The sequence below is a fragment of the Planomonospora sp. ID82291 genome, from assembly GCF_015711645.1.
In the GTDB taxonomy this organism is placed as follows: domain Bacteria; phylum Actinomycetota; class Actinomycetes; order Streptosporangiales; family Streptosporangiaceae; genus Planomonospora.
In genome coordinates, this window is record NZ_JABTEX010000002.1 from 511446 (window position 1) to 568036 (window position 56591).

Here is a 56591-nt window from a genome sequence, read left to right on the forward strand (position 1 = left end):
CCGTCGTGCGCGTGCTCGGAGGTCGTCCGGCACCCGTCGTGCGCGTGCTCGGAGGTCGTCCGGCACCCGTCGTGTGCGCGCTCGGAGGTCATCGGGCACCCGCCGCGTGCGCGCTCCGGGCGGAGCCCGGCTCGGCCGCCGCCGGTGGGCCGATGACAGGCCTGGCCGCCGGGGCCGCCAGCGGGTTGGCCACCGCGACGTACCCCGCCGCACGGTCCGCCGCCCGTGACCACCGGACCGCCAGGTTGGCCTTGGCCGGCAGCGGCGCGCCCGACAGCAGGTCCGCCAGGGGCGGCGGCCACCCCCGCGCGCCCGCGTAGCCGGTCAGGACCTCCCCGGCCGCCGCCCACAGCTCCCGCACCGGCCCGTCGCCGGCCAGCGCGGCGGCGACCTCCGCGAGGTGGTTGACGACCAGGCAGTAGACCACCCGGTTCCAGCCGCCGGCGGCATCGTAGGTGAGGGCTTCGGCGACCCGGGGCGGCAGGGCCGACAGGTCGTGGCGGCCGGCGACGAGCTTGGTCCCCTCCAGGTCGCGGAAGACCGCCTCCACCGGCGTCCCCGCCGGGTCCACACCGACCAGGACGTTCTGCAGGTGCGGTTCCAGCACCACGCCGTGGGCGAGGTAGGCCTCCAGCACCGGCGGTGCGACGCACTCCACGTAGGCCCGCCACCACCGCACCGGGTCGGCGGCGGCGGACGCGGGGAGCGGGGAGGCGGAGCCGGGGGGCGGGGAGGCGGCGAGGGCGCCGCTCAGCAGCGGGGTCACGCCCGGCCCGCAGACCTGCCGGGGGCTCGCCCGGACGATCACGCTCAGCCCCTCCAGCAGCCGGGTGCCGAGGTCCGCCGAACGGTAGCCGGGCTCGGGGAGCCAGCGGGTGCCGGGGAACCGCTCCGCCAGGTCGCGGAAGACCGGCTCCAGGCGCGCGGTCAGCTCGACCGCCCCGGCCAGCTCGTACCAGGCGTTCTTGCGGACGCAGTTGGTGATCCGCACGTCCAGGCTGAACTTCAGGCACCGTTCGATCGACGGCTCGTAGACCGTGCGGACCGACGAGGTGGGGACCGCCTCGTGGGAGCCGTGTCCCAGGTCGACCAGCCGCCCGTCGGCCAGCGGCGCGGCCAGCTCGGCGGCGAGCAGGTCGAGCTGCCAGGGGTGGGCGGGCAGCAGCGCGTACCCGGGCGGCGCGCAGCCCAGCGCGTCCAGCGCCGTCGTCTCGCCCGCCCCGGCCAGCACGTCGTGCCGGACCCCGAGCAGCCGGAGCGGGAAGCCCGCGTGCGCCTCCGGGGCGTAGGCGAGCCAGCCCGCGCCGGAGGCCGCGTCACGGGTCCCGCCGTCCCGGGCGCTCCCGTCGTGGATCCCGCCGCGGCGCCGGACGGTCCCGCCGTCGTGCGAGGTGCCCGCGCGGTGCGCCCCGTCCCCCTCCGGACGGCGGGGGCCGTCGGGGCCGTCGGAACCGCCGCCCCGCGCCTTGGGGCTGGGATGGAAGGGGTGCCCGAAGACCAGCGCCTGTTCGGACGCCAGCCACGGATCGGCCGGGGGGACGGCGTCGCGGCGGCGTTCCAGCAGCGCGGCCACGGCCGCCCGGCTCGACCGCACCTGGGCGGCGAACTCGTCGTTGCCCCCGCCCAGCTCGGCCTCCAGCAGCCGGACGAGCCGGTCGGCGGAGAGCGGGTGCCAGCAGCCGTCGCGGTGCCACTCGGCGGGACCGGTGAACCGGAGCGCGAGCCCGCCGTGCGTCCGCACCCGCAGCGGGGTGCCCGCCACGTGCAGCAGCAGGTGGGGCCCGTCCCGCCGGACCCGGCCGCGCGGCCCGGCGACCTCCCGTACGGCGCAGCGCAGCAGCGCGGCCAGCGTCGCCTCCTCGGCGACGGCGGCCGGGGAGGCGAGAACGGGGTCGAGAACGGGAGCGGTCATGGGGTCCTCTGGGTGATCACGGGCCGGACGGCCGCGGGAGGATGGCGGAGGTAGTTGGGGCCGCTGGTGCCGTAGAACTTGTTCACGTCGCGCGCTCCGGTGCGCGCCTTGTCCACCAGCGTCCCGGCGGTGACCATCGACTTGCCGACGAGCCGGGCGGCGTCGAGGGTCCTGGCCCGCAGCAGCCGGGCCGCCGGGTCGTCGCCGTACGGCTCCAGCGCCTCGGCGAGCGTGTCCCGCAGCAGCCGGGAGGCCCGCGCGGGCGGCAGCGCGCCGAAGGCCGGCGCGGCGGCGGCCAGGTGCAGGGTGATGGTCACGAACACGTCGGCGAGCGCGTGCGGGTCGTCGGTGAGCATGCGCCCGTCGGCGAAGTCCGGGACGGCGGTCCCCGCGGCCCGCAGGCGGCCCGGCGAGGCCAGCAGCCCGTCGTTGTCCTTGACCAGCAGTCGCGGGGGGCCGTCGCCGTCCAGCACGAGCGCGAGGTTCTGCTGGTGGGCCTCCAGCGCGACGCCGTACCGGACGAAGAGCCGCACCCCGGAGGCGAACAGCGGGCGGAGGTACTCGGTCAGCAGCGCCTCGACGCCGACACCGCCGACACCGTCGACACCGCCGGCGCCGCGGCCCCCCGCTCCGCCGCCGTGCCGCCGCGCGGCGAGCTCCTCGGCGACCGTGCCGCCGCCCGGCAGGGGGGCGAGCAGCGCGGCCACGGGGACGATCTCACCCGGCGGGAGCCGGCGGACGAGCCAGGCGAGGTACTCGTGCCCGGTGTGGGCGTGGAGCTGCTCGTCGGCCAGGAGGAGCCGCGGACCGGCGATCCGGCGCAGCAGCAGCTCGGCCCGGGCTCCGTCCGCCAGCGTGCCCGGCTTGATCGACCGCCGGTTGCGCAGGCCCAGCGTGCTGGTGGGCAGCGGCAGCTTCAGGTGCGTGCGCGCGTCCACCTCGACCGTGCGCATGGACAGGGTGGGCCGGACGGTCAGGTACGGTTCCGGCGCCACGACCGCCCACGGGATCGCGCGGACGGCGGGGAGCGCCAGCGGGTGCACCGGGAACAGCGCGTGCGTGTCCGCGAGCCCTCCGGGCAGCCCGACGCGGGCGAAGTCCGGCGCCATCGGCGGCCCGCCGGGGGCGGAACCGGTCACCCGCTCGCGGGGCACCGCCGCCCACCGCAGCGCGAAGCTCGGGGCGAACTCCGGCGCGTAGGCCGTCAGGTCCTCGTCCGAGAGCCCGGCACGGCAGCGCGCCGTCGGGTAGACGGGATGGTCGAGGAAGGCCGCCAGCGCCTCGTAGCGGGCGGATCCGGCCGGGCCGCGCCGCAGCCGGGCGAGCACGTCCCGGCGGTGGGCGTCGTGCAGGTCGAGGGCGCGCAGGGCCTGGAGGCACTCCCCGGCGAACGCCTCGACCCCCGCGGCGTCCGCCGGGTGCGCGACCGCCCGCAGGGCGCCGAGCACCTCGGGCAGGCCGAGGCGCTCGGCGGGGGCGACGGTGAAGTCCTGGAACGGCGAGCCCGGCACCAGCCGGACCAGGCGTCCGCCCGGCCCCGGCAGGTGGAGGACGACGCCGTCCTTGCGCCGGGCCACCCGCCCGGCCAGGCCGCCGTAGTCCTCCCGCAGCAGGGCGTCCAGGACCCGGGCCGCGAGGTACGGCTCCCGCCCGGTGACGGCGTGTTCCGCGATCACGAGATCACCCAGGGGTCGGCGGCGGTGAAGGCCGAGACGGCCTCGTCCACGCTCGCCCGGTCGGGTCCGACGGCGCGGACGATGCCCAGATAGTCGCGGTTCGTATGGCTCCGGTCGATACGGTCGCCCACCGACCGGAGCGGCCGGTGCCAGAGCCGCACGTGATCGCCGGGGGAGGGCGCCGTGATCCCGGGGGCCCTCGTCACGGTCCCCGACCGCTCCGCCACCAGGCTCAGAGCGGTTCCGTGCCCGGCGGCGCGCCCGGGGCCCGACCCGGGATCCGGGCCGAGGCCCAGGCCGAGGTGCACGCCGAGGATCCGCTCGAAGAGCGGGACGCCCAGCAGGTCGGCGAGGAGGAAGTCGCAGTGGTCGCCGATCACCCGGTAGTTGACCTCGATGATCCGCGGTCCGTCCGCCGTCATCACGTACTCGGTGTGGCAGGCCCCGAAACCCACGCCCAGGGCCCGCAGCGCCCGGAGCACGTGGTCGGCCGCGGGCGGCGGCTCCCAGTCCAGCCGCTCCTCCACGAAGTGCGGCAGCGGCCCGAGCGTGGTCCGGAAGCCGCCGAGCACCCGGACGGTCCGGCCGTCGCCCAGGGTCTCCAGCGTGTGCAGCGGGCCGTCGAGGTACTCCTCCACGACCAGGGTCTCGCCCGGCCGGCGCGCGCGGATCGCCCGGACGGCCTCGGCCAGCTCGCGCCCGTCCCGGACCAGCACGACGTCCTCGCTGGCGACGCCCTGGCTCGGCTTGACCACGGCGGGCAGCGGCACGTCCCCGCCGGGTGCGGAACCGTCCCCGCCGGGCACCGGAGCGTCCGGCGCGAGCCGTACGGAGCGCACGCTCTCCACGCCGGCCGCGGCCAGCCGCCGCCGGGTGAGCGCCTTGTTCTTGGCCGTCGCACACGCCCGCCAGTCCTTGCCCGGCAGGTCGAAGTAGGCGGCGGCCAGGGCGGTCTCGGCCTGGATGTGGTCGGAGTTGGAGAAGACCGCGGCGGGCGGGTGGTGGTGCGCGATGACGTCGATCACCGCCCGCGCGTCGCGCACGTCGCAGGCGAGCGTCTCGGCTCCGGACGCGGCGTACCGCTCCGGCCGGTCGGTCAGGATGGTGACGTCGCAACCCAGCGCACGGGCGGCGGGCAGGAACCCGTCGGTGACGGAGTCGGTCGGTTTGAGCGTGGTGAGGTACAGCCGCAATGCGAACCCCCGATATCAGGTAAGGCTAACCTAACCAGCGGCATCGTAGCCGAACGGAGATCATCATGTGACGGGACCGGGGAATCGTCATCGATGTCCCGTTCGCGGGAAGACGAGAAGCCTCTCACCGTCGCCTCCTCCTGCGCTCCCCGGGCGACGCCTACGGTGGACATCATGGGCCGTGCCTCCTCAGGCGTCACCCCCGCGGGAAGGGCGGCCGGTGGAGGCCCCGCCGCGCGGAGCGGCCGCCGTCCCGCCGTCCCGCCGTCCGGCCGTCCACGCGGCCTCCGGGGGCCGCGCATCCGTGGCGGTGAAGGGCCGCGCGCGGAGCGTCGTTAGGATGTGTCCGGCTCGGGGAGGGTGTGACGGCGTGGACATCACGGCAGACGAAGGACCACTGGGACCGCTGCTGCTCGCGCGCGGCGCCGTCGACCGCTCGGCCGCGCGCCGCGGGGACGCCGGGTGGATCGAGCGGGCGTGGGCGGACCCCGCGACCCGGGTCCTGGTCGTCGACGGCGGTCAGGCCCTGGTCAGAGCGGAGGGCGGGGCGGTCGGCCTCGTCCTGCGGTCTCCGGGGGAGGCGCCGGAGGGCGAGCGCTACCTGCTCGGCGTGGACGCCGGCGGCACCGCCTACTTCGCGGTGGCCGCCCCGATCGAGGGCGCCGTCCGCGAGGAGCCGGGCGCCAGGATCGTCCCGCCGCGGGACCCGGCGGCCTGGCCGGAGGGGGAGGCCGTCCCGGCAGGTCTGCGCCAGGTCGGCGCGCTCCTCGGCGATCTGGACGCCGGTCTGCTGGTCTACGCGGTCGCCCTGGAGTCCTGGCACTCCACCCACGAGTTCTGCCCGCGCTGCGGGAGCCGTACGGAGGTCCGGACGGGCGGGCACGTGCGGGCCTGTCCGCAGGACGGCAGCCAGCACTTCCCCCGGGTGGACCCCGCCGTGATCATGCTGGTGCACGACGAGGAGGACCGGTGCCTGCTGGCCCGGGGCCCGCAGTGGCCCGAGGGGCGGCTGTCGGTGCTCGCCGGGTTCGTGGAGCCCGGCGAGTCGCTGGAGGGCGCGGTGGTCCGGGAGGTGGCGGAGGAGGTCGGCGTGCGGGTCGCCGCCCCGCGCTACCTGGGCAGTCAGCCCTGGCCGTTCCCGCGCAGCCTGATGCTCGGCTTCTTCGCCCGGGCGCTCTCCACCGAGCTCGTCCCCGACCGCGAGGAGATCGCCGAGGCCCGCTGGTTCGGCCGCGCCGAACTGCTGGCCGCGATGGAGAGCGGTGAGGTGCGCCTGCCGCCGCCGGTGTCGATCGCCCGCCGGCTGATCGAGACCTGGTACGGCGGAAGGCTCGACGGGGACTGGTGACCGGCCGGGCCGCCTCTGGGCGGGCCGCCTGCGGGTGAGCCTCCACCGGCGGGCGGACGGGTGCGGCTGCTGCCGGCGGGGTGTCCGCGTCGTCGTTCACTTTACGTGTTTGAACGGATACTCTTCGTGTTTTGGGGGACGGGTGCCGGGTATGGAGTCGGGCATCCCGGCCCGCCTCGCCGGCAGGCGGCAGGGACGGACGACCGAACCCCTGCAGGCCCTCGCGAAGGGAAAGAAATGATCAAGAAGACAGTGTGCCGCCTCGCCGCCGTCGGGGTGCTGGCCCCGACCCTCGCACTCGGCGGAGCCGGGGCCGTGCTGGCCGACGACGGCGCCCTGTGGCAGCGCTCCGACGCGCGGGCCACCATCGACGGTGCGAGCCTGAAGATCGTGCGGGCCTACACCGACGGATCGGGCAAGGTCTTCTTCGAGGAACTCCACTTCACGGCGGACCGCAACGGCGCCACGATCCACCGCACCCGAAGCGGCGCCAGCGCGGGGTAGACCCGGCCGCGACCGGGAGGATCCCGAAGGGTCCGCCCGGTCGCGCGGCAGGCTCGCCCGGCCGCGGGGCCGGGGCAGGTCCGCCCGGCCGCGGGGCGGAGCCCGCCGCGGGCGGGCCGGTGTCCCGCCCTCACCGGCCGGAAACGGCTCAGGCGGCGCTTCCGAGGAGCCGCTTCACCTCGGCGACGGAGGGGTTCGTCACGGCCACCCGCCCGGCGGGGGACTCGACGACGACCGTCGGCACGGTCTGGTTGCCGTTGTTGACGCTCATGACGAACTCGGCGGCATCGGGGTTCCGCTCGATGTCGATCTCCTGGTAGGCGATGCCCTCCCTGGTCAGCTGAGCCTTCAGCCGCTTGCAGGGACCGCACCAGGTGGTGGTGTAAACGGTGAGCGCCATGGCGTTGGAAACCCCTTCAGACGATGTTCGCGCTCATTGGCAACATCCGGGGGGCGTCCGGTCTTCCCGGCGGACTAGAAGACCTTGTCCGCGATCCACTCCTGCACCCGCTCCGCCACACCCGGCATCCGGTAGAGGGGGGCGCTGTGGTTGATCCCCGCCTCGGTCAGCACCGTGACCTCGACCCCGACCTGCCGGAGGCGGTCGCGCAGCTGCTCGCTGTGGCTGGACGGCACGAACTCGTCCGCCGAGTGCACGCTCAGCACGGGGGCGTCGCCCCGGCTCGCGTGCTCCGGCACCTCCATGCTCTGCCAGATCCTCGCGCACTTGCCCGAGGGCTCGCAGCCTCCGGCGAGCCGGATGGCGGACTCGCGCAGTTTGCGCTTGTTCAGATCCAGGGTCTCGGCGCCGTCGAGGTAGGCCGTGAGCGGGGAGACCACCGGTGAGATGCCGACCACGCCCTTCAGACCCGGCAGGCCGCTCTTGTAGGTGCCGGCCGCGGTGGCGAGATGACCGCCCGCCGAGAACCCCACGACCACGTAGTTGTTCGGGTCGAAGGACCACAGGGCGGCGTGCCGCCGCGCGGTGGCGATGGCGTCGAGGGTGTCGGTGCGCTGGGCGGGCCACGGCGCGTCGGACGAGAGCCGGTAGTTGATGGTGAAGACGGTGTATCCGAGCTCGGCGTAACTCCGGCTGACCTCGGTCATGTACTTCTTGTCGCCCGACGACCACCAGCCGCCGTGGATCAGGAAGACCCCCGGCCGCCGCAGTTCGTCGGTCTGGTGCCAGACGTCCATGCGCTGCCGGGCGTGCCTGCCGTACGCGACGGTGTCGACGATGGTGCCCTGGACCAGCGGGTCGGGGTCCGCCGACGCCGGGGTCGACGGGGCGGGCGTCGGCTCGGCCCTGTTCGCCGAGGTCCTGCGCGATGCGGTGGAGGCCTGGGTGGCGTGCGCGGCGACGGCCGCGGCGGTGGCCGCGGTCCCGGAGGAGGGGGCTGTGGGGACCGCCGCCGTGTCCGCGTGCACCCCGGAGGGCGCGAGCACCAGTGCCGCCAGGGCGAGCGCGCTCACGGTTGCCGCAGTTCGCACAGGAGTCTTTCCTTTCCCCCGGGGTTCTCTTGAAGACTCCATTGTGGGGTAAGGCACCCTGTTTGCGCATCTCAGCAGGAACCCGGGTGGGCGGCGGGATGGTGTCAGAATGGTCCATGACCGGCCGGCGACCGGGAGGACGCCGGCGCCCGGTCATCGGACGGCGTGTCACGGCCTGGTAAGGAGAGCCCCCATGGAGCCCGCTGACGTGCTGGCGGGACTGGATCCCGAGCAGCGTGAGGTCGCCCAGGCCGTACGGGGTCCCGTCTGCGTTCTGGCGGGGGCGGGCACCGGCAAGACGCGGGCCATCACGCACCGCATCGCCTACGCCGTGCACAGCGGGGCGGTGGACGCCACGGGCGTGCTGGCGGTGACCTTCACCACACGGGCCGCCGGAGAACTGCGGCAGCGGCTGCGCGCGCTCGGCGTGCCGGGGGTGCAGGCCCGTACCTTCCACGCGGCCGCGCTCCGCCAGCTCACCTACTTCTGGCCGCGCGTCATCGGCGGCGACCCGCCCGCGGTGATCGAGTCGAAGCTGCCGCTGCTGCGCACCGTGCGCCGCTCCGCGGGGCCGGAGGCCGCGCAGGCCGAGCCGCGCGACCTGGCCTCCGAGATCGAGTGGGCCAAGGCCGGGCAGATCCACCCCGAGGACTACGCCGAGGCGGTCAGGAAGATCGGCCGCACGCCCCCGGTCCCGGCCGAGGAGATGGCCCGCGTCTACGACGCCTACGAGACGCTCCGCCGCGAGCGGCACCTGCTCGACTTCGAGACCATCCTGGAGCTCACCGCCGCGCTGATCACCGAGCACGGCGAGGTGGCCGCCCAGGTCAGGCAGCAGTACCGCCACTTCGTCGTCGACGAGTACCAGGACGTCAACCCGCTGCAGAAGCTGCTGCTCGACACCTGGCTCGGCGACCGCGACGACCTGTGCGTCGTCGGCGACCCCAACCAGACGATCTACTCCTTCACCGGCGCCACCTCCCAGTACCTGACCGGGTTCCCGGTCGAGCACCCCGGCGCCGCGGTGATCAAGCTGGTCCGCGACTACCGCTCCACGCCCCAGGTGGTCGCGCTGGCCAACCGGGTGCTGGAGGTGGCGCGCTCCCCGCACCGGCTCTCCCTGGTCGCCCAGCGCCCCGACGGGCCCGAACCCGCCTTCACCGAGTACGCCGACGAGACCGCCGAGGCCGCGGGCGTCGCGCGCACGGTGCGGGCCCTGGCCGACCGCGGCGTCCCGCTGCGCGAGACGGCCGTGCTCTTCCGGGTCAACGCCCAGTCGCAGGCCTACGAGCAGGCCTTCGCCGAGGCGGGCGTGCCCTACCTCGTACGCGGCGCCGACCGGTTCTTCGAGCGTCCCGAGGTCCGCAAGGCGGTCGTGCTGCTGCGCGGCGCGGCCCGCTCGGCGGGGGCCGACGACGACCTGGCCCCGGCCGTGCACCACATCCTGTCCGGCATCGGCCTGACCCCCGAGCCTCCGGCGGGGGGGAAGGCCAGGGAGGAGTGGGAGTCGCTGCGGGCCCTGGCCGAGCTGGCGGAGGACCTGGCCGCCCGGGGCGCCGGCCTGCCGGGCTTCGTCGCCGAACTGGAGCGGCGGGCCGCCGAGCAGCACGCGCCGGAGGTCGAGGGCGTGACGCTGGCCTCCCTGCACGCGGCCAAGGGCCTGGAGTGGGACGCGGTCTTCCTGGTGGGGGTCACCGAGGGGATGCTGCCGATCGTCCACGCCAAGACGCCGGAGCAGATCGAGGAGGAGCGGCGCCTCCTCTACGTGGGCGTCACCCGGGCCAGGATCCACCTCGGGGTGTCGTGGGCGCTGGCCCGCTCCCCGGGAGGGCGGCCCCGGCGGCCGTCCCGCTTCCTCGACGGCCTCGCCGGCCGCCCCGCGCGGGTCCGCACCCCGGTCGCCCCCCGCGAGCGCCGTACGGCGGCCGCGACGGTGAGCTGCCGGGTCTGCGGCAAGACGCTGGCCGCCGCCGCCGAGCAGAAGCTCGGCCGGTGCGCCGCCTGCCCCGTCGACTACGACGAGGCCCTGCTGGAGCGGCTCAAGGCGTGGCGCGCGGGGGCGGCCAAGGAGGCCAAGGTGCCGTCCTACGTGATCTTCACCGACGTCACGTTGCAGGCCATCGCGGAGCGGGCGCCGACCTCCGAACAGGACCTGATGGCGATAACGGGTATAGGGCGCGTCAAACTGGAGCGGTACGGCGAGGCGGTGCTCGCCATCTGCCGTGCGGCCGGAGACCAGACGGAGGACGCGTGAACGAGGCTCTCAAGGAGCTGCTGGACCTGCTCGACCTGGAGCAGATCGAGCTCGACATCTACCGGGGGCGCAGCCCCGAGGAGCGCATCCAGCGCGTCTTCGGCGGGCAGGTGGCCGCCCAGGCGCTGGTCGCCGCGGGCCGTACGGTCCCGGCGGACCGGGACGTCCACTCGCTGCACGCCTACTTCATCCGGCCGGGGGACCCGGCAATCCCGATCGTCTACAACGTGGAGCGGGTCCGCGACGGGCGGTCGTTCACCACGCGCCGGGTCGTGGCCGTCCAGCACGGCAAGGCGATCTTCACCATGTCGGCCTCCTTCCACGTCGCCGAGAGCGGGGTCGAGCACCAGGCGGCGGTGATGCCGCAGGTCGCCGCGCCGGAGGAGCTGCCCACGATCCAGGAGCGGATGCGGGAGGTCGTGGGGGAGGACTCGCCGTGGCGCGAGTGGCTGACCCGGCCGCGCCCGGTGGACTCCCGCTACGTGACCCCGCTCACCTGGGAGGCGCACCGCGACCCCGGGCTGCGCGGGGCGGAGACGAACGTGTGGTTCCGCTACGACGCGGACCTGCCCGACGACCCGCTGCTCCACGTGGTCCTGGCCGCCTACGCCTCGGACTTCACCCTGGTCGACACGGTGCTGCTGGCCCACGGCCTGGCCTGGGGGGCCTCCAACCTCTCCGGGGCCTCGCTGGACCACGCGATGTGGTTCCACCGGCCCTTCCGCGTCGACGACTGGATGCTGTACGCCCAGGAATCGCCCTGGTCGGGGGCGGCGCGGGGGCTGGCCCGGGGGCAGATGTTCACCCGCTCCGGCGACCTGGCGGTGTCCGTGGTGCAGGAGGCGATGATCCGCGTGCTGGAGCCGTAAAACTGCAGGTAGAAAATGTGTTGCCCCTTCCCGGTGACCGGGTTTAGGGTCTTGGTCAAGCGAGTCGGACGATCCGTCCGGCGATCTACGAATGGAGGTGAGTCCGCTGTGAAGATCAACCTGATGTCGGCCCAGCCGGGACTCACTTCCGCACGCCCTGGCACCACCCTGCCCGTCTTCGGCGGCCAGATCATCCTCGCGGATGCAGCGGTCGTCCCCATGCGACGGGACGAGTCCGTCATCTTCCAGGTCCAGGTCAGCCGTGAGGCCGCCCTGCTCGCCATTCCGGCGACGGGCGTTCCGGCTGCCCCGGCGGCAGAAGCCGGCGACTACGCACAGCAGACCGAGCACACCGGAAACGGTGGGCTGCGCGGTCCGCAACCCTGGAGGCACCCTCAGGTCATATGACCTGACGAGGGAGAGCCACCAGGCCGCGGATCCGCAGACAGGATCCGCGGCCTTCTTGTTTTGCCGCACATCCTGACCCCCACCCACGAGGTAACCGCAAGACCCACACCCAACAGAGAGGTGAAGCAGATGGGGGCCAAGACGATCATGGACCTGATCGACGAAGCCGAAATCCCCTGTCGTACCGACCCCGACCTCTGGTTCGCCGAGTCCCCGGAGGACGTGGAGTTCGCCAAGGCGCTCTGCGGGGGCTGCCCGATCCAGCAGGCCTGCCTGGCCCGCGCGCTCGAGCGCGAGGAGCCGTGGGGCGTCTGGGGCGGAGAGCTCATCCTGCGGGGGGCCGTCGTCCCGAGGAAGCGTCCGCGCGGACGTCCCCGCAAGACCCCGGTCGCAGCCTGACCGGTCACCGCCCGACCCGATGATCGACCGAACGTTCTGAGAGTTCCCAGAGAGGACCGCTTCCGATGACCTTCTTCACCGGCCGAGGCCTGGACCTGCCATCTATGCATGAGGAATTGGTGCGTGACCGAATACGGACGCTCCACCGGGAGGCGGAAGAGCACCGCCGCGCGGCCGGAGTCCAGCGGCTCCGGCGCGCCCGGCGCGACGCGGAACGCGCCTCCGCGCGCCTTCGCCAGGCGCTCCTGACCCTGGTCTGATCCTCTCCGCCAGGACCGCCTCCCCAACGTCCGGGGCGGCCACGTCCCCCGGACCGGTGACCGCCGAAGGCCGCCGGGCCGGGGTCGACAACCGCCGCGGGCGGCCGGGCTCGACGGAGCCCGGCACCGGGGAGCGGCGGGCGGGAAGCACGGCACGGCACCCGCCGTGACAGTACGAGGAAAGGGCGGTCTCCGGTGAGACCGCCCTTTCCCGTTTTCCCGCGGAGGCCCGGTACACGGTGGGCGACACGTCGCTCACCTGGGCATCCGGACCCACCGGATGCGGGTGCTCAGCCCGGCTGCGGGCGCTCAGCTTGCGATGGCGTCCTCGGTGGGCTCCTGGCCGGGTTCCTCCGCGGCGAACCCCGGGACCCAGCGGATGACCTCGTCGCGGAAGCGGGCGGTGGCGCCGAGCTGGCAGAGCACGCCCACGCCGGCCGCGTGCACCCGGTGGATGAGGACGTAGGAGACCGGAAGGTTGAGCTGGCGCACCACGTTGCCGGGACGCAGGTCCGTGGCGGTGGCGGCCTGCTGCTGCAGCCACTCGCGGCTGAAGGTGAACTCCTCCACGGCGGTCGGCTCGACGTAGGGGGCGAGGAACGCGCGCAGGGCCTCGGGGTCCACCTCGATGTGCGGGAGGATGAAGCCCTCGTCGCGCAGGCCCTGGATCACGCTCTCCATGTCGCCCTGATTGAAGATGCGGGTCAGTATGCCGAAGACCGGCGGGTAGCCGTCGGGCATCCGGTTGACCGCGCCGAAGTCGAGCACGCACATCCGCCCGTCCTCGGTGATCCGGAAGTTGCCGGGGTGGGGGTCGGCGTGGAGCATGCCCGCCCGGGAGGGGGAGCAGAACAGGAACCGGACGAACCGCAGCCCAGCACGGTCGCGCTCCTCCTTGGTCCCGTCGGCGATGACGCGTGACAACGGGGTGCCGTCCACCCACTCCGAGACCAGGATCTGCTCGTTGGCGGCGATGACGTCCGGGATCAGGAAGTCGGGGTCGTCCTTGAACGCCTGGGCGAAGGCGTGCTGGGCCTCGGCTTCACGCAGATAGTCGAGCTCTTCGACGATCCGCTCGCGCAGTTCGGCGAGCACGGCCTTGATGTCGAGACCGGGCAGCAGCACTCCGAAGAGCTTGCCGAGGCGGGCGAGCTGGGTGAAGTCGGAGAGCAGCGCCTTTCCGGCCCCCGGATACTGGATCTTGACGGCGACCGTGCGGCCGTCGTGCCAGACGGCTTTGTGCACCTGCCCGATCGAGGCGGCCGCGGTGGGCAGGTCCTCGAACGACTGGAAGTTCTCCCGCCAGTCGTCTCCCAACTGCTCGGTGAGCACCTTGTGCACGGTCGTGGCGGGAAGGGGAGGGGCGGCGTCCTGCAGCTTGGTCAGGGTCGCACGGTAGGGGCCGACGACCTCCGGAGGCAGGGCGGCCTCGAAGATGGACAGCGCCTGACCGAGCTTCATGGCTCCGCCCTTGAGCTCGCCGAGGACCTTGAAGATCTGCTCGGCGGTCCGCTCCTGGATCTCCTGGGCGACGATCTCGGCTGATTTGCCCCCGATGCGTTTCCCCAGACCGAGGGCGGTGCGTCCGGCGAAACCGATGGGAAGAGCCGCCAGCTTGGCGGAGCGCGTGACGGCGCGGCGCGGAAGGTCACTCACCTTGGTTCGCGGCGTGCCCTCCGTGGAGCGCGATACGCCGCTCCCTCCCTTCGCGGTGGTGTCTGTCACCGGCAGATAGCCGACGCGACCATTGTCGGCGAACCGAACTGGTTTCGGAAGCAACGACATAGAGGGTGAACGTTCCAGGATCGCTGTTTCCATCTCCAATCAGGCGATACATCTAATGTGCTGTTGGTCACAGGCGGCTCTCGTCCGTCGAGGAAGGCAAGGGCATGACCTGCCGCGACGGCGGCGACCAGGGCTGAGACCGCCACTCCGCAGGCGGTCTCGCCCGCCGGGTAACCGCCCAGTCGGGCACTGACGACCGGCCACCCCGGATCACGGTCGCGCCGGGCGAGATCGAGGCAGTTCAGGCACGCGCTCCTTCCCGGCAGGACCAGGGGGCCGACCGACCCGGCGCCCTCGAAGGCGGAGGCCAGCAGATGCGGGACGCTCCAGTCGATCAGATCGCGTACGAGCAGGCCGTCCAGCGGCCCCACCGGCGCGAGCACCACCAGGTCGGGCCGTCGGGCACCGTCGGAGAGGTGGGCCGCCTCCTTTCCGGTCCACGCCATGAGAGCGGGGGCGATGCGCCGGGCCACGGCCATCGCGCCCTCCTGCCGGCTCATCCCCACCTCCTCGGGGGTGAGGCCGCCGGGGGCGACGTCCCGGGGCCGGGCCGTACCGGGATCGACCACGCAGAGCCGCCCCACTCCGGAGGCGGCGAGCACGGAGACGATCTGTGCGCCCACCCGGCCCGCGCCGTACACCCGCACCTGGGCGGCGCGTCTGCGCTCCAGGACGGAGAGTCCGCCGTCGGTCGTGCCGGGAGCCAGGGAGAGGGCGTCCAGATCGGGCTGGAGCCGGTCGCGCTCGGCCAGCGTGAGCGCGCGCGGCGGACGCGAGGCCGCCCCGGCGTCCTCCACCAGCCCTCGGTCGACCAGCAGATCGAGCAGGACCCGCCCGCGCTCCTCCCCGATCCCGGCGTCGGCCGCGGCCGCCAGCACCGCCGCGAGGTCGCGCACGCCGTCGAGGCTCTCGACCCAGCGCCGGACCCGGGGTTCGAGATCGGTGAGCACGACCGCGTGCCCGGGGTGCACGCCGAACTGCAGGGTGCGCTCGTCACGGGTGATCCGGCGGAGCGCGGGCTTCAGACGTGGTCTCATCGTGGCCTTCCTGGGGAGGAGGCGCTCAGCGTGTCACGGGCCGGCCGGGCCCGGCGGAGCCTTCCGGGACCTGTGGAAAACCCCGGAGCGAGGACCGCCCGCTGTGGACGATGAATGACCCGGATGACCCGGACGGCCGCGGATGAGGGGGACGACGATCTGTCCGGTGTGTTGCGGGTCCGGCCGTCGGCGGCCCGGTGTCCACTACGATCCCGACATGAACGAGCTCTTGGTCGACCGGCGGGACGACGGCGTCGTGGTGCTCACCCTGAACCGTCCCGACCGGCGCAACGCGATGACCGATGGGATGACCGAGGAGTGGCGACGGGCCGTCGACGGCCTGAAGCGGGACGGGGACGCGCGGTGCGTCGTCGTCACCGGGGCGGGAAGCGCGTTCTGCTCGGGAGGGGATCTGTCCTGGCTGGCGGAGCGGGGCGCGGAGAACGTGCCCGCCCTGCGTGACCGGATGCTGGGGTTCTACCGGACGTGGCTGTCGATCGCGGAGCTGGAGGTGCCGACCATCGCCGCGATCAACGGCGCCGCGGTCGGAGCGGGCCTCTGCTTCGCCCTCGCCTGCGACCTGGTCTACGCGGCCGAGGACGCCAAGCTGCTCGTCCCCTTCACCTCGCTGGGCCTGCACCCCGGCATGGCGGCGACCTACCTGCTGCCCAGGGTCGCGGGCGTCGGCGTGGCCAGGGAGATGCTGCTGACCGGGCGGACGGTGCTCGGCGCGGAGGCGGCCGTCACGGGGCTCGTCACCAGGGCGTTCCCCCGGGAGTCGCTCCTGGCGGAGGTGCTGGGGATCGCGTCGGCGACGGCGGCCAACGCCCCCGTCGCCACCCGGCTGACCAAGGTCGCCCTCGCGGGCGGCGGCCACGCCGACCTCGACGCCGCGCTGCGCTGGGAGTCCCTGGCCCAGCCGGTGACGATGGCCACGGGAGACCTGCGGGAAGGGCTGGCCGCTCAGAGAGAACGCCGGTCCCCGCGATTCGGGAACTCCTGAGACAGGCGATATCCACGTTAATTCGATAAGCCATGGTCATAACCGCCCGGTCTCGCTGAACAATCCACGAACGGTGATTGACCAGCAGGAACGTCCCCCGCCCTCTGGTGGGAATTAACCATTCTCGGCTACCGTGCATAGGTGCCCCCCGAGACAGTCGAGGTTCGTCGAAGTTCTCGTCGTCGGCGGACCGTTTCTGCGTACCGCGACGGCGAGAAAACGGTCGTGCTGCTCCCAGACGGCCTGAGCAGGACCGATGAGGAGCAGTGGGTGCGCCGGATGCTCGACCGGCTCGCCGCCAAGGAGCAGCGAAGACGCCCCTCGGACGACGACCTGATGGAGCGGGCCGTCGACCTGTCCGCCCGCTACCTCGACGGGGCGGCCCTGCCGTCGAGCGTGCGATGGGTGGAGAACCAGCGGCACCGCTGGGGCTCGTGCACCCCCGACCACGGCACCATCAGGATCTCCACGCGGTTGCGGGGCATGCCCGCCTGGGTGGTCGACTACGTGATCATGCACGAGCTGGTGCACCTGCTCGTGCCGAGCCACGGCCCCCGGTTCTGGACCCTGGTGGAACGCTACCCCAAGGCCGAGCGGGCGCGGGGCTTCCTCGAAGGATTCTCCATGGCGGCCAACGGCGCCGCGGAGGAGTGGTGACGGCCGGGGACCCGGCCGTCGGGGAACGGTCCGGAGAGCGGCTGGCGGCGGTCCTCGTCACCGAGACGGCCGCCGCCGCCGCGCCCCCGGGCGTCGATCCCGGCGCGTTCCTGGCCGCGGTAGCCGAGGACACCTACGAGATGGCCGCCGGACTCGACTTCGTGACGCCTGTCCTGGTCACGAGTGTGCCGGGACTGGAGGAGATCGTCTGGCCGGGGACCCCGATCCTGGAGATCGCCCCCGGGCTGTCCGGCGGCGCCCTGGTGGCGGCGGCCTTCGCCGCCCTGCCGTACGGCGGGCAGGCGGTCCTGGTCAGCGCGGACGCCCCCGACCTGCCGCCGCTGCTGGTCGGCAAGCTCTTCCGGGCGCTGGGACGGGCCCGGATCGCCGTCTGTCCCGCGGAGGGCGGCGGCGCCGTGGCGCTGGCGGCCCACCTGCCCTATCCCGAGTGGGCCGACGCCGGATTCGACGACCCCGACCCGGTCGGGACGCTGCGCGCCCGCGCCCCGGGCGGCCGGATGGTCGCCACCGGCCCCGGCTGGCACCGCCTGCGCGCCCCCGGCGACCTCGGATGGCTCGACCCCGGCCTCGAAGGCTGGGACAACACCCGGGCGCTGCTGTCGGCGTGACGCCCGGCGCCACCCGACGCCGTCCTGGAACCGCGGTGACGTCCGGCGCCGTCCTGGAACCGCGGTGACGTCCGGCGCCGTCCCGGAACCGCGGGGGACACGGGGACCGCGGAGATCAGGCGGGCGCTCTAGGGGAGCCGGGCGGGCAGGCGGAGATCGGCGAAGACGGCGCGGTGGTCGGTGCCGGGCAGGGTGTGGATCCCGACCTCGTTCACGAGGACCCGCCGGTCCACCAGGACGTGGTCGATGGTGATGATCGGCGGGATCCGCCTGCCGGAGGGCCAGGTGGCGACGAGCCCCCGCCCGACCCGGTCGGCCGCGTCGGCGTACCCCCGCTCCAGGAGCCGCCGCATCACCGCGTGGTCGAGACTGGCGTTGAAGTCGCCCGCCAGGATGCGGACCGTGCCGGGGGCGGGCGGCGGAAGGGCCTCGATGCCGGCCTCCCACCCGTCCACCAGCTCGCCGATCGGCGCGTACGTGTGCACGGCGACGATCTCCACCGGGCCGGCGCCGGGTGGCGCGACCACGGCTGCGGGCATGTTGTGGCCGATCACCCGGAACAGCCCGGTGCGGGGGGTCAGCGGGTACCGGGAGTACAGGCCGCTGCCCGTCGCCCCCGCGTCCGCCTGCAGGACACGGTGCGGGAGCAGCTCGGCGATCCCCGCCGCGTCCAGCTCCTGCACCATCTCCGGTGTGAGCTCCTGGGTGCTCAGCACGTCCGGCCGCAACCGCCTGACCAGGTCCATGACGGCCGTGACGTCGGCGCCGCCGAACAGCATGTTGGCGGTCAGCACCCGCAGCGGCGTCCCGGCCCCGGCCTCCGCCGGGGAGCCCACGGCCCTGGGGACCACACTGGAGCCGAGCGCGACCGCGGTGACCAGCGCGACGGCCGTGGCCGTCCGGCTGCGGGCCAGCACGCCGATGAGCAGGGGCACCAGCGAGCCCGCCGCCACGTACGGCGTGCCGGTCATGAACTGGGCGGGCAGCGAGCCCCGCTCCAGCCCGGCCACCCGGGTGACGGCCCACAGGGCGAACGGCGCGACCGCGACCCAGGCGAAGGTCCGGGAGACACGCCACCGGCGCCGGCCGGGGACGACGACCACGCCGCCGGCCTCCCCCTGGGACGAGGCGTCCACATCCACACTGCTCTGATCCATCGATCGCCCCCCTGCGGGGACGACGCTATCCGAGGGAAGGTGAAACGTATGTAAAACGGTTCGATCAGCCGGAGCGCAGCGTCTCCCTGGCCCGGCGGGCCAGACGGCGGGTGGCCTCGTCGCTGGGATCCGGGATCCCGTCCACCGGGAACCAGCGCAGGTCCAGGGACTCCTCGCTGATCACCGCCTCGGCCTCGGCGGGCGCCACCGCACCGTACTCGACGTCGAGGTGGTGGCTGAACGGCGGATGGCACCAGACGCGGTGCCTGTCCAGGGCCAGCGGCCCGGGCAGCAGCCGCAGCCCGGGGATGCCCGACTCCTCGGTCGCCTCCCGCAGCGCCACGTCCTCCAGGGACAGGTCACCGGGCTCGCAGTGGCCGCCCATCGGCAGCCACATCCCGGCCTTGCCGTGCAGCGTCAGCAGCACCCGCTCGCCGTCGTGGGAGAGGACCGCGGTGGTGGCCGTCAGATGGCCGGGCACGCATTCGCGGTACATCCCGTCGCCGTGGGCGTGCAGATGCGCCAGGAACTCCTCGCGCAGCGCCTCCTCGGCGTCCGTCGGGGCCCGCCACGCCTCCAGCACGGCCCGCGCGTCGGCGTGGAGGGCCCCGGAGGAGGGGCCGCCACCGGAGGCGAGAAGATCACCGCGGCCGGGCGGGCCGCCCCGATCGGGAAGGCTCACGCGCCGTCGTCCCTCGCGCCGCCGGTGTCGTCCTCGTCGTCACCGGCGTCCCCCGACTCCTCCGACTCCCGCAGCGAGGCCTCGAGGTCCGACAGGTCGAAGTCGGGTTCGCCGCGGGCGAAGCGCTCGGGGTCGTCGAGGTCGGCGGCGGTGGGCATCAGGTCGGGGTGGTTCCACACCGCGTCCCTGCCGTCCACGCCGCGGCCCGTCTCCAGGGTCTTCCACAGGACGGCCGCGTCGCGCAGGCGGCGCGGCCGCAGCTCCAGCCCGACGAGGGTGGCGAAGGTCTGCTCGGCGGGACCGCCGGTCGCGCGGCGGCGCCGTACCGTCTCCCCCAGGGCCGCGGCGGACGGCAGTTTGCCCGCGGCGGCGGCCTCCACCACGGTGCCGACCCAGCCCTCGACCAGGGCGAGCGCCGTCTCCAGGCGGGACAGGGCGGCCTTCTGCCGCTCGGTCTCCTCGGGCTTGAGCAGGTTGCCGCCGCTGAGGGCCTGCTGCAGCTGCTCGGGGCTGTTGAGGTCGAGGCCGCGGAGCTGCTCCTCCAGCGCGGACACGTCCACCGTGATGCCCCTGGCGTACTCTTCCACCGCGCCGAGCAGGTGCCCGCGCAACCACGGCACGTGCTGGAAGAGCCGGTGGTGGGCCGCCTCGCGCAGGGCCAGGTAGAGGCGGATCTCCTCGGCGGGGGTCTCCAGCCCCTGGCTGAACGCGGCGATCCCGCCCGGGAGCAGGGCGGCGTCACCGGAGAGCGGCAGTCCGATGTCGGTGGAGCCGACCACCTCGCGGGCGAGCGAACCGAGGGCCTGGCCGATCTGCTGGCCGACCATCATCCCGCCCATCTGCTTCATCATGCCCATCAGCGGCCCCGCCATGGCCTGGGCCTCGGCGGGCAGACCGGCGGCGCCGAGCGTGCCGCCCATGGTCTCGACCATGCGCTCGGCGATCGGGTCGCAGAGCTGCCGCCAGACGGGGACGGTCTTCTCGATCCACTCCGACCTGCTCCACGCCTGGGGCGAGCCGACGCCGCTGGGCAGCGCGGTGACCTCGTTCAGCCACAGGTCGGCGAGGTTCAGCGCGTCGACGATCTGACGGCGCTCGCCCTCCATCACGCTCGGATCGCCCTCGGCGGCCACCGCGTGTCGGGCGATGTTCTTGGCCATGTCCCAGTTGACGGGGCCGGCCCCCTGGGGAGCGGACAGCATGTCGGCGAACTGCCGCATCGCCGCGGCGATCTGCTCCGGGTTGCCGAACATGGCGAACGGGTTCTCGTCGGGGTCGTTTTCCCGACCTGGGAAGTCAGTCACGGCTCTACCTCGTGCAGGATGGAGGAGTCCACATCCGCCACGTTATCCGTCGCATGGCGGATCAGCGCAAAGTGAGGACCTGGTGCCTACCTCGAAACGCCTCCGGCCCCCGGTCGTCGCCGTCACCGGCGCGGCCTCGGGCATCGGCCGCGCGTTCCTCGCGAAGGTCGCCTCGTCTGCGGATTTCCGCAGAGTGGTGGCCATCGACGAGCAGCGCGGCGACGTGCCCGACGTCACGTGGCGGGTGATCGACGTCCGAGATCCGCTCTTGGCGAACCGGATCTCCGACATCGACGTGCTCGTCCACCTGACGGCCGACTACGGCCTCGACTCCGACCCCGGCGAGCGGCGCGCGTACAACCTGCGCGCGGCGCAGACGGTGCTCACGGCCAGCGCCGCCGCCCGGGTGCGCCGCGTCGTGCTGGTCACCAGCGCCATGGTGTACGGCGCGGCGCCCGACAACCCGGTCCCCCTGCCGGAGGACTCGCCCGTCGCGGCCGAGTCCGACACCGGCGTGGTCGGCGACCATCTGGAGATCGAGGCGCTGGCCAGGCGTTCGCTCCGCAGCCATCCGGGCCTGGAGGTGACCGTGCTCCGCCCCGCCGCACTGGTCGGCCCGGGCATCGACAGCGTGGTCACCCGGCACTTCGAGGCGCCCCGGCTGCTCACCGTGAAGGGCTGCAGCCCCCGCTGGCAGTTCTGCCACGTCGACGACCTGGTCTCCGCGCTGGAGCTGGCCGCTCTCGGCACGGTCTCCGGCGTGGTCGCCGTGGGAGGGGAGGGCTGGCTGGAGCAGGAGCAGGTGGAGGAGATCTCCGGACTGCGCCGGTTGGAACTGCCCGCCGGACTGACCTTCGGCACCGCCCAGCGGCTGCACCGGCTGGGCATCACCCCGGCGCCCGCCACCGACCTGCACCACGTGGTCTACCCCTGGGTGGTCGACTGCACGGGGCTCCGCGAGGCGGGCTGGAAACCCCAGTGGACCAACGAGGCCGCGTTCGCGCAGCTCCTGGAGCTCCGCGGAGGCCGGCACACGGTCGTCGGCCGACGCCTGTCCGGCAAGGAGGCCACGCTCACCGCCGCCGGTGCGACCGTCGCGGTCCTCGGCACCGCCGCGATCGTCCGTGTCGCCCGCAAGAAGCGCCGCACCTGACGGCGCCGTTCTCCGAAACCGGTCAGCCGGCGCTCCACACCGGGGAGGTAGTCTTTCCGGCGTGGACGTCATCCGGCTGCTGGGAATTCGCGACAGCGCCCTCTCCCTGGACGAGGTGTTCGCGGCGGTGGGCGACCACGCCGCGGGCGGGACCGCGCTCTTCGTCGGGACCGTGCGCGACCAGGACCACGGCAAGCCGGTCACCCGGCTGTCCTACTCGGCCCATCCGAGCGCCGAGGAGCAACTGCACCGGGTGGCCGAGAAGATCGCCGCGGACTTCCCGGTCACCGCGCTGGCCGCGGTGCACCGGGTCGGCGATCTGGAGCTCGGCGACATCGCGGTCATCGTGGCCGTCGCCTGCCCCCACCGCCAGGAGGCGTTCGCGGCCTCCCGCCGCCTCATCGACGACCTCAAGGCCGAGGTCCCGATCTGGAAGAACCAGCTCTTCGCCGACGGCACCACCGAGTGGGTCGGGGCCTGCGCGTGAGCGCCCGCGTCCGGGCACCCGCCGCCTCGGACCTCCGATCGGGGACCCCCGGCCGAGGGGAGCCGGGAGTCCGCGGCCGGGAACGCGGACGCGATTGAGGGGAACCGGGAGTCCGCGGCCGGGAGCGCGGACGCCGTAGCGCCGATCTCGCCCGGTCGCCGGGACCGCATAGGCTTTCCCTCATGTCCCGACGTGCGCTGACCCTCATGGTGGCCGGCTTCCTCACCCTCGTGCTGGGCGTCGCCGGCACCCTGCTGCCGGTGCCGTACGTCGTGTTGAGTCCCGGGCCGACGGAGAACACCATCGGCGACGTCAAGGGCACTCCGGTGATCAGCATCGAGGGACGTCCGACCTACCCGACCGACGGCAAGCTCAGCCTCGTCACGGTCGCCTACCAGGGCGGGCCCGGCAGCAGGATCGACCTGTTCACGGCGTTGCGGGGCTGGGTCGATCCGACCATCGCGGTCGTCCCTGAGGAGACGATCTTCCCTCCGGCGACCACCGCGGAGGAGGTCGAGGAGCAGAACACCCAGGAGATGACCAACTCCCAGGACGACGCGACCGCCGCGGCGCTCAAGGAACTGGAGATCCCCTACACCTCGTTCGTGACCGTCGGCGCCACGCAGAAGGGCCTCCCGGCCCACGGCAGGTTCAACCAGGGCGACGAGATCGTCTCCGTGGACGGCGTGGCCGCCGAGGACCGCGAGACCGTCTCGGCGACCGTCCGCAAGCACAAGGCGGGGGAGCAGGTGACCTTCGTCGTCAGACGCGGCGGGCGGGACACGACCGTCACCGTGCCCACCGTCGCGTCCGCGGACGGCACACCCGTCGTGGGCATCTCCATGGCGGTCGGCTACAGGTTCCCGTTCGAGGTCAACATCAACGTGGGCGACGTCGGCGGGCCGAGCGCGGGGATGATGTTCTCGCTCGGGATCATCGACAAGCTCACTCCCGGCGCGATGACCGGGGGAAAGGCCGTGGCCGGCACCGGGACGATCGACCCTCAGGGCGTGGTCGGCCCGATCGGGGGCATCCAGCAGAAGATGGTGGGGGCCCGAGAGGCCGGGGCCACGGTCTTCCTCACCCCCGCGGACAACTGCGCGGAGGCGCTCGCCGCGGCCCCCGACGGGCTCAGGCTGGTCAGGGTCGAGACGCTCCACGAGGCCGTTCAGGCGCTGGACGCGGTGCGTACCGGCTCGGGCGCCGTACCCGCCTGCTCGGCGGGCTGAGAACCCGCAGCCGCGGGCGGGGATCCCCGAGCCGCGGGCGCCGGGAACCGGACGGTCCGGGACGGGAGGAACGAGTGCGGCGGACGGGGCACCGATCGCGGTTCCCGTGCGTTGGTCCTACTGAGCCGAGACCTGCGGAGGTCGTGTCCGCACCGTGCCGAACGGTTGAACGCGACGCAACCCCCGCCGGTGTAGGTTGCCAGACACGGACCGTGCTCTTACGACAAGGGGTTGGCCTTGAGCTTCCGGACCCCCGGAGCCGGTAGGGCGATGCGCTTGCCCCGCCGGCCACGACTGATGCTTCCTGTCGCGATCGCGCTCGTCGCGCTCGTGGTGTTCTTCTTCCTCTTCGCCGGCGTCTTCACCGACTACCTCTGGTACGACTCGGTGGACTACACGGCGGTGTTCTCCGGTGTGGTCGTCACGCAGATCGTGCTCTTCATCGTGGGCGCGCTGCTGATGGTCGGCATCGTGGGCGGCAACATGCTGCTCGCCTACCGGATGCGGCCGATGTTCGGCCCCGGCATGTTCGGCGGCGCCAGCGGCGCCGACCGCTACCGGATGGCCCTCGACCCGCACCGAAAGATGATCTTCATCATCGGTGTCGCGGTGCTCGCGCTGTTCACCGGCTCCTCCTTCGCCGGCCAGTGGAAGACCTGGCTGGAGTTCGTCAACGCCACGCCGTTCAACGAGAACGACGCGCTGTTCGGCATGGACGTCTCGTTCTTCATGTTCACCTATCCGTTCATCCGGATGGTGCTGAACTTCCTGTTCACCGCGGTGGTGCTCTCGGCCGTGACGGCCACGGTCGTGCACTACCTGTACGGCGGGTTCCGGCTCCAGTCGCCCGGGGTGCACGCCTCCCGCGCGGCGCGGGCGCACCTGTCGGTGCTGCTCGGCGTTTTCGTGCTGCTGAAGGCGGTCGCCTACTGGGTCGACCGCTACGGTCTGGTCTTCTCCGAGCGGGGCTTCGTGCACGGCGCCTCGTACACCGACGTCAGCGCGGTGCTCCCGGCCAAGACCATCCTGGCGATCATCGCGCTGATCTGCGCCGCCCTGTTCTTCGCCGGCATCGTACGGCCCGGCGGCATGCTGCCGGGCGTCGCCTTCGGCCTCCTGGTGCTCTCCGCCATCCTGATCGGCGGGGTCTACCCGGCGCTCGTCCAGCAGTTCCAGGTCAAGCCGAACGAGCAGGCGCGCGAGCAGGTCTACATCAAGCGCAACATCGAGGCCACCCGGAAGGCGTACGGCGTCGACAACGCCGAGGTCACGAACTACGCGGCGCAGGGCGACGCGAGCAAGGCCAACGTCACCGCCGACACCTCGATCTCCGGCGTGCGCCTGCTCGACCCGAACCTGGTCTCCGAGACGTACGCGCAGAAGCAGCGGATCCGCGGTTTCTACGACTTCCACGACCCGCTGGACGTCGACCGCTACCCGGACGCCTCGGGCAACATGCGCGACACGGTGGTGGCGGTGCGCGAGCTCACCGGTCCGCCGCCGGAGCAGAACAACTGGATCAACCGGCACCTGGTCTACACCCACGGCTACGGTTTCGTGGCCGCGCCGGGCAACGAGGTCGACGCCGGGGGCCTGCCCAACTTCACCGCGAAGGACATGCCGGTCATCGGCCCGCTGGCCGAGCAGACCGGGTTGAAGGAGTCGAGGATCTACTACGGCGAGTCCCCGACCGCGCCGCCGTACGTCATCGTGGGCGGCGACGGCAAGAGGAACCAGGAGCTCGACTACCCCGGCAGCGGCAACACCGGTCAGCAGAACACCACCTACACCGGCAAGGGCGGCGTGCCCGTCGGCTCGTTCTTCAACCGGATGCTCTACGCGGCCAAGTACAGCGAGATCAACCTGCTGCTCTCGGGCGACGTCAACGAGAAGTCGAAGATCCTGTACGAGCGCGACCCGGCCCAGCGCGTCGCCAAGGTCGCGCCGTTCCTCAGCCTGGACAACAACGCCTATCCCGCCATCGTCGGCGGCCGGGTGGTATGGATCATCGACGCCTACACCACCTCCAACGCCTATCCCTACTCCACGAGCAAGAGCCTGGAGGAGATGACGCGGGACACGGCCACCGACCCGCGCCTGGCCGTGCAGCAACCGCGCGACAAGATCAACTACATGCGCAACTCGGCCAAGGCCGTGGTCGACGCCTACGACGGCACCGTTCAGCTCTACGCCTGGGACGAGAAGGACCCGATCCTGCAGACCTGGCGCAAGGCGTTCCCCGGTGTCCTCAAGCCGAAGACCGAGATGTCGCAGCAGCTCCTGCAGCACGTCCGCTATCCCGAGGCGCTGTTCAAGGTCCAGCGTGACGTGCTGTCCCGGTATCACATCACCGACCCCGACGCCTTCTACGGCGGGCAGGACTTCTGGAACGTCCCCGACGACCCGTCGTCGGACGAGCGCAACGTCAAGCAGCCGCCGTACTACCTGTCGGTCAAGATGCCGGGGTCGAACGCCCCGTCGTTCTCGCTGACCACCACGTTCGTACCGCGCCAGGGGCCCAACCTCGCCGCGTTCATGGCGGTCGACGCCACGCCGGGGGCGGACTACGGAAAGCTGCGCATCCTGCGCATGCCGTCCAACACCACGATCCCCGGTCCGGGTCAGGTGCAGAACAACTTCCGGAACAAGTTCTCCGGTGAGCTCAACCTGCTCAACATCGGCGGGGCGAAGGTCCGCTACGGCAACCTGCTGACCCTGCCGTTCGCCGACGGGCTGGTCTACGTCGAGCCGGTCTACGTGGAGACCGCCCCGGGTCCGGGGCAGGAGCCGTACCCGATCCTCCGCCGGGTGCTGGTGGGCTACGGGGACAAGTTCGGCTTCGGCGGCACGCTCGAAGACGCGCTGAAGCAGGTCTTCGGCGAGGACATTCCGCGGACCCCGACCGACGGCAAACCGGAGACCCCCGTCGAGGACAAGCCCGAGCAGCCGGCCCTGTCCGAGGCGGACCTCGCCAAGGCGATCGCCGACGCGCAGGCCGCCTACACCGCGGCGCAGGGCGCGCTGGCGAAGAACCCGCCGGACTGGCAGGCCTACGGCGAAGCCCAGAAGAAGCTCCAGGAGGCTCTGGAGAAGCTGAAGGGCGTGGCGAACCCCGCCGCAAGCCCGTCTCCGACCGCAAGCCCGTCTCCGACCACGAGCCCGTCCCCGACGGCCAGCCCGAGCCCGTCCGCCACGCCCGCGGCGACCCCGTCGGGGACACCCGCGCCCTCGCCCACCTCGTAGGGACGCCGCACTGATCGATTCGCCTCCACCGTCGAAGTCGGGTAGTCTTCAGACACGCCGACGCGGGGTGGAGCAGCTCGGTAGCTCGCTGGGCTCATAACCCAGAGGTCGCAGGTTCAAATCCTGTCCCCGCTACCAAGAGAAGGCCCGGATCTCATCGAGATCCGGGCCTTCGTCATTGGAGCGTCGATTTGCCCTTCCCCCCGGGGCCGGGTAGTCTTCAGACACACACCGACGCGGGGTGGAGCAGTTCGGTAGCTCGCTGGGCTCATAACCCAGAGGTCGCAGGTTCAAATCCTGTCCCCGCTACCAAGAGAAGGCCCGGATCTCATCGAGATCCGGGCCTTCGTCATTTCCCCGTACCTCGCCGCCGTCCTGGAGGCGGTGCCGTACGCGCGGCGTCCGGGCAGGACAAGTAACGTTCGCAGGGTGGCCGACATGTACCGCCCTTCCGTGCTGCGCTGGCGCGTGCGCCGTGAGGTCCTCCTCCTGAAGGCCGCAGGAGCGCTCGCTCTCGCGGTGGTCACCGTGCTGAGCCACGGTGACGTGCGCGGGATGCTCCTGGCGGGTGCGGGGGCCGTCATGCTCGCGGTGCTGGCGCTCCGTGACCTCCTGGCCCCGGTACGGCTCACCGCGGACGGGGAGGGCATCGTGGCGACGAAGGGCTTCGCCGGCTCGGAACGGGTGCCGTGGGGCGCGGTCGAACGGATCCGGGTCGACAGGCGGGTCCGCTTCACGTCGCGGACGGAGTTCCTGGAGATCGAGACGCGGGACGGGCTCTTCCTCCTGAGCCGTTTCGACCTCGGCGTTCCGGTCCAGCAGGTCGCCGATGAACTGTGCGCCTTCCGGACCGGCCTTTGATCTCCGCGTGCTCAGCTCCTGACCCGCCGGTGGCGGGGTGCGAACTTCGGTTCGGTATGACGGAGCAGAAGGACGGCCTTGTACAGGGCCCAGCCGGTGAGGAGGGAACCGAAGACGGTCTGTCCGATCCGGGCCCATATCGAAACATCGGTTGCTGCGAAAACCACGACACCGACCCAGAGAACACCGAAGACGCCCACGAGGGTCGTCGCAGCCCAATTCATTCCCTGCTGCCACATGCCTGAAGTCTTACAGATCTTGGTTCAAGGCCAGGTCAACGACGCGGAACGGGTCATCGTGGGAGAGTACGGCTGGTGCCGGCGCACCTTCGGGCACGCGCCCCCTGCCCTGGTGTCCTCATCGGGGTCTGCGGCCGTGCCGGAGACTGCTCCAGGGAGGCGACCAGGGCGGCCGCGGTGCGGGCGTCGGCCAGGATCCGGTTCACCTCCTCTTCGCCGGCCGGCAACTGGCCGCGTTCGGCGAGTTCGGCGACGAGGAAGGTGAGCGGTGCCGGGTGACCTGCGGCCTCCGCCGCGACCGTCGCCCGAGCGGAGGTCAGGAGACGCAGGTAGTAGGAGCGCAGGGTGGCCTCGCGCATCCGTGCGGCCTCGAGGTCGTCCAGCAACGACCGTGCGAGCAGGAGAAGGTCGTCATGATGATCGGCTTCCGCGGCGATGTGCGCGCGAATGTCGTCGAACTCCGAGCGGGTCATCTAGGTCACCTCCGTGACGGAGTCAGAGTCCTGACCCTCGTGCCTACGTCGTATCCGAGCGCGATTGCGGATGACTTGCGATCTGGTTGTCCGCACCGGCAGGTTTGGGACGCGCGAGCCCCGGGGATGGTTGGCAAGTTGGTCATGTTGCTCCTGGGCCCTGCTAAGGTTTCCTCTTGCGGGGCGAGCCCCCGCACCCCCTCTCTCATCATCCGGTGAAGCCTGTGTGGACACGCGAGTGGACACGGACGGAATGCTGGAGTAAGTTTGAGGGGTTGCCTCGGAAACGGGGCGGTCTGAATTCCAGACGGATCGGCCGGACCGGGTCAAATTGACACGGAAAAGCGGATCCGACAGAATGAAGACACAACGGAACGAACGAAACGCCCCGCGAGATGCGGCCTCCGGGCCCGTCGGACGGTGAACGCGTCCGTTTCTTGAGAACTCAACAGTGTGCTAAAAGCCAGTGCATGATGCACAACCCCGTCCCACCCGGACCTGTCATGGTCGGGGAGGACGGATTCCTTTGGTTGGATCATCCATCATGGATGCTTTCAGCCGGGATGCAACTGTTCAGACATTGTTTGGAGAGTTTGATCCTGGCTCAGGACGAACGCTGGCGGCGTGCTTAACACATGCAAGTCGAGCGGAAAGGCCCTTCGGGGTACTCGAGCGGCGAACGGGTGAGTAACACGTGAGTAACCTGCCCCTGACTCTGGGATAAGCCCGGGAAACTGGGTCTAATACCGGATACGACCCGCGGTCGCATGGCCTGCGGGTGGAAAGTTTTTTCGGTCGGGGATGGACTCGCGGCCTATCAGCTTGTTGGTGAGGTAGTGGCTCACCAAGGCGACGACGGGTAGCCGGCCTGAGAGGGCGACCGGCCACACTGGGACTGAGACACGGCCCAGACTCCTACGGGAGGCAGCAGTGGGGAATATTGCGCAATGGGCGGAAGCCTGACGCAGCGACGCCGCGTGGGGGATGACGGCCTTCGGGTTGTAAACCTCTTTCAGCAGGGACGAAGGTGACGTGTACCTGCAGAAGAAGCGCCGGCTAACTACGTGCCAGCAGCCGCGGTAATACGTAGGGCGCAAGCGTTGTCCGGAATTATTGGGCGTAAAGAGCTCGTAGGTGGCTTGTCGCGTCGGATGTGAAAGCTTGGGGCTTAACTCCAGGTCTGCATTCGATACGGGCTGGCTAGAGGTAGGTAGGGGCAAGCGGAATTCCTGGTGTAGCGGTGAAATGCGCAGATATCAGGAGGAACACCGGTGGCGAAGGCGGCTTGCTGGGCCTTACCTGACGCTGAGGAGCGAAAGCGTGGGGAGCGAACAGGATTAGATACCCTGGTAGTCCACGCTGTAAACGTTGGGCGCTAGGTGTGGGGGCCTTCCACGGTTTCCGCGCCGTAGCTAACGCATTAAGCGCCCCGCCTGGGGAGTACGGCCGCAAGGCTAAAACTCAAAGGAATTGACGGGGGCCCGCACAAGCGGCGGAGCATGTTGCTTAATTCGACGCAACGCGAAGAACCTTACCAAGGCTTGACATCGCCCGGAAACCCTCAGAGATGGGGGCCTCTTCGGACTGGGTGACAGGTGGTGCATGGCTGTCGTCAGCTCGTGTCGTGAGATGTTGGGTTAAGTCCCGCAACGAGCGCAACCCTTGTTCCATGTTGCCAGCGGCGTCCTTCGGGGCGGCCGGGGACTCATGGGAGACTGCCGGGGTCAACTCGGAGGAAGGTGGGGATGACGTCAAGTCATCATGCCCCTTATGTCTTGGGCTGCAAACATGCTACAATGGCCGGTACAGAGGGTTGCGATACCGTGAGGTGGAGCGAATCCCTAAAAGCCGGTCTCAGTTCGGATTGGGGTCTGCAACTCGACCCCATGAAGTCGGAGTCGCTAGTAATCGCAGATCAGCAACGCTGCGGTGAATACGTTCCCGGGCCTTGTACACACCGCCCGTCACGTCACGAAAGTCGGCAACACCCGAAGCCCGTGGCCCAACCCACTTGTGGGGGGGAGCGGTCGAAGGTGGGGCTGGCGATTGGGACGAAGTCGTAACAAGGTAGCCGTACCGGAAGGTGCGGCTGGATCACCTCCTTTCTAAGGAGCACCGGCCAGGGTCCGCGTGAGCGGTTCTGGTCCATGTCGCGGTCATCGGCGAGTGTCCGGTGCGCGGCGCGCTCATTAGTGGAGCACTGGTTATTCGGTTCGGCGTGGTCGCCGGCCGGCTAGTACCGCCTGGTCGTCTCCTTCGGGAGGGGGTCGGGAGTGGGAACGGCGGTCCGGGGGGCGTGCGGTTCCGGGCACACTGTTGGGTCCTGAGGGAACGGACCATGTGGGGCGCGGCTCCCGCCGATGGCGGGTAGGTCGCGTTCCGGCTCGCCTCGACGTGGTCGGGGTGGGAGGGTTCGTGGTGTTCCTCGGACGGGGCCGATCTTCTGTCATACCGGTTCGCCGGGTGGAGGCTTGTGAAGTCTTCGCCGGTGCGGGTGTCTGGTGGCGGGTGGGGTCGGTGGCTGTTTGTTGTTTGAGATTTGCATAGTGGACGCGAGCATCTTTGTGGCCAAGTTTTTTAGGGCACACGGTGGATGCCTTGGCATCAGGAGCCGATGAAGGACGTGGGAGGCTGCGTTAAGCCTCGGGGAGTCGCCAACCAGACGTTGATCCGGGGATGTCCGAATGGGGAAACCTAGCACCCGTCATGGGGTGTTGCCTCCGCCTGAATGTATAGGGCGGTTGGTGGTAACGCGGGGAAGTGAAACATCTCAGTACCCGTAGGAAGAGAAAACAACATGTGATTCCGTGAGTAGTGGTGAGCGAAAGCGGATGAGGCTAAACCGTATGCGTGTGATAGCCGGCAGGCGTTGCGTGTGCGGGGTCGTGGGACCTTCTGGCGGTTTCTGCCGAGACCGCGAGCAGTGAGAAATCCAGTGGGTAGTCGAAGTCTCTGGGAAGGGACGCCGTAGACCGTGAGAGCCGGGTAGGCGAAACCTGTTGGACTGCTGGAGGGGATCCCAAGTAGCACGGGGCCCGAGAAATCCTGTGTGAATCTGCCAGGACCACCTGGTAAGCCTAAATACTCCCTGATGACCGATAGTGCACTAGTACCGTGAGGGAAAGGTGAAAAGCACCCCGGTGAGGGGTCGTGAAATAGTACCTGAAACCGTGTGCCTACAAGCCGTAGGAGCGTGCACAGCTTGCTGTGCGTGATGTGACTGCGTGCCTTTTGAAGAATGAGCCTGCGAGTTATGGTGTGTGGCGAGGTTAACCCGTGTGGGGGAGCCGTAGGGAAACCGAGTCTGAAGAGGGCGTTTGAGTCGCATGCTGTAGACCCGAAGCGGATTGATCTAGGCATGGGCAGGTTGAAGCGTGGGTAAGACTGCGTGGAGGACCGAACCCACCAGGGTTGAAAACCTGGGGGATGACCTGTGTTTAGGGGTGAAAGGCCAATCAAACTCCGTGATAGCTGGTTCTCCCCGAAATGCATTTAGGTGCAGCGTTGCGTGTTTCTTGCCGGAGGTAGAGCACTGGATGGCCGATGGGCCCGACAAGGTTACTGACGTCAGCCAAACTCCGAATGCCGGTAAGTGAGAGCGTGGCAGTGAGACTGCGGGGGATAAGCTCCGTAGTCGAGAGGGAAACAGCCCAGACCACCGACTAAGGCCCCTAAGCGTGTGCTAAGTGGGAAAGGATGTGGAGTCGCAGTGACAACCAGGAGGTTGGCTTAGAAGCAGCCATCCTTGAAAGAGTGCGTAATAGCTCACTGGTCAAGTGATTCCGCGCCGACAATGTAGCGGGGCTCAAGTGCACCGCCGAAGTCGTGGCATTCACACGTTGAGCCTGGCAGCGCGAGCTGTCTGGGTGTGTGGATGGGTAGGGGAGCGTCGTGCGGCCGGCGAAGCAGCCGAGTGATCGAGTTGTGGAGGCCGTGCGAGTGAGAATGCAGGCATGAGTAGCGAATCAGAAGTGAGAAACTTCTGCGCCGGATGACCAAGGGTTCCTGGGCCAGGCTAATCCGCCCAGGGTAAGTCGGGACCTAAGGCGAGGCCGACAGGCGTAGTCGATGGACAACGGGTTGATATTCCCGTACCCGTGGTGATGCGCCCATATCGAATCCAGTGATACTAAGGGTCCTTAAGCCCTTCTGCCCTTCGGGGTGGGGGTGAGGCTGAACGCCTGGCCTGATCTGGTAGTAGGTAAGCGATGGGGTGACGCAGGAAGGTAGCCCATCCCAGGCGATGGTAGTCCTGGGGTAAGCGTGTAGGGAGAGAGGTAGGCAAATCCGCCTCTCATGTATCTTGAGACGTGATGCCGAGCCGATTGTGGCGAAGTGGGTGATCCTATGCTGCCGAGAAAAGCCTCTAGCGAGCATCGTTGCGGCCCGTACCCGAAACCGACTCAGGTGGTCAGGTAGAGAATACCAAGGCGATCGGGTGAACTGTGGTTAAGGAACTCGGCAAATTGCCCCCGTAACTTCGGGAGAAGGGGGGCCTTCGCTGGTGACGAGTCTTGCGCTCTGAGCTGGTGGGGGCCGCAGTGGCCAGGGGGAAGCGACTGTTTACTAAAAACACAGGTCCGTGCGAAGTCGTAAGACGATGTATACGGACTGACGCCTGCCCGGTGCTGGAACGTTAAGGGGACCGGTTAGCGGGTGCAAGCCTGCGACGCTGAGAACTTAAGCGCCAGTAAACGGCGGTGGTAACTATAACCATCCTAAGGTAGCGAAATTCCTTGTCGGGTAAGTTCCGACCTGCACGAATGGCGTAACGACTTCCCCGCTGTCTCAACCGCAGACCCGGCGAAATTGCACTACGAGTAAAGATGCTCGTTACGCGCAGCAGGACGGAAAGACCCCGGGACCTTCACTACAGCTTGACATTGGCGTTTGGAGCGTCTTGTGTAGGATAGGTGGGAGACGGTGAAGCTCGGACGCTAGTTCGGGTGGAGTCATTGGTGAAATACCACTCTGGTCGTTTTGAACGTCTAACTTCGGTCCGTGATCCGGATCAGGGACAGTGTCTGGTGGGTAGTTTAACTGGGGCGGTTGCCTCCTAAAGGGTAACGGAGGCGCCCAAAGGTTCCCTCAGCCTGGTTGGCAATCAGGTGTCGAGTGTAAGTGCACAAGGGAGCTTGACTGTGAGACCGACGGGTCGAGCAGGAGCGAAAGCTGGGACTAGTGATCCGGCGGTGGCATGTGGAAGCGCCGTCGCTCAACGGCTAAAAGGTACCCCGGGGATAACAGGCTGATCTTCCCCAAGAGTCCATATCGACGGGATGGTTTGGCACCTCGATGTCGGCTCGTCGCATCCTGGGGCTGGAGTAGGTCCCAAGGGTTGGGCTGTTCGCCCATTAAAGCGGTACGCGAGCTGGGTTTAGAACGTCGCGAGACAGTTCGGTCCCTATCCGCTGCGCGCGCAGGAGACTTGAAAGGGGCTGTCCCTAGTACGAGAGGACCGGGACGGACGAACCTCTGGTGTGCCAGTTGTTCCGCCAGGAGCACGGCTGGTTGGCTACGTTCGGAAGGGATAACCGCTGAAAGCATCTAAGCGGGAAGCTCGCCTTGAGATGAGGTCTCCCACCCTGTGAGGGGGTAAGGCTCCCGGTAGACGACCGGGTTGATAGGCCGGAGGTGGAAGCGCAGTAATGTGTGGAGCTGACCGGTACTAATAGGCCGAGGACTTGACCTCAAAGCATGTTTTTCTTGCTCGCGTCCACTAGGCAATTCTGAGACAACAGGCATCTGCTTGTGTGTTTCATGGGGTTACGGCGGTTATGGCGAAGGGGAAACACCCGGTTACATTCCGAACCCGGAAGTTAAGCTCTTCAGCGCCGATGGTACTGCACTCGGGAGGGTGTGGGAGAGTAGGTCGCCGCCGGACATTTTTTGTGGAGAGGGCCGTCCCTGTGGGGACGGCCCTTTCTGTGTTTTCGGAGGGTTCTCCGGTCGTCCGGGTCGTGGTCGTTGTTGTCCGGGGTCGTCGTCTGCTTCCCGACAGCACGCCGGAGGACGAAGACCGGTTCCGTGATCGTGAGGCTCCGGAGCAGGGCGGCTGCCGTGTCATCGATCGTCCGTGCCGATGCGACGCCGTACGTCGTCGACCGGTGCGGTGAGGGCTGAGAAGCAGGACGAGTCCGTGAGGACGAGGTCAGGTCCGGGCCGTGGCCTCGGCTGCCCTGCTCGGGACCGCGCGTAGCAGCGGTTCGATCCGGAACGGGACCTGCACCGACAGGGCGACCGTGGTGTCGGTGCGCTGTACGGCGGGGGAGGCCAGGATGCGAGCGATGACCTCCTGCAGCTCCGGAGTGCTCCGCGCGACCACGCGGCAGAGCAGGTCGGACTGGCCGCTGGTGCCGTACACCTCGAGGATCTCGGGGAGGGCCCGCAGCGCCTGGACGGCCTCGGCCAGCCGGCCCTGGGAGATCTGCAGGGAGACGAAGGCCAGGATCGGGTAGCCGACGCCCTCGGGGGTGACCGTGGGGCCGAAGTCGGCGATGACGCCGCGTGCCGTGAGCTTCTCGACCCGCGCCTGCACGGTGCCGCGGGCCACGCCGAGCAGGCGGGCGAGTTCGGTGAGCCCGATCCGGGGGTGGGCGCGCATGGTCACCAGGAGGCGGCTGTCCAGCTCGTCGATGACCATGGCGTCAGACTAGGCGATATGACCAGTCGGGGCCAGGCACGACCAGTCGATCTTGCGCGGATCGTCCACTTCGCATGCCCGCTCTTGCCAGCGAATCCGAGAATTGCTGTCATTTCATTCATGTTCGAGGAAGCACAGTACTTCGCGCCGGTGGCGACCAACGACGACGGCACGGTCGAGGTCCGGCTCGCCGCGAGTCACCCCGGCTTCGCGGACCCCGTCTACCGGGCCCGTCGCAACGCCATCGCGGCGCTCGCCGTCGGCTACGTGCCCGGCACGCCGATCCCGACGGCCGAGTACACCGAGCAGGAGCACGAGGTGTGGGCGATCGTCAGCCGGGAGCTGGCGCTCAAGCACCGGAAGTACGCGACCGCCGAGTACCAGCGGGCCGCGGCGCGCCTGGGGCTGCCGGGCGACCGCATCCCGCAGCTCCAGGAGGTGGGCGACCTGCTGGAGCCGCTCACCGGGTTCCGGTACATCCCGGCGGCCGGGCTCGTCCCGCTCCGGGACTTCTACGGGGTCCTGGCGGACGGGCTCTTCCACTCGACGCAGTACATCCGCCACCACTCCACGCCGCTGTACACGCCCGAACCCGATGTGATCCACGAGGTCATCGGGCACGCCAACGCGCTCGCCTCCGACCGCTACGCGGCGCTCTACCGGCTGGCCGGACAGGCGGCGCGCCGGGTGGAGAGCGACGAGGCGCTGGAGTTCATCTCGAAGGTCTTCTGGTTCACGCTGGAGTTCGGGGTGATGACCGACGAGGGCGAACTGCGGGCGTACGGCGCGGGCATCCTGTCGTCCTACGGCGAGATCGAGGAGTTCCGGGGGATGGACATCCGCCCGCTGGACCTCGTGGCGATGGGCACCACCCACTACGACATCACGAAGTACCAGGACGTGCTGTTCCGGGCGGACTCGCCGGCGCACCTGGAGGACGTGGTCGGCGGGTTCTGGGAGAGCTGCGACGACGAGGCCGTGCTCCGGCTAATCGCGGAGGGGCGTCAAGGCTAGGTAATTCACCGGCCCGCCGTTCCAGGAAACCGCCTCCGTTCGGCAGGAGCCCTTCTCACCCATCCTCATATGCCGCATTAATGAGATAAGTCCGATTTGTGGCTTCATGGGGAAGGCGGTGAGGCCGATGACGCGTCCGAGATGTCCGTCCGCCGTGGCCGCGGCCGTCCTGGTGCCCGCGTTGCTGGGCGGGTGCGTGGCCCAGCGCGCCGTCCCCCGGGACCTGGGACGGCCGCGCGCGGGACCACCGTCCGCGACCGCCTGGCCGGTTCCGCTCGGCGGGGCCCCGGTCGTGACGTCGCGGCCCGCACCGCCGGAGTCGTCCGCGCTGTCCGGAGCCGGGCTCACCCGTGTTCTGGACCGCTTCCTGGGCGTGCACGGCGGCGACGTCACGGCCGCGGTGCGGGACCTGACCACCGGTAGGACCTATCATTACCACGCGGACCTGCAACTGCCGACCGCCAGTACCTCCAAGGTCGACATCCTGATGGCGCTGCTGCTGCGGACGCCGTGGCGTGAGCTGGACGCGCGGGCGCGGCGCGACGCCGACCGGATGATCCGCCTCAGCGACAACGACGCGGCGGACCGGCTGTACGAGCGCATCGGCCTGGAGACGGGGTTGGCCGAGGCGAACCGGAGATTCGGTCTCGAACGCACCGACGCGCCGCCCGGGCGGTGCGTCGACCTCTACTGCTGGGGCATCACGCGGACCACCGCGGAGGACCAGATCCGGCTGCTCACGGCGCTGGCCACGGAGACGAGCCCGCTGGCGGCGGAGGACCGCGGGCAGGTGCTCCGGTTGATGGGGGAGGTGATCCCCGAGCAGAGATGGGGGATCACCGCGGCGGCGTGCGACGGGGACCGGGTGGCGCTCAAGAACGGCTGGCTGCGGCGGGTGTCCAACGGTCGCTGGGTGGTCGTGAGCGCGGGGCTGATCAGCGGAGGCGGACGCGACTACGCCGTGGCGGTGCTCACCGAGGACAACGGGAGCATGGGGGAGGGCGTGCTCAGGGTCGAGGGTACGGCTGAGCGGATGCTGTCCGCGGTCCGTGGCGGCCGGAAGTGCCGTGAAGACGGCCCTCGGGCCGGCGGCGGTGATGACGGCGCGAACGGGAGAGCCCGGGAAAGCCTGGAACGCCGAGGCCGCTGACAACGCTCAGAACGTGGGGAACAGAACGGAAAGGAAGAGCACCGGGAGGCGCGGAGAAGGGCGCCGGGAATGGCAAAAAGCCCCTGACGGGTGAGTGCCGTTGGCCAGACGACTCTCACGTCAGGGGCTTCCGTGCCGTTTCCGAGATGATTCACGTCGGGCTGTTCCGGCCGGCCAGGAAAACCCGGAGGCGGATCATCTCCGAACGGCACCGCCCGGTATGGGAGACCGGGCGTGCGTCATCGCCTCTAAGGGAGAAGCTCAGTTCTCGATGATGCCGAGAAGGGCGAGGTCGATGAGGTCGTTCAGGATCTCGTTGTGGTTGCTGTCGTCGACGTAGGTGAAGTTGGGACGCTGCCTGTCGTCCCAGTCACCGGCCGACGCGACACCGGCCGTGGCCAGGCCCGCGAAAGCGGCGATCCCTGCGATGGCCGCACCGGCGAGAATACGACGGATCATGATGCTTCCTCCATGGAAACGAAACGGGGAACTTCTGGTGACTCCTGCTGCAAGCCGTGTCCGGCTGACCGCTCGTTGTCGCGAATAAACATCTCGCACTGGCCGGACCGCTTCAACGAATTAGCGCCAGGTTTCGGTCAAGGGCTGATGGCGCTTCTTTTGAAGTGACCCGGTACCGGGAGTCTCCGGGCGTTTCCCCGCATCGATCGGAGGTGATTGGAATATTTCACGGCCATGGGGCCGGGTTGTTTCGATCGACCGGTTTGCGGAAGTCGTCCGATCGCTTCGGGCGGCGCGGCGCATCGCGGTTCTCTCCCGCGGCGTTCTTCGGCGCCTTCCCGGTGTCCTCCGGCTCTCGCCGGCCGTTCCGGTTCCCCCGCCGCCTGCCGCGTCCTCCCGCCGGTCCGGCGGGAGGACGCGGACGGAGCTGTGCTCAGTGGTGGTCGACCAGGCGGTAACCCACGCCGCGCACCGTCTGGATGAGCCGGTCGTCGTTGTCCCCGAGCCGGGCGCGCAACCGCTTGACGTGCACCGCGATGGTGTTGGTCGAGGTGGTGTCGGTGGAGTTCCACACGTGCCGCATGATCTGCTCGCGGGTGACCGTGCGGTGCGCGTTGCGCATCAGGTAGTGCAGCAGTTCGAACTCGCGCAGCGGAAGGTGGACGACCCTGCCGTCGACCTTCACCTGGTAGGCGTTGACGTCGAGTTCCACGTTGCCGACCACGAGCGTCCGGCGGACCCCCGCGTCCCCCTCGATGGCGGCCTGCACGAGGGGGAGGAGCTCGGGCACCCGGTACGGCCTGGCCACGCAGGCGGTGGCTCCGGCCGTGAGCGCCTGGACGGCCTGCTCGGCGTGGCCCTCGCCCACACCGAGCAGGACGGGCACGGCCCGCGTCAGCCGTACGGCGCGGATGAACTCTACGGCGCCGATGACGGGCAGCGAGGCGCTGACGAGCACGACGTCGGGCCGGAGCGCCCCGGCCTGCAACAGGGCCTGGGCGCCGTCGGGGACGCCCAGGACCTCCACGCCCTCGCGTTCGAGGGTCATGGCGAGCTCCTCGACCAGGGCCGACTCCGGATCGGCCACCAGCAGCATGGGCGCTGTCCGTGTGTCCCCGTCCACTTCGGGTGCCGTCTGCGGCTGGATCACCCGGATCCTCCAAGTAGGGATATGTGGTTCAGCCGAAGCGGCCGGTGATGTAGTCCTCGGTCCGCTTGTCGCTCGGGTTGGTGAAGATGCGGCTGGTCTCGTCGAACTCGACCAGCCGGCCGTGCCGTACGCCGTCGGCGTCCACCTCGGCGGTGAAGAAGGCCGTGCGGTCGGAGACGCGGGCCGCCTGCTGCATGTTGTGCGTGACGATGACGATCGTGTAGTCGCGCGTCAGCTCCTGCATCAGGTCTTCGATCTTGGTGGTCGCGATCGGGTCGAGGGCCGAGCAGGGCTCGTCCATCAGGATCACGTCGGGCTTGACCGCGATGGCCCGGGCGATGCACAGACGCTGCTGCTGACCGCCGGACAGGGAGAGCGCGTTCTGCTTGATCTTGTCCTTGACCTCGTCCCAGAGGGCGGCCTTGGTCAGCGCCTCCTCGACGATGTCGTCCATCTTCCCCTTCACGCCGTTGACCTTCGGGCCGTAGGCGATGTTGTCGTAGATCGACTTGGGGAAGGGGTTCGGCTTCTGGAAGACCATGCCGATCCGGCGGCGGACCTCGATCGGGTCGACGTGGTCGCCGTACAGGTCCTCGTCGTGGTAGAGGATCTTGCCGGCCGCGCGGGCTCCGGGGATGAGGTCGTTCATCCGGTTGAAGCAGCGCAGGACGGTGCTCTTGCCGCAGCCGGACGGGCCGATCATGGCCGTGATCTCGCGGTTGCCGATGGTCATGTCGACGCCGCGGACCGCCTCGTAGTCGCCGTAGAAGACGCTGAGGCCGGAGACGGTGAAGACGGGGTCGAGGGCTTCGATGGTGCGGGGGACCTCGGGGCCGCGCACGGAGACGTTCGGCACGGAAATTCCAATCTCAGTTGTCCCGGAAGTCGGCAGGGGGTTGCGGGACGCAGCCGTCCCAGAGGCCGGAAGGGGGTTGCGGTAGTCGGTCATTGCGTTCCTCACCAGCGCTTCTGGTAGCGGTTACGGAGCCAGATGGCGACGGAGTTCATCAGCAGCAGGATCGCGAGGAGGACCACGATCGCGGCGGCGGCGAGGACGGCGAACTCCTCCTGCGGCCGGGCGATGAAGCTGTAGATCTGCAGCGGCAGCACGGTGAAGGTGCTCCAGACGCCCTCCGGGTTGAACCGGACCAGCGTCGCGGCGCCGAGCATCAGGAACGGCGCGGCCTCGCCGATCGCGCGGGAGAGCGCCAGGATCGAGCCGGTCGCGATGCCGGGGATGGAGGCCGGGAGGACCTGCCGGTAGATGGTCTGCCACTGGGTCGCCCCGAGCGCCAGCGAACCCTCGCGGATCGACGGCGGCACCGCGCGGATGGCCTCCCGCGCGGAGATGATCACGATGGGCAGCACCAGCAGGGAGACGGTGATCGCGCCGGTCATGACGGTGAAGCCGAACGCCATCCAGCGGGCGATCATGCCGAGACCGAGGATGCCGTAGACGATCGAGGGCACCGCGGCCAGGTTGGAGATGTTCAGCTCGATCAGCCGGTTGTACCACTTGGTCTTGTCCGCGTACTCCTCCAGGTAGATCGCGGCCAGGATCCCGGTGGGCAGCGCCATCAGCGCGGTCAGGCCGATGATCCACAGGGTGCCGAAGATGCCGGACTGGATGCCGGCGGTCTCCGGGCGGCGGATCGAGGGCTGGTTCTCCCAGAGCGTCGAGTCGAGCCGGGGCCAGCCCTCCTCGACCACATAGATGATCAGCATCGCCAGGAAGGCGATGGCGACGGCGAGGCTGGCCAGCAGCGCGATGCGGAACAGGTGCTCCCTGAGCGGGCGGCCCTTGCTCGCGAGCTGCACGGCGGAGCGCGGCGTGGAGAGGATGGCCATCAGTCGTAGACCTCGCGATACTTCTGGACCATGCGGGCACTGAGGTAGTTCATGGCGAAGGTCATGATGAACAGCAGCGAGCCCACCGCGAAGATGGTCTTGTAGGCGGTGGAGCCGACCGACGCGTCACCGGAGCCGGCCTGCGCGATGAACGCGGCCATCGTGGCCATCTCGTCCGCGGGGTTGAGGGTGAAGACGGACTTGAAGCCGCCCGCGATCGCGACGATCATCGTCTCGCCCGCGGCCCGGGAGATCGCGAGGATGATCGCGGCGACGATGCCGGAGAAGGCGGCCGGGACGACGACCCGCACCGAGGTGATCATCTTGGAGGCGCCGAGGGCGTAGGAGCCCTCCCGCAGGCCGTTCGGGACCGCGGCCATCGAGTCCTCCGAGAGCGACGCGACGATCGGGATGATCATCACGCCGACCAGGAGGCCGGCGCTGAGCGCGTTCTTGCCGTCCAGGCCGAGGAAGGGGAACACGTCCTGCAGCAGCGGGGTGACGAAGGTGAGGGCGAAGAAGCCGAAGACCACGGTGGGCACGCCGGCCAGGACCTCCAGGACCGGCTTGAGGACCTTGCGGACGCGCGGGGTGGCGTACTCCGACAGGTAGATCGCGGCGGCCAGACCGAGCGGCACGGCGACCACGATCGCGATCAGCGTGATCTCGGTGGTGGCGACGATGATCGGCCACACGCCGAACGCCGGCGGGTTGAAGAGCGGTCCCCAGGTGGTCGAGCCGAAGAACTCGCCGAAGCTGACCTCGGAGAAGAACTCGATGGTCGGCTCCAGCAGGGCCACCACGATGCCGACGGTGGTCACCACCGAGACCAGGGCCGCCAGCAGCAGGACGGCCTTGACGGCGAACTCGCCGTAACGCGGGCGCGACCGCGCCAGGGACCCGGAGGTCCTTGGCGCGGCCGTACGGTGCTGTGCCGACATCAGCCCTGGCTCTTCAGGGCGTCGAGGTCGGACTTGAGCTTGGCCTCCTGCTCGGGGTTGAGCGGGATGAACTTGGCGTCCTTGGCGATCGCGCCGATGTTCGCCACGTAGTAGTCGAGGAACGCGGCGACCTCGGGCCGCTTGACCGCGGCGGCCGACGGGTAGACGAACAGCGGACGGGCCAGCGGGGTGTACTTGCCGCCCTGGGCCGCCTCGACGCTCGGGGCGACGCAGCCGCTGCCGGAGTCGATCTCGAGGGCCTTCAGCTTGTCGGCGTTCTCCTCGAAGTAGGTGAAGCCGAAGTAGCCCAGACCGCCCTTGGCGCCGGAGACGCCGGTGACGATGTCGTTGTCGTTCTCCGAAGGGCTGTAGTCCTTGCGGCTCGCGCCCTCCTCACCGTTGATCTCGTCGGTGAAGTAGTCGAACGTGCCGGAGTCGGTGCCCGGACCGTAGAGCTTGAGCTCCTCGGCGGGGAACTTGGGGTCGACGTCCTTCCAGGTCTTGACCTTGCCCTCGGCCGCCGGCTCCCACATCTTCTTGAGCTGGTCGGTGGTCAGGCAGGTGGCCCAGTCGTTCTCCTTGGAGACGACCACGGTCAGGGCGTCGGTGGCCACCGTGAGCTCGGTGAACTTGATGCCCTTGGCCTCGCAGGCCGCCTTCTCCTCGTCCTTGATCGGGCGGGAGGCGTTGGAGATGTCCGTCTCGCCGTTGCAGAACTTCTCGAAGCCGCCGCCGGTGCCGGAGCTGCCGACCGGCACCTTGACCTGCGGCTGCTCCTCGCTGAACAGCTCGGAGGCGGCCTGGGTGAGGGGCGCCACGGTGCTGGAGCCGTCGGTCTTGACCTCACCGCTCAGCGCGGCGCCCTGGGACTCGCCCGGGGCGGAGGCGGCGGCGGAAGAGGTGCCTTCGCTGGTGGGCTTGGCGTCGCCGCCGCAGGCCGCCGCGAGGGAAACGACGAGCGCGGCCGTCGCCACCGCGCTGAGGCGGCGCTGTCCACTGGTCACGGTTATGTTCCTTCTCCGTCGTGAGATCCGTTCTCGATGGCTCTGATGTAACCGAGCGAAAGTGAACGGAAATGAAACGACCAATGACCGGAGCCGGAAGACGTGAGCATTGCCGTGTGAATACCGTTCCGGGTGATCTTCATGGCTCTCACGTGGGGTTTCGCGCCCTTGGAACGTGACAGGAGGACGACCCGGCGCCCGATCGGGCACCGGGTCGTGGCCGGACGGTGGAGCGGGTGGGCGGGCCGGCTCGGACCGGCAGCGTGGGCGGGCCGGCTCAGACCGGCAGGGTGAGCGGGCCGCCGCCGAGGCGCTCGAGGACCTCTCCGTGCAGGGGGCCGTTGGTGCAGACCAGGCTCCCGCCGTCCAGGCCGGGGACGCCGGACAGGTCGGTCCAGATGCCGCCGGCCTCCTCGACGATCACGGTCAGCGCCGCGATGTCCCAGGGGGAGAGCTCGGGCTCGGCGGACAGGTCGACCGCGCCCTCGGCGACCATCACGTGGGACCAGAAGTCGCCGTAGGCGCGGCTGCGCCAGACGGAGCGGTTCAGGTCGAGGAAGCGGTCGAGTTTCCCGGCCTCCTCCCAGCCGCCGAGGCTGGAGTAGGACAGGGAGGCGTCCTCCAGGCGGGTGACGGAGGAGACCCGGCAGCGGGTGGCCTTGGTCAGGCTCCTGCCGGTCCACGCGCCGCCGTCGCGGGCGGCCCACCAGCGGCGGCCGAGCGCCGGGGCGGAGACCAGGCCGACGACGACGCGGCCCTGGTCCATCAGGGCGATGAGCGTGGCCCAGACGGGCACGCCGCGCACGTAGTTCTTGGTGCCGTCGATCGGGTCGACGATCCACGAGCGCGCGCCGTGGCCGGTCGTGCCGAACTCCTCGCCGACGATCGCGTCGCGTGGGCGGGCGCGCCGGAGCGTGTTCCGGATCGCCTCCTCCACCGCGCGGTCGGCGTCGCTCACCGGGGTCAGGTCGGGCTTGGTCTCGACCCGCAGGTCCACGGCCTTGAAGCGGCGCATGGTCATGTCGTCGGCGGCGTCGGCCATGACGTGGGCGAGGCGGAGGTCGTCGTTGTAACCCGTCACGGGGGGCAACGCTATCGCGTCGGCGTGCCGTACAGGAGGGGCGGCGTGCCTCCGGGCGGGTGGGCCGGGGCGGGCCTCCCGGCCGCGGCGTGCGGGCGTCCCCGGCCGGGATACGGCGTCCCGGGCCGGGATACGGCGTCCCGGTCTCTCCGGAGTGCGGCGTGCCGACGTCTCCGGTCGGGCCGCGGCGTGCGGGCGTGCGGACTCCGGCGCGGCGTCCGTTGGAACTTTTATTACTCGCAAGTAGCATCGAGGGCATGACCTTCGACGTGGGTGCCTTCATGCTGCAGAGCGTGCCGTTCGCGCGGACGCTGGACATCGCGTTCGAGAAGGTGGAACCGGGCCTCGCGGTCTGCCGCATGCCGGACCGGCCCGACCTGCACAACCACCTGGGCGGCCCGCACGCCGGAGCCCTGTTCACCCTGGCCGAGTCGGCCTCGGGCGCGGCGATGCTGTCGGCCTTCGGCGACCAGCTGTCGCGGGCGACCCCGCTGGCCGCGAACGCGGCGATCCGCTACGTGAAGCTCGCGATGGGCGAGGTCGTGGCCGAGGCCCGCCTCCAGGCGGACCGCGAGGAGGTCGTGGCCCTGCTCGACGCCGGCCGCCGGCCCGAGTTCGACGTCGCCGTCACCGTCGCGACCGCCGACGGCACCCCGGTCGCGGAGATGACCGTCACCTGGACCCTGCGCCCCAACCGCTGACACCGGGACCCGTCAGGGGGCGTCCGGCCGGCGGTCGTCGTCGGGGGCGCCCTCGCGGCTGGCGAGGAGACGGCGGAGCGAGACGAGCCGGACAGGGTCGGCGTGGCCGGCCGCCGTCCACGCGTCCAGGGCGCACTCCTCCCCGAGATGGTTGCAGCCCTTGGGACAGGCGACCGTGCCCTCGACGAGGTCGGGGAAGCCCGCCAGCACGGTCTCGACCGAGACGTGGGCCAGCCCGAAGCTCCGCACCCCCGGCGTGTCGATGATCCAGCCGCCGTCCGGCAGGGCCAGGGCCACGGCCGAGGTGGAGGTGTGCCGGCCCCGGCCGGTCACCGCGTTGACGTGCGAGACGGCCCGGTCGGCCCCCGGCACCAGGGCGTTCACCATCGTCGACTTGCCGACCCCCGAGTGGCCGACGAGCACGCTGATCCGGTCGCGCAACCGCTCCCGGACCTCGTCGAGCGTCCCGCCCCTGCCGACCACGACGTACGGCACGCCGAGCGGCGCGTACAGCGAGACGAGCTCCTCCGGCGGCGCGAGGTCGGACTTGGTGAGGCAGAGCAGGGGCTCGACGTCGGCGTCGAAGGCCGCCACGAGCATCCGGTCGATCATGCGGGGCCGCGGCGGCGGGTCCGCCAGCGCCGTGACGATCACGAGCTGGTCGGCGTTGGCGACCACGGGCCGCTCGATGCCGTCGGTGTCCTCGGTGTCGTCGGCGGAGCGCCGGAGCATCGACACGCGCGGCTCCACCCGGACGACGCGGGCCAGCGTGTCGGGCGCGCCGGACACGTCGCCGACCAGCGAGACCCGGTCGCCGACCACGATCCCCTTGCGGCCCAGCTCGCGCGCCTTCATCGCGACGACCAGTCGGCCGTCGTCCCCGGCCCCCGAGGCCCGGTCCCTCGCGCGGCGCCGCTTCTCCCCGGCCGGGGGCCCCGCGGTGACCAGGCACGTGTAGCGGCCCCGGTCGACCGCCACGACGAACCCCTCGACCGCGTCCTCGTGCGCGGGGCGGAGCCGGGTCCGGGGCCGGGAGCCCTTGCCCGGCCGGATCCGGACGTCGTCCTCGTCGTACTGCCGCTTCCTCAGCGGTCGCCTCCCAACATCCGCGCCCACATCGAGGCGAACTCCGGCAGGGTCTTGCCCGTGGTGGCGATGTCCTCCACCGACACCCCGGGGACGGCCAGGCCGATCACCGCGCCGGCCGTGGCCATGCGGTGATCGGCGTAGGAGTGGAACACGCCGCCGGACAGCGGGCGGGGCCGGATCTCCAGCCCGTCGTCGGTCTCGTTCGCGTCGCCGCCCAGCGCGTTGATCTCGGCGACCAGCGCGGCCAGCCGGTCGGTCTCGTGCCCGCGGATGTGCGCGACGCCCCGGATCCGGCTGGGGGAGTCGGCCAGGGCCGCCAGGGCGGCGATCGTCGGGGTCAGCTCGGCGACGTCGCGCAGGTCGGCGTCGATGCCGGAGATCCGGCCGGTGCCGGTGACCGCCAGTCCTTCGGAGGTGACCGCGACGGAGGCGCCCATACCGGCCAGGAGCCCGCGGAGCTGGTCGCCGGGCTGCGTCGTCTCGGCGGGCCAGTCGGGGATGACGACCGTGCCGCCGGCGACCATCGCGGCCGACAGGAACGGCGCCGCGTTGGACAGGTCGGGCTCCACGGTGAAGTCGGTGGCCCGGATCGGGCCGGGCTCGACCCGCCAGACGTCCGGCTCGGAGTCGTCGACGTGCACGCCGCGCTCGCGGAGCATCTGGAGCGTCATCCGGATGTGCGGCTGCGACGGGATCGGCGGACCGGAGTGCCGGACCGTCACGCCCTTGGGGAACCGGGCGGCGACCAGCAGCAGGCCGGAGAGGAACTGCGAGGAGCCGGACGCGTCGAGCACGACCTCCCCGCCGGTCAGCGGTCCCCGTACGGTGAACGGCAGCGCGTCCCCGGTGACCTGCGCGCCCAGGGCGCGCAGCGCGGCCAGGATCACGCCCATCGGGCGCTTGCGCGCGTGCGGGTCGCCGTCGAAGGCGACCTCGCCGTCGGCCAGCGCGGCCATCGGCGGCACGAAGCGCATCACGGTCCCGGCGAGGCCCACGTCGATCCGACCCCCGGCGGTGACCGGCCCGGGGACGACGGTCCAGTCGAGGCTGGAGCCGGCCTCGTTGGAGGAGGTCATCGTGGTGCCGAGCGCGCGCAGGGCGTCGGCCATCAGGTCGGAGTCGCGGCTGCGCAGCGCCAGCCGTACGGTGCCGGGGCCGTCGGCCAGCGCGGCGAGCAGCAGCGCGCGGTTGGTCACGGACTTCGATCCCGGCACCGGGACCGTCGCGTGGACGGGTTCGGTCGCGGTCGGGGCGGGCCACAGCGGAGCGGACGACATGTGATGAGCCTACCGAGGCCGGTCCGCCGGGCGGGAAACGCCATGGGCGGTGGAGAACAGGGTGTCGGACGCGAGCCGGACGGCGGAGGCGGGACCGGACGGCGGAGGCGGGACCGGACGGCGGGGGCGGGAGGGGCGTCCGGGAGGCGGCGGAGGCGCGGGAGGTGGCAGAGTGGGGACATGTGCGGAAGATTCGCGTCTGCGCGCGGCAAGCAGCGGCTGCTGGAGGAGTTCGAGGTCGAGGTCGACGGGGCCGCGGACTCCGAGCTCCGGCCCGACTACAACGTCGCGCCGACCAAACCGGTCTACACCGTGCTCAGCCGGGTGCCGAAGGCCGGCGTCGAGGGTGGCGCCGAGAACGGCCGGGCGGTGCGCCAGCTCCGCGTCATGCGCTGGGGGCTGGTCCCGTCCTGGGCGAAGGACCCGTCGATCGGCTCCAAGATGATCAACGCGCGGGTGGAGACCGTGGCGGAGAAGCCCTCGTTCCGCAGGGCGTTCAAGGAGCGCCGGTGCCTGGTCCCTGCCGACGGCTACTACGAGTGGACCGTGCTGGAGGAGACCGACGCCCGGGGCAGGCCGAAGAAGCAGCCGCACTACATCCGGCCGGCGGACGGCGGGATCATGGCGATGGCGGGGCTGTACGAGTTCTGGCGGGACCGGGGCAGGCCCGACGACGACCCGGACGCCTGGCTCGTGACGTGCACGGTCCTGACCACCTCCGCGGTCGACGCGGCGGGCAGGGTGCACGACCGCATGCCGATGCTGATCGAGCGCGACCGGTGGGGCGAGTGGCTCGATCCCGGGGTGCCCGACGCGCAGGGGTTCCTCATCCCGGCCGGCTCGACGGGCCTGGTGACCCATCCCGTCTCCACCGCGGTGAACTCGGTCCGCAACAACGGACCCGAACTGATCGAGCCGCTGCCGGAGGGGTGAGGACAGGATCCGGCGCCGTCGGGGAGAACGGCTGGTGACCGGTGTAAGAAGCGCGCCGAGCGGGCATCCGGTGAGGAAAGCGAATCCTCCGGCCGAACCTCCGCGGTGACGCGGTACGGCGACGCCGGAGATCCCACCCCCTCGTGCCCGGCGGGAGATCCGGGGAATCCCGCCGAAGGCCGCCCCCACGTCCCGGAGGTGCGGGTCCGTGAACGACGCGACCGCGCGTGTGCGCCTGGAGAGCATGCTCAGCGAACTCGACCGCTCCATCGGCATCCTGCGGGGGGATCCCGCGAGCCCGCGCGACCGCTCGGCGGCGGACGCCGGGTCCGACCTGGTCGACGCGGACCGCAACCAGGCCATGCTGGAGGTGGCCGCCCGGCACCGCCGTTCGGTCCTGGAGGCGCTCCGACGGATCGACGACGGCTGCTACGGCCTGTGCGTGGACTGCGGCCGGTCCGTGCCGGAGGGCAGGCTGGAGGCACGGCCCGAGGCCTCCCGGTGCGTGGAGTGCCAGTCCCGGAGGGAGCGCCGCCGCTGACCCGCCGCATCCGCCGCAGATCCGGCCGACCCGGCGGGTCCGGCGGGTCCGGCGGGTGCTCAGACCCGCCGGGCGCTGGCGACCAGGTGGATGCCCACGGTGTCGTCGTCGTCCGGGTGGGCCTCCAACTCGGTGCGGACCAGCCAGTTCAGCGCGCGGGAGTCGGAGGCCAGGACGTGGTCGACCGTCGAGGGGGACAGCACGGTGCGGGGCCGTATCCACTCGACCTCCAGCCCCGCGTCGGTGAGCAGCTCGCGCAGCTGGGCGCTGCTGAAGCAGCGGGTGATGCTCCCGTCGGGCCAGGGCACGAGCATGACCTCGCTGGTCTGACGCAGGTGGGCCCAGTAGTTCTGCTCGGCGAGGATCGCCATCCCCAGGACCAGGGAGTCGACGCAGACCAGCGCCCGCCCGCCGGGTCGCAGCACCCGGGCGACGTCGCCGATCGCGGACTCGGCCATGAGCTCCAGGGACATCGACCGATCCTCGGCGAGCACGGCGTCGACGCTGCCGTCGGGCAGGAAGCGCAGGTCGTCGGCGCGGACCTGGCGGACCCGCTCGGCGTCGCGCAGGACGGGCTGGCCCTCCGCCACCGCCCGGCGGAAGTCGACCACCTCGATCACCCGGTGCCCGGCCCGGGCCGCCTGCGCGGACCAGCGGCCCTGACCGCGGGAGAGGTCGAGGACGACGGAGGGGCTCCGGGGGAGCCAGCGGTTCAGCTGCTCGGCGACGACCGCGCGGTAAAAGGTCCAGTACGGCCCGAGCGTTCCTGAGCCGTTCAGCTCTTCGGCCGGGATGGGCAGCACAAGCGGCTCCTGGCGTCGGGGGTCCGGTGGTCTGAAGCTACCTGCCGGTACGTATCTTTTTCCCCGTACCGGTTCGTTCGTCACCTTCCATAGTGAGGGAACAGACGACCGGACGGGCGTGTTGCCAACGAACAGCGCACACCCTTCCGGGAGGTTGGCAAGCGAATGCTCGCACTGATCGAACCCGTCGCCCGCCCCGGTGACCGGGCCTTCCCTGACGAGCGGGTATCCTCCGCTCAGTACGGTGTCCCGCGTGAGCCGGACTCCGGAGATCCTAAGGGGGTGGGTCCGGTCCCTGCGACAGATGCGGAGACTCTGGAACAGCGGAGCGAGCGGTTCGAGCGGGACGTGATGCCCTACCTCGACCAGCTCTACTCCGCCGCGCTCCGGATGACCAGGAACCCCGCGGATGCGGAGGACCTCCTCCAGGAGACCTTCGCCAAGGCCTTCGCCTCCTTCCACCAGTTCCAGGAGGGCACCAACCTCAAGGCCTGGCTCTACCGCATCCTCACCAACACCTTCATCAACAGCTACCGCAAGAAGCAGCGCGAGCCCAAGCAGGCCGGCACCGAGGAGATCGAGGACTGGCAGCTGGCGCGGGCGGGGTCGCACACCTCGACGGGCCTGAAGTCCGCCGAGATCGAGGCGCTCGACCACCTTCCGGACAGCGACGTCAAGGACGCGCTGGCGGCGCTCCCGGAGGACTTCCGGATCGCCGTCTACCTCGCCGACGTCGAGGGCTTCCCCTACAAGGAGATCGCCGAGATCATGGGGACCCCCATCGGGACCGTGATGTCGCGGCTCCACCGTGGCCGCCGTCAGCTGCGGACGCAACTCGAGGACTACGCCCGGGAGCGTGGCCTGGTTCCTGCGGAGGGTGCGAAGTGAGCTGTGGAGACCACCACGACACGGACTGCCGCGAGGTCCTGGACAAGGTCTACACCTACCTCGACGGCGAGCTCGGCGAGGGCGACTGCGCCGACATCCGGCAGCACCTGGACGAATGCGGCCCCTGCCTGCGGGAGTACGGCCTGGACCAGGTGGTCAAGCAGCTGGTGGCCAGGCACTGCGGCTGCGACGCGGCGCCCGAGGACCTGCGGGCCAGGATCCGCGACCGGATCGACCAGGTCCGCAGCGAGCTGGCGACCTGACCTCTAGGATCGGCCCTACGACAACGGCCGCGCGGGCGCGCCGGTGAGCCCTCCCCGGAAAGGGCGAGGGGTCCCGCACGAGTCCGGCCGCGGCCAGGCAACGAGAACGGGGGTCGGCATGCGGGTGCTCGTCACCGGAGGAGCCGGGTTCATCGGGTCGCACCTGGTGGACCGGCTGCTGGCGGAGGGTCACGAGGTGGGGGTCGTGGACGACCTGTCCTCGGGGAGCCGGCGCAACCTGGCCGCCGCCGAGGAGGACCCGCGCTTCGCCCTGTACGAGATGGACGTCCTGGACCCCGCCCTGGCCGGCCTGGCCGCCGACTTCCGGCCGGAGGTGGTCTGCCACCTCGCCGCTCAGATCAGTGTGCGCAAGAGCGTGGCCGACCCGGTGCGCGACGCCCGGCTCAACGTGGAGGGCACCGCCGCGGTCCTGTCCGCCGCCTGCCGGGGCGGCACGCGCAAGGTCGTCTTCGCCTCCTCCGTCGCGGTGTACGGCCGCCCCGCGGTCATTCCCGTCCCCGGGGACGCGGCCACCGACCCGCGCTCGCCGTACGCGGCCTCGAAGCTGAGCGCGGAGATCTACCTCGCGACCTTCAGGGCGCTGCACGGCATCGACTACACCACGCTGGTGCTCGCCAATGTCTACGGTCCCCGCCAGTCCCCCGACGGGGAGGCCGGGGTGGTCGCCATCTTCACCGACGCGCTGCTCAACGGGGCCCCCACCGTGGTGTACGGCGACGGCGCGCAGACCCGCGACTACGTCCACGTCGACGACGTGGTGGACGGCTTCGCCCGCGCGTGCGGAGAGGCGGGCGGCGGCGGGCGGTTCAACCTGGGCACCGGGGTGCAGACCACGGACCGGGAGCTGCACCGCCTGGTCGCGGCGGCGGCGGGGGCTCCCGACGAGCCGGGGAGCGCGCCCGCGCGGCTGGGCGACCTGCCGGCGATGGCGGTCGACCCCGCCCCCGCGGGCCGGGCCCTCGGCTGGCGGCCCCGGACGGATCTGGTGACCGGACTGAAGAACACCGTCGAGTGGGCGAGGAGCCGTTCCGCGGCCCGTCAGGGCTGACGGTGGAGCGCGGCGGGCCGGGCCGCAGGCCAACTCCCCGTGCTGGGTTGGTTACGCTTTGCTTGCGATTACCGGTCGGTCCTGCCGGATCTGATTCGCTTCTGTAGCCTGAGAGGCGAAATCAACGTGGAGGCAGCGCATGTCGAAGGAAACGGTCAGCCGGGCGCACCCGGGGATCTCCTGGACCTGAACACGCGCCCGTAGGACCCCTAGGGTGGCCGCATTGCGTGGACTGCCATGGTTTGCCAAGGTCTACCTTGTCGCCGTGATCGGGACGGCCTTCGGGCTGCTCGCCCACGGCGTGGCCGGGAACAGCAGGATCGAGCAGCTCGAATGGTCCACCCTGCTGGTGCTGGCCCTGCTGTTCCTGGTGTGCGAGTCGATGCCGACGCTGCTCAGCGTCCGGCAGGCCGCGGTCTCGGTCAGCTTCTCGGCCGCGCTCGCCGCGGTGGTGCTGGCGGGCCCCGAGGGCGCGGCGCTCGTCGGCATGACGGCCGTGCTCAGCGTGCGCCCCGGACTGCCGCTGGTGAAGCGGTTGTTCAACGGCGCGCAGTTCGCCCTCTGCGGTTACGTCGCGGGCCGGGTCTACGAGAGCCTGCTCGGCCGGAGCGCCGGGGTGCCGGGCGTCGGAGGCGCCGGGGGCGCGGGGGGGATCGCGTTCAGCGATCTGATCGTGCCGTTCGCGGGCGCGGCGGCGGTGTTCGTACCGCTGAACTTCGTGCTGATCGCGCTGGTCCTGGCGGCGACCGGCCAGGCCGACCAGGTGCCGTTGCGGGGGCTGGCCCAGTTCATGGTCTCCTACCTGGGATACGCCACCTTCGGCCTGCTGATCGCCGGGCTCTGGGCGACGGTCAACTCGATCGCCGCGGTGCTGGTGCTGATCCCGCTGTTCGTCGCCCGCTGGGCCTTCGGCCAGTACCTCGCCCAGCAGCGCTCCTACGACGCCACGATCGCCGCGCTCTGCCAGGCGGTGGAGACGAAGGACTACTACACCCGCGGCCACTGCACCCGCGTCTCCCGCGCCTCCGGGATGATCGCCGAGGAGATCGGGATGGGCTCGGAGCGGCTGCGGGCGATCCGCTACGCCGGGATGCTCCACGACGTGGGCAAGCTGGGCGTGCCGACGAAGGTCCTGCAGAAGGAGGGGCCGCTCACCGAGGAGGAGTTCGCCGCCATCCAGCTCCACCCGATGCGGGGACTGGAGATCGTGCGGGGCATCGACTTCCTGGACGAGGCCTTCGCCGGGATCATGCACCACCACGAGCGGCAGGACGGCAGAGGCTACCCGATGGGGCTGGCCGGGGACGAGATCCCGGAGTTCGCCCGGATCATCGCGGTGGCCGACGCCTTCGACGCGATGACCTCCGACCGCTCCTACCGCAACGCGCGGTCGGTCGAGGTCGCCACGGAGGAGCTGCGCAAGAGCGCGGGCGCCCAGTTCGACCCGGTCATGGTGAACGCCTTCCTGCGCGCCCTGGACCGCCAGGGGTGGGAACCGCCGCGCACGGTCGCGGTCCCGCCGGCGGACACGGCGGAGACCACCACCAAGGACCACGACGACCCGACCGCCCCGATCCAGGTGGTGTCGGACGTGACCACGGGGACGGAACGATGACGGGCACGGCCGCTCTCACGGCCACGCGGGCGTTCCGCCGACTCGACTCCGGGCAGGTCCTGCTCATCTCCGCCGCAGGTCTGATGGCGCTGGCGGGGGTGGCGTACACGGCGGCGGTGGGGCTGGTCCAGGCCGAGTTCGCCATCGGGTTCGGCGCGTTGATCGCGGCGGGGGAGCTGGCCAGGCTCACCATGCCGGGCAACCGGGAGGTGGCGCCGATCGGAGCCGCCGCGGCGCTCGGCTACACCCTGCTGCTGGACGTGGGGACCACCCGGGCGGGACACCCCGCGCTGCAGGTCGTCGCGGTGACGGCGGTCGGGATGGTGGCCGGGGCGCTGCCCCACCTGGCGGTCGGGCGCCCGCCGCAGCTCGACGCGCTGGCCCGGCGGCTGCTCACCGGCTCCCTGCTGGCGATCGCCTACCGTCCGCTCGCCGAGCCGCTCCACCGGACGACCCTCCCGCCCGACGGGAGCTGGACGCCGGCGCTGGGCGTGATGGCCGTGCTGATCCTGGTGACGGTGCTGGTGGACGTGCTGCTGGCGGCCGTCCTCCGGGCCGAGCAGGTGCGCGCCGCGTTCGCGGTGGCCGTCCGCGACGAGCTGCGGATGGCCGCCCCGCTGGGCGCCGCGGTGGCGGCCTCCGGCGTCCTGCTGGCGCTGGCCGCGCACAGCATGGCCATGGCGGCGCTGCTGGTCTTCGCCGCCCCGCTGCTGGTGACCCAGGTGGCGTTCCGCAAGTACGCCGGGATCCGGGCCACCTACCTGCAGACCGTACGGGCGCTGTCGCAGGTGACGGAGGTGGCCGGCTACGTCGAGCCGGGGCACTCGCGCCGGGTGAGCCGCCTGTCGGTCGCCGCGGGGCGGGAGCTGGGCATGGCGGAGCCCGAGCTGCTGGAGCTGGAGTACGCCGCGCTCATGCACGACATCGGCCAGCTCTCGCTCCGTGACCCGATCCCCGGCGGCGCGACCGTGCTCACCGACCCGGAGCAGGCGCACCGCATCGCCGAGCTGGGTGCCGAGGTGATCCGGCAGACGGGGGTGCTGGACCGGGTGGCGGAGATCGTCCGCCGCCAGTGCGAGCCCTGCGGCGCGGCGCCACCGCCGTCGAGCCGCATCATCAAGGCCGCCAACGCCTACGACGACCTGGTCGGCGGCTCCACCGACCGCGATCGGGCGGGGGCCGCGCTGGAACGGCTCCGCCTCGGCTCCGGGGTGGAGTACGACCCGGCCGTCGTCGAGGCGCTGGCCCGGGTCACCGGGCGCCTGGCCCGTTACTGATCCGCTGCGGATCCGCTCGTGAGGTGCGTCTTCACGGCTTGTCGCGCCGGGATTTCCCGCCCCGCGCGTTGTAAGTTTCCTACAGTTCGCGCTGCTGTGATCAGTGGCGTCGGGCGAAAGGCTGTGCCGAGATCTCGGCCATAGGGTGGAGCGGTCGAAAGGGGCCACTACGTGTTCGAGTCTGTCCTGGTCGCGAACCGAGGCGAAATCGCCCGGCGCGTCATCCGTACGGTCCGCCGCATGGGGGCGAGGGCCATCGCGGTGTACTCCGAGGCCGACGCGGACCTGCCGTTCGTGAAGGAGGCCGACGAGGCGATCCTGTTGGGTCCCGCCAATCCGGTGCAGAGCTACCTCGATGCGGACAAGGTGATCGAGGCCGCCCGCGCGTCGGGTGCGCAGGCGGTCCACCCCGGATACGGCTTCTTCTCCGAGAACGCGGACTTCGCACGCGCCGTGATCGACGCGGGGCTGGTCTGGATCGGTCCCGCGCCCGAGGCGATCGAGCGGATGGGCGACAAGATCAACGCCCGCAACCTGATGGAGGCCGCGGGCGTGCCCGTCGCGGCCGGGACCAGGGAGCCGGTCACCGACCTGGAGCAGGCCGCGGCCGCCGCGGCCGGGATCGGCTACCCGGTCATGGTGAAGACGGCCGGTGGAGGCGGCGGCATCGGGATGGGCGTCGCCCACGACGAAGCGGAGCTGGCCAAGGCCTTCGAGACCGCCGCGCGCGCCGCGGCGCGGTTCGGCGGAGCCGGAGGGGGCCCCGCGATCCTGCTCGAGCGCTACATCGAGCGCGCCCGCCACGTCGAGGTGCAGATCCTCGGCCTCCCGGACGGCACGGTCGTCGCGCTGGGCGAGCGGGACTGCTCGGTGCAGCGCCGCCACCAGAAGGTCGTGGAGGAGACGCCCTCTCCCGGCATCACCCCGGAGCTGCGCGCGCGCATGCTGGCCGCGGCCGTACGGGCGGGCGAGGCCGTCGGCTACCTCGGAGCCGGGACGGTGGAGTGCCTGGTCGACGCGGACGCGCAGGATTTCGTGTTCCTGGAGATGAACACCCGGCTCCAGGTCGAGCATCCCGTCACCGAGCTGGTCACCGGGGTGGACCTGGTGGAGCAGCAGCTGCGGATCGCCGCGGGCGAGGCGGTGGACCTGCGGGCGGCCCCCGCCGGGCACGCGATCGAGTTCCGGGTCTACGCCGAGGACCCCAAGCGGTTCTTCCCCGGCCCCGGGAAGATCGACGTGTGGGAGGAGCCGTCCGGGGAGGGCGTGCGGATCGACTCCGGCTACGCCGCCGGCAACACGGTCACGCCGTTCTACGACCCGCTCATGGCCAAGCTGTGCGTCTTCGGCCGGACGCGGGACGAGGCCCTGGAGCGTGCCCGCAAGGCGGTGGCGGGCTTCCTCGTCGAGGGTCCCAAGAACAACCTGCCGTTCTGCGCCGAGCTGCTGGAGCATCCCGAGTTCGTCTCCGGCGACTACGACACCGGACTGGTGTCCCGCATGAGGGCCTGATCGTTCTGGCACAGTGGGAAGGCGCGGGCGGCGGGCCGGGCACGGGGGGACGGGCGCGTACGGCGCGGCATGACTCGTGCGGCCGGCGGAGGCCGGAGCGAGCACGATCGTTGACAGTGACAGTGATGGGAGTTCCCGGTGGCTGAAGTGCGCGCGGAGATGGTGGCGAACGTCTGGAAGGTGCTCGTCAAGGAGGGCGACACCGTGCAGGACGGCGACACCCTGGTCATCCTGGAGTCGATGAAGATGGAGATCCCGGTCATCGCGGAGGACGACGGTGTGGTGGCGCAGCTCAAGGTGGCCGAGGGAGACGTCATCCAGGAGGGCGACCTCATCGCCGTCATCGAGTAGCGCCCCATCGGCCGGCCCGGCGGGCGGAGACGCGCCGCGCCGGCGGCGACCGCCGCGTGCCGGGAGACGCGCCGCGCCCGCCGGGCTCGCCGGGCCGGCCGCGGACCGGCGAGCCCGGCGGGCGCGGTCAGCGGGCGTGCCTGGCGAGGAAGCGCTCGCGGTCGACGACCACGCGCTCGATCGTCCCCGTCGCGACGGTGGACTCCCGGCCGCGTACGGTGACGGCGAAGACCAGCCGGCGGCCGTCGACCTCGGTGAGCTCGGCGGAGATCTCGACGTGGGCGCCGATCGGGCTGGCCGTCAGGTGCTCCAGGGCGACTCTGGTTCCCACGGAGGTCTGGCCGGGTCCGAGGGCGTCCGCGACCGCCTGGACGGTGGCGCGCTCGGCGAGGGCGAGCAGGCGGGGGGTGCCCAGCACGGGGACGTCGCCGCTGCCGATCTGCAGGGCGGTGTCCTCTCTCTCCACCATGATGAGCAGCCGGGAGCGCAGACCGGGAGCGAGCGTCATGCGCGCCAGCATAGGGTCTGAACCGTGACCCCATACTGCGATCACTGCGGTCTCCCGGCCGGCGAGGGCGAGCACGCGTCCTGCCGTGCCGCGCGGGCGATGGAGCCGCCGCGCTACTGCTCCCGCTGCCGCCGCCGGATGGTGGTCCAGGTGACCCCGCTGGGCTGGTCGGCCCGGTGTGTGGAGCACGGCACGCTCACCGGATGAACCGGTTCGCGGGC

General features: G+C 70.8%; 52 protein-coding genes, 2 tRNA genes and 3 rRNA genes (1 of these 57 only partly in view). 33 read left to right on the top strand and 24 right to left on the bottom strand.

The genetic code is table 11. From position 1 onward, the window contains the following. The 4 genes in view from HS045_RS13290 to HS045_RS13305 are tightly spaced (each overlapping or abutting the next) and all read right to left on the bottom strand, a layout consistent with a single transcriptional unit that may run on beyond the window. On the bottom strand, positions 1-92 hold the 5' end (the start) of the coding sequence (locus tag HS045_RS13290) for a type III PLP-dependent enzyme (RefSeq protein WP_196451622.1). Its footprint begins 1381 nt before the window's first position; the window shows 92 of its 1473 coding nt (coding positions 1-92); the start codon lies at positions 90-92; its stop codon lies off the left edge, out of view. Next, on the bottom strand, positions 89-1912 hold the full coding sequence (locus HS045_RS13295) for an IucA/IucC family siderophore biosynthesis protein (RefSeq protein WP_196451623.1): 1824 nt from the start codon (positions 1910-1912) through the stop codon (positions 89-91). The genes HS045_RS13290 and HS045_RS13295 overlap by 4 nt, the downstream gene beginning before the upstream one ends. Beyond that, positions 1909-3588, bottom strand: coding sequence for an IucA/IucC family protein (locus tag HS045_RS13300; RefSeq protein ID WP_307827506.1), 1680 nt, complete (start codon positions 3586-3588; stop codon positions 1909-1911). Before HS045_RS13300 ends, HS045_RS13295 begins: the two co-directional genes overlap by 4 nt. Then, positions 3585-4781 (bottom strand): siderophore biosynthesis protein, encoded by a 1197-nt coding sequence (locus tag HS045_RS13305; RefSeq protein ID WP_196451624.1) that lies wholly within the window; start codon positions 4779-4781, stop codon positions 3585-3587. The genes HS045_RS13300 and HS045_RS13305 overlap by 4 nt, the downstream gene beginning before the upstream one ends. A 370-nt stretch (positions 4782-5151) precedes the next feature. On the opposite strand from HS045_RS13305, the gene nudC reads away from it, so the two are divergent. Together nudC and HS045_RS13315 are read left to right on the top strand one after the other, a co-directional pair. Next, on the top strand, positions 5152-6129 hold the full coding sequence (gene nudC, locus HS045_RS13310; protein ID WP_307827507.1) for an NAD(+) diphosphatase: 978 nt from the start codon (positions 5152-5154) through the stop codon (positions 6127-6129). A 237-nt stretch (positions 6130-6366) separates the two neighbouring features. Then, the gene (locus tag HS045_RS13315) at positions 6367-6633 is read left to right on the top strand and encodes a hypothetical protein (protein WP_196451627.1); all 267 of its coding nucleotides are present in this window, start codon (positions 6367-6369) and stop codon (positions 6631-6633) included. Positions 6634-6781: 148 nt separating this feature from the next. Here HS045_RS13315 and HS045_RS13320 read toward each other — a convergent pair whose 3' ends face one another. Both HS045_RS13320 and HS045_RS13325 read right to left on the bottom strand, forming a co-directional pair. After that, positions 6782-7033: a mycoredoxin gene (locus HS045_RS13320; RefSeq protein ID WP_196451629.1), complete on the bottom strand. Its 252-nt coding sequence runs from the start codon at positions 7031-7033 to the stop codon at positions 6782-6784. Between the two features lie 74 nt (positions 7034-7107). Continuing rightward, positions 7108-8124: an alpha/beta hydrolase gene (locus HS045_RS13325; protein ID WP_196451631.1), complete on the bottom strand. Its 1017-nt coding sequence runs from the start codon at positions 8122-8124 to the stop codon at positions 7108-7110. A gap of 193 nt (positions 8125-8317) precedes the next feature. On the opposite strand from HS045_RS13325, the gene HS045_RS13330 reads away from it, so the two are divergent. The 5 genes from HS045_RS13330 to HS045_RS35425 all read left to right on the top strand — a co-directional run bounded on the left by HS045_RS13330 (position 8318) and on the right by HS045_RS35425 (position 12303). Next, positions 8318-10378, top strand: a complete 2061-nt coding sequence (locus HS045_RS13330) for an ATP-dependent DNA helicase UvrD2 (protein ID WP_196451633.1) — start codon at positions 8318-8320, stop codon at positions 10376-10378. Next, entirely contained in the window at positions 10375-11247 is an 873-nt protein-coding gene (gene tesB, locus HS045_RS13335) for an acyl-CoA thioesterase II (RefSeq protein ID WP_196451635.1), read from the top strand. The genes HS045_RS13330 and tesB overlap by 4 nt, the downstream gene beginning before the upstream one ends. A 108-nt stretch (positions 11248-11355) precedes the next feature. Next, complete coding sequence (locus HS045_RS13340) at positions 11356-11655, top strand: hypothetical protein (RefSeq protein ID WP_196451637.1); 300 nt, start codon at positions 11356-11358, stop codon at positions 11653-11655. 129 nt (positions 11656-11784) lie between these two features. Continuing rightward, positions 11785-12054 (top strand): WhiB family transcriptional regulator, encoded by a 270-nt coding sequence (locus tag HS045_RS13345; protein WP_196451638.1) that lies wholly within the window; start codon positions 11785-11787, stop codon positions 12052-12054. A gap of 123 nt (positions 12055-12177) precedes the next feature. Continuing rightward, entirely contained in the window at positions 12178-12303 is a 126-nt protein-coding gene (locus HS045_RS35425; protein WP_255531807.1) for a hypothetical protein, read from the top strand. Positions 12304-12623: 320 nt separating this feature from the next. Here the strand turns inward: HS045_RS35425 and HS045_RS13350 are convergent, their stop codons facing one another. Together HS045_RS13350 and HS045_RS13355 are read right to left on the bottom strand one after the other, a co-directional pair. Further along, positions 12624-13970, bottom strand: a complete 1347-nt coding sequence (locus tag HS045_RS13350) for an AarF/ABC1/UbiB kinase family protein (RefSeq protein WP_196451640.1) — start codon at positions 13968-13970, stop codon at positions 12624-12626. A gap of 65 nt (positions 13971-14035) precedes the next feature. Further along, positions 14036-15136, bottom strand: coding sequence for a ThiF family adenylyltransferase (locus HS045_RS13355; protein WP_196451642.1), 1101 nt, complete (start codon positions 15134-15136; stop codon positions 14036-14038). 217 nt (positions 15137-15353) lie between these two features. On the opposite strand from HS045_RS13355, the gene HS045_RS13360 reads away from it, so the two are divergent. The 3 genes from HS045_RS13360 (at position 15354) to HS045_RS13370 (ending at position 17425) form a co-directional block, all read left to right on the top strand. Continuing rightward, positions 15354-16139, top strand: a complete 786-nt coding sequence (locus HS045_RS13360) for an enoyl-CoA hydratase/isomerase family protein (protein WP_196451644.1) — start codon at positions 15354-15356, stop codon at positions 16137-16139. 141 nt (positions 16140-16280) lie between these two features. Then, positions 16281-16796, top strand: a complete 516-nt coding sequence (locus HS045_RS13365) for a M48 family metallopeptidase (RefSeq protein ID WP_196451646.1) — start codon at positions 16281-16283, stop codon at positions 16794-16796. Beyond that, positions 16793-17425, top strand: coding sequence for a hypothetical protein (locus HS045_RS13370; RefSeq protein ID WP_196451647.1), 633 nt, complete (start codon positions 16793-16795; stop codon positions 17423-17425). Before HS045_RS13365 ends, HS045_RS13370 begins: the two co-directional genes overlap by 4 nt. 128 nt (positions 17426-17553) lie before the next feature. Here the strand turns inward: HS045_RS13370 and HS045_RS13375 are convergent, their stop codons facing one another. The 3 genes from HS045_RS13375 to HS045_RS13385 all read right to left on the bottom strand — a co-directional run bounded on the left by HS045_RS13375 (position 17554) and on the right by HS045_RS13385 (position 20568). After that, complete coding sequence (locus tag HS045_RS13375) at positions 17554-18582, bottom strand: endonuclease/exonuclease/phosphatase family protein (protein ID WP_230884021.1); 1029 nt, start codon at positions 18580-18582, stop codon at positions 17554-17556. A gap of 64 nt (positions 18583-18646) precedes the next feature. Further along, the gene (locus HS045_RS13380; RefSeq protein WP_196452771.1) at positions 18647-19165 is read right to left on the bottom strand and encodes an NUDIX hydrolase; all 519 of its coding nucleotides are present in this window, start codon (positions 19163-19165) and stop codon (positions 18647-18649) included. 95 nt (positions 19166-19260) lie between these two features. Further along, positions 19261-20568, bottom strand: coding sequence for a zinc-dependent metalloprotease (locus tag HS045_RS13385; protein ID WP_307827508.1), 1308 nt, complete (start codon positions 20566-20568; stop codon positions 19261-19263). Positions 20569-20647: 79 nt separating this feature from the next. Between HS045_RS13385 and HS045_RS13390 the strand changes: the two genes are divergently transcribed. The 7 genes from HS045_RS13390 (at position 20648) to HS045_RS13420 (ending at position 27541) form a co-directional block, all read left to right on the top strand. Beyond that, positions 20648-21721, top strand: a complete 1074-nt coding sequence (locus tag HS045_RS13390; protein WP_196452773.1) for an NAD-dependent epimerase/dehydratase family protein — start codon at positions 20648-20650, stop codon at positions 21719-21721. Between the two features lie 61 nt (positions 21722-21782). Continuing rightward, positions 21783-22208, top strand: coding sequence for a molybdenum cofactor biosynthesis protein MoaE (locus tag HS045_RS13395; protein WP_196451649.1), 426 nt, complete (start codon positions 21783-21785; stop codon positions 22206-22208). A gap of 182 nt (positions 22209-22390) precedes the next feature. Further along, on the top strand, positions 22391-23437 hold the full coding sequence (locus HS045_RS13400; protein WP_196451651.1) for a PDZ domain-containing protein: 1047 nt from the start codon (positions 22391-22393) through the stop codon (positions 23435-23437). A 297-nt stretch (positions 23438-23734) separates the two neighbouring features. Beyond that, on the top strand, positions 23735-26680 hold the full coding sequence (locus HS045_RS13405) for a UPF0182 family protein (protein WP_230884022.1): 2946 nt from the start codon (positions 23735-23737) through the stop codon (positions 26678-26680). Between the two features lie 61 nt (positions 26681-26741). Continuing rightward, positions 26742-26818, top strand: a tRNA-Met gene (locus tag HS045_RS13410). Between the two features lie 97 nt (positions 26819-26915). Next, positions 26916-26992: transfer RNA gene (locus HS045_RS13415), tRNA-Met, on the top strand. A gap of 126 nt (positions 26993-27118) precedes the next feature. Further along, on the top strand, positions 27119-27541 hold the full coding sequence (locus HS045_RS13420) for a PH domain-containing protein (RefSeq protein WP_196451654.1): 423 nt from the start codon (positions 27119-27121) through the stop codon (positions 27539-27541). A 292-nt stretch (positions 27542-27833) separates the two neighbouring features. Here the strand turns inward: HS045_RS13420 and HS045_RS13425 are convergent, their stop codons facing one another. Beyond that, entirely contained in the window at positions 27834-28253 is a 420-nt protein-coding gene (locus HS045_RS13425) for a hypothetical protein (RefSeq protein WP_196451656.1), read from the bottom strand. Between the two features lie 581 nt (positions 28254-28834). Between HS045_RS13425 and HS045_RS13430 the strand changes: the two genes are divergently transcribed. From HS045_RS13430 to rrf, 3 genes are all read left to right on the top strand, one after another. Beyond that, positions 28835-30358, top strand: a 16S ribosomal RNA gene (locus HS045_RS13430). A gap of 461 nt (positions 30359-30819) precedes the next feature. Continuing rightward, positions 30820-33945, top strand: a 23S ribosomal RNA gene (locus HS045_RS13435). A gap of 75 nt (positions 33946-34020) precedes the next feature. Then, positions 34021-34137: ribosomal RNA gene (rrf, locus tag HS045_RS13440) — 5S ribosomal RNA — on the top strand. Together the 16S, 23S and 5S rRNA genes form the textbook arrangement of a ribosomal RNA operon. Before the next feature lie 267 nt (positions 34138-34404). Here the strand turns inward: rrf and HS045_RS13445 are convergent. Beyond that, complete coding sequence (locus HS045_RS13445; protein ID WP_196451658.1) at positions 34405-34896, bottom strand: Lrp/AsnC family transcriptional regulator; 492 nt, start codon at positions 34894-34896, stop codon at positions 34405-34407. Between the two features lie 120 nt (positions 34897-35016). Here HS045_RS13445 and HS045_RS13450 point away from each other — a divergent pair, with 120 nt between their 5' ends. Together HS045_RS13450 and HS045_RS13455 are read left to right on the top strand one after the other, a co-directional pair. After that, entirely contained in the window at positions 35017-35910 is an 894-nt protein-coding gene (locus HS045_RS13450; protein WP_196451659.1) for a phenylalanine 4-monooxygenase, read from the top strand. 127 nt (positions 35911-36037) lie between these two features. Beyond that, the gene (locus HS045_RS13455; protein WP_196451661.1) at positions 36038-37060 is read left to right on the top strand and encodes a serine hydrolase; all 1023 of its coding nucleotides are present in this window, start codon (positions 36038-36040) and stop codon (positions 37058-37060) included. A 261-nt stretch (positions 37061-37321) separates the two neighbouring features. Here HS045_RS13455 and HS045_RS13460 read toward each other — a convergent pair whose 3' ends face one another. The 7 genes from HS045_RS13460 to hisN all read right to left on the bottom strand — a co-directional run bounded on the left by HS045_RS13460 (position 37322) and on the right by hisN (position 43543). Further along, positions 37322-37519 (bottom strand): hypothetical protein, encoded by a 198-nt coding sequence (locus HS045_RS13460; RefSeq protein WP_196451663.1) that lies wholly within the window; start codon positions 37517-37519, stop codon positions 37322-37324. A 433-nt stretch (positions 37520-37952) separates the two neighbouring features. Beyond that, complete coding sequence (locus tag HS045_RS13465; RefSeq protein ID WP_230884023.1) at positions 37953-38615, bottom strand: response regulator transcription factor; 663 nt, start codon at positions 38613-38615, stop codon at positions 37953-37955. An 82-nt stretch (positions 38616-38697) separates the two neighbouring features. Next, entirely contained in the window at positions 38698-39618 is a 921-nt protein-coding gene (gene pstB / locus HS045_RS13470; protein ID WP_196452774.1) for a phosphate ABC transporter ATP-binding protein PstB, read from the bottom strand. 8 nt (positions 39619-39626) lie between these two features. Next, positions 39627-40517 (bottom strand): phosphate ABC transporter permease PstA, encoded by an 891-nt coding sequence (gene pstA / locus HS045_RS13475; protein WP_196451667.1) that lies wholly within the window; start codon positions 40515-40517, stop codon positions 39627-39629. Further along, positions 40517-41458 (bottom strand): phosphate ABC transporter permease subunit PstC, encoded by a 942-nt coding sequence (pstC, locus tag HS045_RS13480; protein ID WP_196451669.1) that lies wholly within the window; start codon positions 41456-41458, stop codon positions 40517-40519. Before pstC ends, pstA begins: the two co-directional genes overlap by 1 nt. Further along, positions 41458-42462: a PstS family phosphate ABC transporter substrate-binding protein gene (locus HS045_RS13485; protein WP_196451671.1), complete on the bottom strand. Its 1005-nt coding sequence runs from the start codon at positions 42460-42462 to the stop codon at positions 41458-41460. Before HS045_RS13485 ends, pstC begins: the two co-directional genes overlap by 1 nt. A 277-nt stretch (positions 42463-42739) precedes the next feature. Next, positions 42740-43543, bottom strand: a complete 804-nt coding sequence (gene hisN, locus HS045_RS13490) for a histidinol-phosphatase (RefSeq protein ID WP_196451672.1) — start codon at positions 43541-43543, stop codon at positions 42740-42742. A 257-nt stretch (positions 43544-43800) separates the two neighbouring features. Here hisN and HS045_RS13495 point away from each other — a divergent pair, with 257 nt between their 5' ends. Then, positions 43801-44244 (top strand): DUF4442 domain-containing protein, encoded by a 444-nt coding sequence (locus HS045_RS13495; protein WP_196451673.1) that lies wholly within the window; start codon positions 43801-43803, stop codon positions 44242-44244. Positions 44245-44256: 12 nt separating this feature from the next. On the opposite strand, the gene rsgA is transcribed toward HS045_RS13495, so the two are convergent. Next, the gene (gene rsgA / locus HS045_RS13500) at positions 44257-45333 is read right to left on the bottom strand and encodes a ribosome small subunit-dependent GTPase A (protein WP_196452775.1); all 1077 of its coding nucleotides are present in this window, start codon (positions 45331-45333) and stop codon (positions 44257-44259) included. Then, entirely contained in the window at positions 45330-46610 is a 1281-nt protein-coding gene (gene aroA, locus HS045_RS13505) for a 3-phosphoshikimate 1-carboxyvinyltransferase (RefSeq protein ID WP_196451674.1), read from the bottom strand. Before aroA ends, rsgA begins: the two co-directional genes overlap by 4 nt. Positions 46611-46790: 180 nt before the next feature. On the opposite strand from aroA, the gene HS045_RS13510 reads away from it, so the two are divergent. Beyond that, complete coding sequence (locus HS045_RS13510) at positions 46791-47543, top strand: SOS response-associated peptidase (protein WP_196451675.1); 753 nt, start codon at positions 46791-46793, stop codon at positions 47541-47543. A gap of 208 nt (positions 47544-47751) precedes the next feature. After that, positions 47752-48084: a TraR/DksA C4-type zinc finger protein gene (locus HS045_RS13515; RefSeq protein WP_196451676.1), complete on the top strand. Its 333-nt coding sequence runs from the start codon at positions 47752-47754 to the stop codon at positions 48082-48084. A 59-nt stretch (positions 48085-48143) separates the two neighbouring features. On the opposite strand, the gene HS045_RS13520 is transcribed toward HS045_RS13515, so the two are convergent. Next, positions 48144-48887 carry a class I SAM-dependent methyltransferase gene (locus HS045_RS13520; RefSeq protein ID WP_196451677.1) on the bottom strand — a complete coding sequence of 248 codons (744 nt, stop codon included), beginning with the start codon at positions 48885-48887 and terminating at the stop codon, positions 48144-48146. A 282-nt stretch (positions 48888-49169) separates the two neighbouring features. Between HS045_RS13520 and HS045_RS13525 the strand changes: the two genes are divergently transcribed. The 7 genes from HS045_RS13525 (at position 49170) to HS045_RS13555 (ending at position 55862) form a co-directional block, all read left to right on the top strand. Beyond that, on the top strand, positions 49170-49775 hold the full coding sequence (locus HS045_RS13525; protein ID WP_196451678.1) for a sigma-70 family RNA polymerase sigma factor: 606 nt from the start codon (positions 49170-49172) through the stop codon (positions 49773-49775). Continuing rightward, positions 49772-50038, top strand: coding sequence for a mycothiol system anti-sigma-R factor (gene rsrA / locus HS045_RS13530; RefSeq protein WP_196451679.1), 267 nt, complete (start codon positions 49772-49774; stop codon positions 50036-50038). The genes HS045_RS13525 and rsrA overlap by 4 nt, the downstream gene beginning before the upstream one ends. Before the next feature lie 118 nt (positions 50039-50156). Beyond that, positions 50157-51107: an NAD-dependent epimerase/dehydratase family protein gene (locus tag HS045_RS13535; protein ID WP_196451681.1), complete on the top strand. Its 951-nt coding sequence runs from the start codon at positions 50157-50159 to the stop codon at positions 51105-51107. Positions 51108-51330: 223 nt separating this feature from the next. Continuing rightward, complete coding sequence (locus HS045_RS13540) at positions 51331-52722, top strand: HD-GYP domain-containing protein (protein WP_196451683.1); 1392 nt, start codon at positions 51331-51333, stop codon at positions 52720-52722. Next, positions 52719-53999: an HD-GYP domain-containing protein gene (locus HS045_RS13545; RefSeq protein ID WP_196451684.1), complete on the top strand. Its 1281-nt coding sequence runs from the start codon at positions 52719-52721 to the stop codon at positions 53997-53999. The genes HS045_RS13540 and HS045_RS13545 overlap by 4 nt, the downstream gene beginning before the upstream one ends. A gap of 171 nt (positions 54000-54170) precedes the next feature. Continuing rightward, positions 54171-55511: an acetyl/propionyl/methylcrotonyl-CoA carboxylase subunit alpha gene (locus tag HS045_RS13550; protein ID WP_196451686.1), complete on the top strand. Its 1341-nt coding sequence runs from the start codon at positions 54171-54173 to the stop codon at positions 55509-55511. 138 nt (positions 55512-55649) lie between these two features. Beyond that, the gene (locus HS045_RS13555) at positions 55650-55862 is read left to right on the top strand and encodes a biotin/lipoyl-binding carrier protein (RefSeq protein ID WP_196451687.1); all 213 of its coding nucleotides are present in this window, start codon (positions 55650-55652) and stop codon (positions 55860-55862) included. Positions 55863-55989: 127 nt separating this feature from the next. Here HS045_RS13555 and HS045_RS13560 read toward each other — a convergent pair whose 3' ends face one another. Continuing rightward, positions 55990-56370, bottom strand: coding sequence for a thioesterase family protein (locus HS045_RS13560; protein ID WP_230884025.1), 381 nt, complete (start codon positions 56368-56370; stop codon positions 55990-55992). 24 nt (positions 56371-56394) lie between these two features. On the opposite strand from HS045_RS13560, the gene HS045_RS13565 reads away from it, so the two are divergent. Next, on the top strand, positions 56395-56577 hold the full coding sequence (locus HS045_RS13565; protein WP_196451689.1) for a hypothetical protein: 183 nt from the start codon (positions 56395-56397) through the stop codon (positions 56575-56577). Positions 56578-56591 lie beyond the last annotated feature (14 nt).

Excerpts from the sequence above, each read along its gene's own strand:
- HS045_RS13295 (WP_196451623.1), bottom strand. The coding sequence starts at position 1,912 with ATGACCGCTCCCGTTCTCGACCCCGTTCTCGCCTCCCCGGCCGCCGTC.
- HS045_RS13315 (WP_196451627.1), top strand. The coding sequence starts at position 6,367 with ATGATCAAGAAGACAGTGTGCCGCCTCGCCGCCGTCGGGGTGCTGGCC.
- HS045_RS13320 (WP_196451629.1), bottom strand. The coding sequence starts at position 7,033 with ATGGCGCTCACCGTTTACACCACCACCTGGTGCGGTCCCTGCAAGCGG.
- HS045_RS13330 (WP_196451633.1), top strand. The coding sequence starts at position 8,318 with ATGGAGCCCGCTGACGTGCTGGCGGGACTGGATCCCGAGCAGCGTGAG.
- HS045_RS13345 (WP_196451638.1), top strand. The coding sequence starts at position 11,785 with ATGGGGGCCAAGACGATCATGGACCTGATCGACGAAGCCGAAATCCCC.
- HS045_RS13355 (WP_196451642.1), bottom strand. The coding sequence starts at position 15,136 with ATGAGACCACGTCTGAAGCCCGCGCTCCGCCGGATCACCCGTGACGAG.
- HS045_RS13360 (WP_196451644.1), top strand. The coding sequence starts at position 15,354 with ATGAACGAGCTCTTGGTCGACCGGCGGGACGACGGCGTCGTGGTGCTC.
- HS045_RS13375 (WP_230884021.1), bottom strand. The coding sequence starts at position 18,582 with ATGGATCAGAGCAGTGTGGATGTGGACGCCTCGTCCCAGGGGGAGGCC.
- HS045_RS13400 (WP_196451651.1), top strand. The coding sequence starts at position 22,391 with ATGTCCCGACGTGCGCTGACCCTCATGGTGGCCGGCTTCCTCACCCTC.
- HS045_RS13405 (WP_230884022.1), top strand. The coding sequence starts at position 23,735 with ATGCTTCCTGTCGCGATCGCGCTCGTCGCGCTCGTGGTGTTCTTCTTC.
- HS045_RS13420 (WP_196451654.1), top strand. The coding sequence starts at position 27,119 with ATGTACCGCCCTTCCGTGCTGCGCTGGCGCGTGCGCCGTGAGGTCCTC.
- HS045_RS13425 (WP_196451656.1), bottom strand. The coding sequence starts at position 28,253 with ATGACCCGCTCGGAGTTCGACGACATTCGCGCGCACATCGCCGCGGAA.
- HS045_RS13445 (WP_196451658.1), bottom strand. The coding sequence starts at position 34,896 with ATGGTCATCGACGAGCTGGACAGCCGCCTCCTGGTGACCATGCGCGCC.
- HS045_RS13450 (WP_196451659.1), top strand. The coding sequence starts at position 35,017 with ATGTTCGAGGAAGCACAGTACTTCGCGCCGGTGGCGACCAACGACGAC.
- HS045_RS13455 (WP_196451661.1), top strand. The coding sequence starts at position 36,038 with ATGACGCGTCCGAGATGTCCGTCCGCCGTGGCCGCGGCCGTCCTGGTG.
- HS045_RS13460 (WP_196451663.1), bottom strand. The coding sequence starts at position 37,519 with ATGATCCGTCGTATTCTCGCCGGTGCGGCCATCGCAGGGATCGCCGCT.
- HS045_RS13465 (WP_230884023.1), bottom strand. The coding sequence starts at position 38,615 with ATGCTGCTGGTGGCCGATCCGGAGTCGGCCCTGGTCGAGGAGCTCGCC.
- pstB (WP_196452774.1), bottom strand. The coding sequence starts at position 39,618 with ATGACCGACTACCGCAACCCCCTTCCGGCCTCTGGGACGGCTGCGTCC.
- pstA (WP_196451667.1), bottom strand. The coding sequence starts at position 40,517 with ATGGCCATCCTCTCCACGCCGCGCTCCGCCGTGCAGCTCGCGAGCAAG.
- pstC (WP_196451669.1), bottom strand. The coding sequence starts at position 41,458 with ATGTCGGCACAGCACCGTACGGCCGCGCCAAGGACCTCCGGGTCCCTG.
- HS045_RS13495 (WP_196451673.1), top strand. The coding sequence starts at position 43,801 with ATGACCTTCGACGTGGGTGCCTTCATGCTGCAGAGCGTGCCGTTCGCG.
- aroA (WP_196451674.1), bottom strand. The coding sequence starts at position 46,610 with ATGTCGTCCGCTCCGCTGTGGCCCGCCCCGACCGCGACCGAACCCGTC.
- HS045_RS13510 (WP_196451675.1), top strand. The coding sequence starts at position 46,791 with ATGTGCGGAAGATTCGCGTCTGCGCGCGGCAAGCAGCGGCTGCTGGAG.
- HS045_RS13535 (WP_196451681.1), top strand. The coding sequence starts at position 50,157 with ATGCGGGTGCTCGTCACCGGAGGAGCCGGGTTCATCGGGTCGCACCTG.
- HS045_RS13545 (WP_196451684.1), top strand. The coding sequence starts at position 52,719 with ATGACGGGCACGGCCGCTCTCACGGCCACGCGGGCGTTCCGCCGACTC.
- HS045_RS13560 (WP_230884025.1), bottom strand. The coding sequence starts at position 56,370 with ATGACGCTCGCTCCCGGTCTGCGCTCCCGGCTGCTCATCATGGTGGAG.